Annotated in this window: 33 protein-coding genes and 1 pseudogene; 20 read left to right on the forward strand and 14 right to left on the reverse strand. The window is 61.2% G+C overall.

The genetic code is table 11. The annotated features are described in order from the left end of the window. Window positions 1-173 precede the first annotated feature (173 nt). The 3 genes from J4E53_RS14980 to J4E53_RS14990 all read left to right on the forward strand — a co-directional run bounded on the left by J4E53_RS14980 (window position 174) and on the right by J4E53_RS14990 (window position 4599). Entirely contained in the window at window positions 174-1232 is a 1059-nt protein-coding gene (locus tag J4E53_RS14980; RefSeq protein ID WP_103308276.1) for a lipopolysaccharide assembly protein LapB, read from the forward strand. Window positions 1233-1429: 197 nt separating this feature from the next. Then, window positions 1430-2932, forward strand: a complete 1503-nt coding sequence (locus tag J4E53_RS14985) for an ATPase domain-containing protein (protein ID WP_060742520.1) — start codon at window positions 1430-1432, stop codon at window positions 2930-2932. Further along, window positions 2929-4599, forward strand: a complete 1671-nt coding sequence (locus J4E53_RS14990) for a response regulator (RefSeq protein WP_060742521.1) — start codon at window positions 2929-2931, stop codon at window positions 4597-4599. The genes J4E53_RS14985 and J4E53_RS14990 overlap by 4 nt, the downstream gene beginning before the upstream one ends. Before the next feature lie 223 nt (window positions 4600-4822). On the opposite strand, the gene J4E53_RS14995 is transcribed toward J4E53_RS14990, so the two are convergent. From J4E53_RS14995 to J4E53_RS15015, 5 genes are read right to left on the reverse strand one after another with little or no spacing between them, the layout of a single operon-like run. After that, window positions 4823-5200, reverse strand: a complete 378-nt coding sequence (locus tag J4E53_RS14995) for a response regulator (RefSeq protein WP_060742522.1) — start codon at window positions 5198-5200, stop codon at window positions 4823-4825. Then, a complete protein-coding gene (locus J4E53_RS15000; protein WP_103308277.1) occupies window positions 5193-6473 on the reverse strand; it encodes a hybrid sensor histidine kinase/response regulator in 1281 nt (426 codons plus the stop codon). Before J4E53_RS15000 ends, J4E53_RS14995 begins: the two co-directional genes overlap by 8 nt. A gap of 5 nt (window positions 6474-6478) precedes the next feature. Continuing rightward, window positions 6479-7066: a chemotaxis protein CheB gene (locus J4E53_RS15005; RefSeq protein WP_060742524.1), complete on the reverse strand. Its 588-nt coding sequence runs from the start codon at window positions 7064-7066 to the stop codon at window positions 6479-6481. Then, window positions 7063-7878, reverse strand: a complete 816-nt coding sequence (locus J4E53_RS15010) for a protein-glutamate O-methyltransferase CheR (protein WP_060742525.1) — start codon at window positions 7876-7878, stop codon at window positions 7063-7065. Before J4E53_RS15010 ends, J4E53_RS15005 begins: the two co-directional genes overlap by 4 nt. Continuing rightward, window positions 7878-11360: a response regulator gene (locus J4E53_RS15015; RefSeq protein ID WP_103308278.1), complete on the reverse strand. Its 3483-nt coding sequence runs from the start codon at window positions 11358-11360 to the stop codon at window positions 7878-7880. Before J4E53_RS15015 ends, J4E53_RS15010 begins: the two co-directional genes overlap by 1 nt. Window positions 11361-11612: 252 nt before the next feature. Here J4E53_RS15015 and J4E53_RS15020 point away from each other — a divergent pair, with 252 nt between their 5' ends. The 10 genes from J4E53_RS15020 (at window position 11613) to J4E53_RS15065 (ending at window position 22987) form a co-directional block, all read left to right on the forward strand. Further along, window positions 11613-11993 (forward strand): response regulator, encoded by a 381-nt coding sequence (locus J4E53_RS15020; protein ID WP_081015440.1) that lies wholly within the window; start codon window positions 11613-11615, stop codon window positions 11991-11993. 77 nt (window positions 11994-12070) lie between these two features. Next, window positions 12071-13354 carry a glycosyltransferase gene (locus tag J4E53_RS15025; RefSeq protein ID WP_103308279.1) on the forward strand — a complete coding sequence of 428 codons (1284 nt, stop codon included), beginning with the start codon at window positions 12071-12073 and terminating at the stop codon, window positions 13352-13354. Between the two features lie 70 nt (window positions 13355-13424). Next, complete coding sequence (locus J4E53_RS15030; RefSeq protein WP_060742529.1) at window positions 13425-14330, forward strand: AraC family transcriptional regulator; 906 nt, start codon at window positions 13425-13427, stop codon at window positions 14328-14330. 346 nt (window positions 14331-14676) lie between these two features. After that, a complete protein-coding gene (locus J4E53_RS15035) occupies window positions 14677-15987 on the forward strand; it encodes a sugar ABC transporter substrate-binding protein (RefSeq protein ID WP_060742530.1) in 1311 nt (436 codons plus the stop codon). Window positions 15988-16051: 64 nt separating this feature from the next. Continuing rightward, complete coding sequence (locus tag J4E53_RS15040) at window positions 16052-16987, forward strand: carbohydrate ABC transporter permease (RefSeq protein ID WP_053184628.1); 936 nt, start codon at window positions 16052-16054, stop codon at window positions 16985-16987. Window positions 16988-16997: 10 nt separating this feature from the next. Next, entirely contained in the window at window positions 16998-17828 is an 831-nt protein-coding gene (locus J4E53_RS15045) for a carbohydrate ABC transporter permease (protein ID WP_060742531.1), read from the forward strand. Window positions 17829-17867: 39 nt separating this feature from the next. Further along, window positions 17868-18971, forward strand: coding sequence for an ABC transporter ATP-binding protein (locus tag J4E53_RS15050; protein ID WP_060742532.1), 1104 nt, complete (start codon window positions 17868-17870; stop codon window positions 18969-18971). A 15-nt stretch (window positions 18972-18986) separates the two neighbouring features. Next, window positions 18987-20468 carry a mannitol dehydrogenase family protein gene (locus J4E53_RS15055; RefSeq protein ID WP_103308280.1) on the forward strand — a complete coding sequence of 494 codons (1482 nt, stop codon included), beginning with the start codon at window positions 18987-18989 and terminating at the stop codon, window positions 20466-20468. Between the two features lie 80 nt (window positions 20469-20548). Then, window positions 20549-22036: a xylulokinase gene (xylB, locus tag J4E53_RS15060; RefSeq protein WP_103308281.1), complete on the forward strand. Its 1488-nt coding sequence runs from the start codon at window positions 20549-20551 to the stop codon at window positions 22034-22036. A 12-nt stretch (window positions 22037-22048) separates the two neighbouring features. Continuing rightward, window positions 22049-22987 (forward strand): carbohydrate kinase, encoded by a 939-nt coding sequence (locus tag J4E53_RS15065; RefSeq protein WP_060742535.1) that lies wholly within the window; start codon window positions 22049-22051, stop codon window positions 22985-22987. A gap of 84 nt (window positions 22988-23071) precedes the next feature. Here J4E53_RS15065 and J4E53_RS15070 read toward each other — a convergent pair whose 3' ends face one another. From J4E53_RS15070 to J4E53_RS15085, 4 genes and pseudogenes are all read right to left on the reverse strand, one after another. Then, the gene (locus J4E53_RS15070; protein WP_060742536.1) at window positions 23072-23353 is read right to left on the reverse strand and encodes a DUF1652 domain-containing protein; all 282 of its coding nucleotides are present in this window, start codon (window positions 23351-23353) and stop codon (window positions 23072-23074) included. Window positions 23354-23742: 389 nt separating this feature from the next. Next, a pseudogene (ilvA, locus tag J4E53_RS15075) lies at window positions 23743-24747 on the reverse strand (threonine ammonia-lyase, biosynthetic); the annotation flags it as partial. Window positions 24748-25089: 342 nt separating this feature from the next. Further along, complete coding sequence (locus J4E53_RS15080; RefSeq protein ID WP_060742537.1) at window positions 25090-26238, reverse strand: PQQ-dependent sugar dehydrogenase; 1149 nt, start codon at window positions 26236-26238, stop codon at window positions 25090-25092. Between the two features lie 47 nt (window positions 26239-26285). Then, window positions 26286-26627 (reverse strand): hypothetical protein, encoded by a 342-nt coding sequence (locus J4E53_RS15085; RefSeq protein ID WP_103308282.1) that lies wholly within the window; start codon window positions 26625-26627, stop codon window positions 26286-26288. Window positions 26628-26826: 199 nt separating this feature from the next. Here J4E53_RS15085 and J4E53_RS15090 point away from each other — a divergent pair, with 199 nt between their 5' ends. Then, window positions 26827-27717 carry a Ku protein gene (locus J4E53_RS15090; RefSeq protein WP_103308283.1) on the forward strand — a complete coding sequence of 297 codons (891 nt, stop codon included), beginning with the start codon at window positions 26827-26829 and terminating at the stop codon, window positions 27715-27717. Between the two features lie 33 nt (window positions 27718-27750). Then, the gene (ligD, locus tag J4E53_RS15095; RefSeq protein ID WP_103308284.1) at window positions 27751-29739 is read left to right on the forward strand and encodes a DNA ligase D; all 1989 of its coding nucleotides are present in this window, start codon (window positions 27751-27753) and stop codon (window positions 29737-29739) included. Window positions 29740-29754: 15 nt separating this feature from the next. Here ligD and lpxO read toward each other — a convergent pair whose 3' ends face one another. Continuing rightward, window positions 29755-30654: a lipid A hydroxylase LpxO gene (gene lpxO / locus J4E53_RS15100; protein WP_103308285.1), complete on the reverse strand. Its 900-nt coding sequence runs from the start codon at window positions 30652-30654 to the stop codon at window positions 29755-29757. A gap of 404 nt (window positions 30655-31058) precedes the next feature. Between lpxO and J4E53_RS15105 the strand changes: the two genes are divergently transcribed. Both J4E53_RS15105 and J4E53_RS15110 read left to right on the forward strand, forming a co-directional pair. Next, entirely contained in the window at window positions 31059-32648 is a 1590-nt protein-coding gene (locus J4E53_RS15105) for an ABC-F family ATPase (protein WP_003181279.1), read from the forward strand. A gap of 364 nt (window positions 32649-33012) precedes the next feature. Continuing rightward, entirely contained in the window at window positions 33013-34206 is a 1194-nt protein-coding gene (locus J4E53_RS15110; protein ID WP_060742542.1) for an MFS transporter, read from the forward strand. Here J4E53_RS15110 and J4E53_RS15115 read toward each other — a convergent pair. Together J4E53_RS15115 and J4E53_RS15120 are read right to left on the reverse strand one after the other, a co-directional pair. Further along, window positions 34200-35237 carry a dienelactone hydrolase gene (locus J4E53_RS15115; RefSeq protein ID WP_103308286.1) on the reverse strand — a complete coding sequence of 346 codons (1038 nt, stop codon included), beginning with the start codon at window positions 35235-35237 and terminating at the stop codon, window positions 34200-34202. The genes J4E53_RS15110 and J4E53_RS15115 overlap by 7 nt on opposite strands. A gap of 184 nt (window positions 35238-35421) precedes the next feature. Beyond that, window positions 35422-36030, reverse strand: a complete 609-nt coding sequence (locus tag J4E53_RS15120) for an FMN-dependent NADH-azoreductase (RefSeq protein ID WP_103308287.1) — start codon at window positions 36028-36030, stop codon at window positions 35422-35424. A gap of 129 nt (window positions 36031-36159) precedes the next feature. Between J4E53_RS15120 and J4E53_RS15125 the strand changes: the two genes are divergently transcribed. Together J4E53_RS15125 and J4E53_RS15130 are read left to right on the forward strand one after the other, a co-directional pair. After that, window positions 36160-37068: a LysR substrate-binding domain-containing protein gene (locus J4E53_RS15125; protein ID WP_103308288.1), complete on the forward strand. Its 909-nt coding sequence runs from the start codon at window positions 36160-36162 to the stop codon at window positions 37066-37068. Further along, window positions 37065-37415 (forward strand): MmcQ/YjbR family DNA-binding protein, encoded by a 351-nt coding sequence (locus tag J4E53_RS15130; protein ID WP_103308289.1) that lies wholly within the window; start codon window positions 37065-37067, stop codon window positions 37413-37415. Before J4E53_RS15125 ends, J4E53_RS15130 begins: the two co-directional genes overlap by 4 nt. 70 nt (window positions 37416-37485) lie before the next feature. Here J4E53_RS15130 and J4E53_RS15135 read toward each other — a convergent pair whose 3' ends face one another. After that, window positions 37486-37914, reverse strand: a complete 429-nt coding sequence (locus J4E53_RS15135) for a DUF1294 domain-containing protein (RefSeq protein WP_060742547.1) — start codon at window positions 37912-37914, stop codon at window positions 37486-37488. Further along, on the reverse strand, window positions 37911-38741 hold the full coding sequence (locus tag J4E53_RS15140) for an undecaprenyl-diphosphate phosphatase (RefSeq protein WP_092164796.1): 831 nt from the start codon (window positions 38739-38741) through the stop codon (window positions 37911-37913). Before J4E53_RS15140 ends, J4E53_RS15135 begins: the two co-directional genes overlap by 4 nt. A gap of 273 nt (window positions 38742-39014) precedes the next feature. Here J4E53_RS15140 and J4E53_RS15145 point away from each other — a divergent pair, with 273 nt between their 5' ends. After that, window positions 39015-40649: a methyl-accepting chemotaxis protein gene (locus J4E53_RS15145; RefSeq protein WP_060742549.1), complete on the forward strand. Its 1635-nt coding sequence runs from the start codon at window positions 39015-39017 to the stop codon at window positions 40647-40649. Window positions 40650-40692: the final 43 nt, after the last annotated feature.

A 40692-nucleotide genomic window follows, 5' to 3' on the forward strand; every position in this document is an offset into this window, starting at 1 on the left:
AGCCGAGCTTGCTCGCGATGGCGGTGGGTCAGTCAATATCGATATCGCTGATCCGACGCCATCGCGAGCAAGCTCGCTCCCGCAGGTCCGCTACCGCTGTTACAAGGTTTGACTCAAGCCGCCACCTGACCGAAGCTTGCGACATTTCACGCTTCTGGTAATGGATTCCCTGCATGCCCTCGCCTCGCCGCCGCTATCTGCTCCTCAGCCTCTGTGTCCTGTTGTTGATCGGTCTTGTCGCGCTATGGCTACGCAGCACCACGCCGCAAATCCCCGAAGCGATCAAGCGTGGTTACAGTGAAGCCTTGGAAAGCGCCCGCAACGGACAGCCGGGGGCGGCACGCATGCTTTACCAGCAACTGGGGCGTCCGGACCTCTCACCCAAGCGCCGTGTGTGGCTGCACGCCGAACTGCCCAACTACCCCAGCCCGCAAGCCCTGAAACTGGCCGACGCAGACCTGCACAACGAATCACCGGACGTGCGTCGGGCCGCCATCGGCAGCATCGTCGGGCTGGTGCCGACGGGCCAGCGCAGCCTGTTGCTCGGCCCACTCCTGGATGATGACGACCCCAATGTCCGGTTCGCTGCCGTGAATGCCCTGCTGGGCCTCTCGCCGGATGACCTCGGCTTGTATTTCGGCGCAATGCAGATCGCCATCGATACCTGGGAGCAGGTGCTCGAGGACGGTCCGAAAACCGCGGACACCCACTACCAGCTCGCCCGGCTGCACCTGCACAACGCCGAATTGAAGAAAGCCCAATTGGCCCTTGAGCAGGCCTTGCGCCTGCAACCGGACAATCTCCCGGCGCTGGTCATGCAGATCGAAGTGCTGGACAAACAAGGCCAGGGCGAAGCCGCACGACAATTGCTCGCCCGACAGTTGCAAACCCAGCCACCGTCGGCTTATCTGCAACACGCGCTGGGCATGTGGCTGCTGCAACACGGCCAGAGCGAGTATGCGGTGCTCGGTCTGGCAAAAGCCGTGGAACTGGAACCCGAGAACCGGCATTACCGCTATGACCTGGCGACCACCTTGCATGCCGAACAGGAAGTGGAAGCCGCGCAGAAACAGTTGCAGGAAATCGTCCAGCGCTACCCTGCCGACCGCAAGGCACGGGTGTTGCTGATCAACTATTGGAAGGAAACCGGTCAGTTGCAGAATGTGCAGATCCTGCTGGCGCAATTGGAACAGTTGAACCCCGATGACCCGGCGCTGCAACAGGGCCTGTAGGAGCTGCCGAAGGCTGCGATCACTCAATTGCCTTCAGCCTCGCTTCGCTCGACAGCACCTACAAAGTTTGTGCAGTACACCGCGTTTTATCGATGTAAGCGGAACCGCCATCACCGCCAAAGGTCAAGTGTTCAGGCAGTCGATTTCAGGCGTTACCCCGCCTGCTGCCCACTTCCCTAGTCATGAGAGGGCTATTTTTGTCTACATCTAACGAGTTGATCAGTGCAAAAGCCGCCACCGGCATCGAGGGACTGGACGATATCCTCTCCGGTGGTTTGTCCCGCGGCCATGTGTTCCTGCTCGAGGGCGAACCCGGGACTGGTAAGACCACGGTCGCGTTGCATTTTCTGTTAGCCGGCGCCAAGGCTGGCGAGCGCTCGTTGTACATCACGCTATCGGAAACCGAGCGTGAACTGCGTCAGGGCGCGGCCTCCCACGGGTGGACGCTGGATGACAATATTCATATTTTCGAGCTGACCCCGCCCGAAAGCCTGCTCAATGCCGAGCACCAACAGAGCCTGCTGTATTCCTCGGACCTGGAACTGGGCGAAGCGACGAAGCAGATTTTCGAAGTGGTCGAACGGGTCAAGCCGACCCGGGTCGTGCTCGACAGCCTGTCGGAGATCCGCCTGTTGGCGCAAAGCTCCCTGCGCTATCGTCGGCAGATCCTGGCGATCAAGCATTATTTCGTGCGCTACGACGCCACGGTCCTGTTGCTCGACGACCTGACCACCGAGTCCCTGGACAAGACCGTACACAGCGTTGCCCACGGGGTGGTGCGCCTGGAAGAACTGACCCCCAACTACGGCGCCGAACGGCGGCGGATCCGGGTGGTCAAGTATCGAGGGCAGAAATACCGCGGCGGTTACCATGACTTCACCATCATGGGCGACGGCGTGCACGTCTTCCCGCGCCTGGTCGCCGCCGAACACCGTGGGCAGTACCTGCGCCAGCAACTCTCCAGCGGCATCGGCGAAATGGATGCGCTGCTGGGGGGCGGTATCGAGACGGGGTCCAGTACCTTGATCCTGGGCCCGGCGGGTACCGGCAAGTCGCTGATCGCGCTGATTTTTGCCGCAGCCGCCGTGCATCGCGGCGAGAAAGCCGCACTGTTCATCTTCGATGAAGAGCTGGGCTTGCTGTTCGAGCGCATGAAAAACATCGGCATTGATCTGCAGGCCCTGCTAGAGACCGGCAACCTGCTGATCGAACAGGTCGACGCCGCCGAGTTGTCCCCCGGCGAGTTCTCCCACCGCGTGCGCCGTTGCGTCGATGAGGGCAACATCAAGACCGTGGTCATCGACAGTATCAACGGCTATCAGGCGGCCATGCCGGAAGAGAACGCCCTGGTACTGCACATGCATGAATTGCTGCTCTATCTCAACCGCAAGGGCGCGGCGACCTTCATGACCGTTGCACAGCACGGTCTGGTCGGCGACATGCAAGCGCCCGTGGACATTACTTACCTGGCCGATACGGTGATTCTGTTGCGTTATTTCGAAGCACTGGGCAAGGTTCGCCGGGCGATCTCCATCATCAAGAAACGCACCGGCAGCCACGAGTCGACCATCCGCGAATACCGCATCAGCGGCGTGGGAATGACCATCGGCGAGCCACTGGAGGCGTTCCAGGGCGTCTTGCGCGGGGTCCCCACCTACATGGGCGAGAGCAACCCGCTGCTCAAGGATGAACACCGGTGACGCTGGCCGAGCCCCTGTCCGAGCGGGCGCTGATCCTCGCGCCGCTGGGACGGGACAGCCAGATCGCCTTGATGATCCTCAATGAAGCCGGTTTTGCCGGCCTCATCTGCCGCCACCTGGACCATTTGTGCGAAGAGTTGGAAAGCGGTGCCGGCCTGCTGGTGATTTCTTCGGAGGCTTTGGTAGGGCCCGACCTGGAAACGCTGTTCCAGCAAATCGAACAGCAGCCAACCTGGTCCGACCTGCCCATTGTCTTGTTGACCCATCACGGCGGGCCGGAACAGAACCCGGCGGCCCGTATCGGTACGCAATTGGGCAACGTGACCTTCCTCGAGCGTCCTTTCCATCCGGTGACCCTGATCAGCCTGGTGACCACCGCCCTGCGGGGTCGTCGAAGGCAGTACGAAGCCCGCGACCGCCTGATCGACCTCAGCAACAGTGAACTGCGCCTGCAGACCACCCTTGAAACCCTCGAGCAGCAGGTAGAAGAACGTACCGCCCAGTTGCGTCACAACGAAGAGGCCCTGCGCCAGTCGCAAAAAATGGAAGCGGTCGGTCAGTTGACCGGCGGTATCGCCCACGACTTCAACAACATGCTCACCGGGATCATCGGCAGCCTCGAACTGCTGCGCCGGCGCCTGGCCCGCGGCCGTACCGAGGACCTGGACAGCCTGATCGACCTGGGCGTGACCTCGGCCAACCGCGCCGCCGGCCTGACCCATCGCCTGCTGGCGTTTTCCCGACGGCAATCGCTGGACTCCAAGGCCGTCCAGATGAATACGCTGGTGCTGTCCATGGGCGAGCTGCTGCAACGCAGCCTCAACGAAAGCATTCGCCTGGACATGCAATTGGACGAACAGCTCTGGGTCGCCGAGGCCGACCCCAACCAACTGGAAAGCGCCCTGCTCAACCTGGTGCTCAACGCCCGGGATGCCATGCCCAACGGCGGAAACCTGGTGGTGCAGACTTGCAACCGACACCTGGACGCCGACTTCACCGATGCCTACACCAACCTGGAGCCCGGCGACTATGTGGTGCTGAGCGTGCAGGACACCGGTTATGGCATGCCCGAAGCGGTGATCGGCCGCGCTTTCGACCCGTTTTTCACCACCAAGCCGATCGGCCAGGGCACCGGGCTGGGCCTGTCGATGATCTATGGCTTCAGCAAGCAATCGCGTGGTCATGTGACCATCGACAGCGAAGTCGACAAAGGCACCACCGTGAACTTGTACCTGCCGCGCTTTCGCGGTGAAGAAGTCCACGAGCCCCAGGTCACCACCCAACATGCGCCGTATGCGCAGGACGGCGAAACCGTGCTGATCGTCGAGGACGATCCGGCGGTGCGGGTGCTGGTGAGCGCGGTGTTGAGTGAACTGGGTTATGCCTTTGTGGAAGCGGCCGACGCCAATGGCGCGGTCCCGATCCTCGAGTCAGGCCAACGCATCGACCTGCTGATCAGCGACGTAGGCCTGCCCGGCATGAATGGTCGGCAACTGGCGGAAATCGGCCGGCAGGTGCGCCCGGACCTGCGGGTGCTGTTCATCACCGGCTACGCCGAGCATGCGGCGGTACGCGGCGGCTTCCTTGACCCGGGGATGCAGATGATCACCAAGCCGTTCACGTTTGATTTGTTGACGGCCAAGGTGCGGGAGATGATCAAGGTTTGAGGCGATGGGCAGGCATTGTGGCGAGCACGCTGGCTCCCGCAAGCGGGCGCGGTAGGAGCTGTCGAGCGGAGCGAGGCTGCGATCTTTCCCCAGACACTTGAATCTCCAGCGAAAGATCAAAAGATCGCAGGCTTCGCCAGCTCCTACATAGCCCAGCGGGAGCAAGCGCCCTCGCCGCAGGGTTTTGCCTGATCTGCCGGGACATGCCCCCTCACCCGGCCTACTACGACAACATCGACTGCATGATGCGCTGTAGCTCATCCAAGTCGAACGGTTTATCCAGGATCGGGGCCTTGCGGGTAATGGGGCTATCGGTGTCGCGCACTTCCTGCGCGTAGCCACTGATGAAGATGACCTTCAGTTCGGGCCGCAGCTTGACCGCAGGCTCGGCGATCTGCACCCCGGAAATACCGCCCGGCAGGCGGAAGTCGGTAATCATCATGTCCAGATGCGGCTTGCTCGCCAGGATCTCGAACGCCTGGTCACCGTTTTCGGCCTGCAACACCCGATATCCCTCGCCCGACAGGTAGGCCGACAGCACCATCAGGATCGACGGGTCATCCTCGACGATCAATACAACATCTTGCGCATCTTCACTCATGAGAAGCCTTTGTTCGATCAATAGCTGCTGATACGACCTTAGGGTCTCTCAGAGGTTGCGTCTGTTCGGCGGTTTTGTCCAAGACAGTTTTCTGCAAGGGCAGGCAAACACGAAACAACGCCCCTTCATGGAGACGACTGTCGACCGTGATCGTCCCGCCATGGGCCGTGACGATCTGCTCGGAAATGAACAGCCCCAGCCCCAGGCCTGAAGCGGCCGCCTTGGACGATACGCGCTCGAACTGCTGGAAGATACGTTTCTGGTTCTCCTCGCTGATGCCGATGCCGTGGTCCCGGACCTCGATGCAGGCATGCTCGGGCGTCTTGTAGACGCGCACTTCGATCGGGCTCTTGCCACCGTAGCGCAGCGCATTGGTCAACAGGTTCGACACCACTTGTTCGATGCGAAACTCATCCCACTGCCCCTCCACCGCAGGCTCGGCCAGGCAGGTCAATGAGCACTCGGCGATGGCAAACTGCGGCTGGAAGTTGCGCAGCAGGTTTTCCACCAGTGCCGTCAAGTTGAAACGGGTCGGACGGATCGACAGCTTGCCGGTACGAATCCGCGACACATCCAGCATGTCCTCGATCAGCCGGATCAGGCTCTTGATCTGGCGCTCGTCACGCTCGACCATTGCCCGCACCTTGTCCAGGCTGAAGGCCGCGGCATTGTCCCGGGCCAGGTGCATCTTGCGCAGTTGGGTCTCGAGAATGAGGCCATTGAGGGGGGTGCGCACCTCGTGGGCGACAATGGACATGAAGTCGTCACGCATACGCACCGCTTGCTCCAGCTCGCCGCGGGTGGCCTCCAGTTGTTGCAACAGGATCTCCTGTTCCCGCTGGCTCTGCTCGAGGGCCACGACTTGCTCCTTCATGGCCTTGCGCTGGCGATACAGCTCGACGAACACATTGACCTTGCTCTTGACGGCCTGGGTGTCCAGCGGTTTGTGCAGGAAGTCCACCGCGCCGGTTTCATAACCGGTGAAGGCATAGTTGCGTTCACGACCGGCGGCACTGACGAAAATGATCGGGATGCTGCGGGTCTTCTCCGTGCCGCGCATCAGCTCGGCCAGCCCGAAACCGTTCATCTCGGGCATCTGCACATCGATGATGGCCAGGGCAAAGTCGTGTTGCAGCAGCAGGGACAGTGCTTCGTCCGCCGACAGGGCCTTGAAGACCTCGCGGTCTGGCCCCCTGATCAACGCTTCCAGGGCCAACAGATTCTCGGGCAGATCGTCGACGATCAGCAGTTTGGCTTGAACATCTCTTGGCATGTGGTTCATTCCAGCCCGGCCAGCAATTGGCCGATGCCTTGCAAAGTAAGGATATGGTCGGGCTCATGCAGGGCCAGCGCCGCTTCGGGCATGGTCGCGACCTGGGCTTCAGCGGGATCCTGGACCACGGTGATGCCACCCAGCGCCCTGACCTTCGCCAGGCCCCGGGCGCCATCGCCATTGGCACCGGTCATTACCACAGCCAGCAACTTCTCGCCGTAGACATCGGCGGCCGACTCGAACAGCACGTCGATGGACGGTCGCGAATGATGTACGGGCTCCTCCAGGCTCAACGACAGGCAACGGTCGGCCTCGACCGACAAGTGATAGCCGGGCGTGGCGACGTACAAGGTACCCGGTGCGATGTCCAGTTTGTCCCGGGCCTCCTCCACCGGCACCGCCAGGCGATGGCCGAGCACGGAGGCCAGTTGGCTGTCGCGCTCATTCGGCAAATGCAATACCACCAGGATGGGCAGGCCGAAACCTTTGCGCAGGTGTCCGAATACCCTGAGCAACGCTTCGACGCCGCCGGCCGATGCACCGACGACAATGGCCTCGATGGGCGGGTTGGATCTGTCCTTGGTCTGATTCATAGCTTGCGATAGATCCGTTCCTGTTTGACCAACGGCTCGAATCGATGACCGTAAGCCGAAAAATCCAGTGTCTCCTTACTGCCCAATACCAGGAAACCACGGTGACAAAGGGACTCATGGAACAGTCCAAACGCACGATCTTGTAGCTTTTTATTGAAATATATCAATACGTTGCGGCATGAAATTAACTGAGTTTCTGAAAAAACACTATCGGTCGCCAGGCTGTGATCGGCAAAGGTCACGTTCTCGCACAGGGTTTTATCGAACATCGCGTAATCGTAGGCGGCTGTGTAGTAATCGGCAAACGATCGCCGTCCTCCAGCGCTCTGGTAGTTCTGCGTATAGGTGCGCACGTTTTCCAGGGAGAAAATGCCCTGCTTGGCTTTTTCCAACGAGCGCGGATTGATGTCGGTGGCGTAGATCAATGTGCGGTCCAGCAGACCTTCTTCTCGCAGCAGGATCGCCATGGAGTAGACCTCCTCTCCCGTGCTGCAACCGGCGATCCAGATCTTGATCGAAGGGTACGTCCTGAGCAGCGGCACGACTTCCTCGCGGATCGCCAGGAAATGCGAGGGGTCGCGAAACATCTCACTGACGGGGATCGTCAGCAGTTGCAGCAACTGCATGAATACACCCGAGTCGTGCAGCACGCGCTCCTGCAAGGCCGAAATGGTCTTGCACTCGAACTGGCTCAACGCATGGTGGACCCGGCGCTTGATGGAGGCCCCGGAATAATCGCGAAAATCGTAGCTGTACTTGAGGTAAATCGCTTCGATCAACAAACGAAGTTCAATGTCAGTGTCACGTTCCACTAAATTCTTTCCATATTCGGCAACCACACGCGAATCAGCGAGAACAGACGATCCAGATCGATCGGCTTGGCCAGGTAGTCATTGGAACCCGCCGCCAGGCAGCGCTCCTGATCGTCCTTCATGGCCTTGGCCGTCACGGCGATGATAGGCAGCTTGCGCCAGCGCGGATCCTTGCGGATCAGCGTGGTGGCTTCGAAACCATCCATCTCCGGCATCATCACATCCATCAGCACCAGGTCGATGTCGTCGAATTCATTCAGGCGATCGATCGCCTCCAAGCCATTACGGCCGATGACCACGATCGCCCCCTTCGCCTCCAGGGCGCTGGTCAGGGCAAAGATGTTGCGCACATCGTCGTCCACCAACAGCACCTTGCGGCCTTCGAACACCTTGTCGCGGCTGCGGGCGGTCTTGAGCATCCGCTGTCGTTCATGGGACAACCGGGATTCGACTTTGTGCAGAAAGAGTGTCACCTCGTCCAGCAAGCGCTCTGGCGAACGAGCGCCCTTGATGATGATCGAGCGTGAATACTTACGCAGTTCGGCTTCTTCGTCCCGCGTCAGGTTGCGCCCGGTGTAGACGATCACCGGCGGGAAGGAACAGATGTCTTCGCTGGACATGCGCTTGAGCAGATCATTGCCGAGCATGTCCGGCAACTTGAGGTCGATGATCATGCAGTCGTAGACATTGGTCCGCAGCAGGTCCAGGGCCTGCTGGGCCAAGCCAACGGCGGTGATCTCGATGTCATCGTCGCCGATCAGGCGGGTAATACTGTCGCGCTGCAGATCATCGTCCTCCACCAGCAGCACCCGCTTGACCTTCTGGGTCAGCTTGGCCTCCAGGCGGGCGAACACGTCCTTGAGTTCTTCACGGGTGGTCGGCTTGACGGCATAGCCGATGGCGCCCATGTGCATGGCGGCTTCGACACGGTCTTCGACGGAAATCACGTGCACCGGGATGTGCCGGGTTTCGGCCTGCTCCTTGAGCCGCTGCAACACCGTCAGTCCGGAATGGTCCGGCAGGCGCATGTCCAGCAGGATCGCGTCGGGAGCCAGTTGCAAAGCCAGGTCGAAGCCTTCGTCGGCACCATGGGCCACCAGGCACTGGTAACCGAGCTCGTGGGCCAGGTCGAACAGAATCCGGGCGAACTTGGGCTCATCTTCGATCACCAGGATGCACCGGGTGTCGAACGGCGCCTTGTCGCGGTCGTCGGCGAACCGGGCAATCGGCGTGTCCACCTCGGCGACCAGCGGCGCCGGTGCGGCTTTTGGCGCGACAGGCGCCGGCGCGGTGGCCGTCGGGGTGAAGGTCATCGGCGCTATCGGCGTGTCACCGGGCTCGACATAACGCTCAGGCAATACCAGCGTAAACACACTGCCCTGCCCAGGCTCGCTGGAGACCGAAATCGAGCCGCCCAGCAACATGGCCAGGTCCCGGGAAATCGACAACCCCAGGCCGGTGCCACCGTAGCGACGATTGGTGGTGCCATCGGCCTGGCGGAACGCTTCGAAAATGCTTTGCTGTTGATCGGCGGCGATGCCGATCCCGGAGTCCCGCACCATGAACGCGATGCCCGAGCCTGGCTGACCGGCCACGGACAGGCTGACGGAACCTTGCTCGGTGAATTTCACGGCGTTGGACAGCAGGTTCTTGATCACCTGCTCCAGGCGCTGGCGATCGGTATAGAGCATTGCCGGCGCATCGGGCAGCACCTGGACCTCGAAATTCAGGCCCTTGTCCGCCGCCAACGGCTTGAACATATCCTGCAGCCCTTCCACCAGACGCTGCACGCTGGTGTTTTCCGGACGCACTTCCAGCTTTCCGGCCTCGACTTTGGAGATGTCGAGAATGTCGTTGATCAGGTTCAGCAGGTCGTTGCCGGCGGAGTAGATCGACTCGGCAAACTTGACCTGTTCCTCACTGAGGTTGTGCTGCGGGTTCTCCGCCAGCAGCTTGGACAGGATCAGCGAGCTGTTGAGCGGCGTGCGCAACTCGTGGGACATATTGGCCAGGAACTCGGACTTGTACTTGCTCGAGCGCTGCAGCTCTTCGGCGCGCTCCTGCAACTGGATCTGGGCCAGGTTCAATTCGCTGTTCTTCTGGTCCATGGCGTCGCGCTGCTCGGCCAATTGCTCGTTGGTCTGCTCCAGTTCCTGTTGCTGGGCTTCCAGGTGGGCCTGGGACTCCTTGAGGATGCGCGACTGTTCTTCCAACTCTTCGTTGGCGGTCTTGAGCTCTTCCTGCTGGACTTGCAACTCTTCGTTCAACTGCTGGGTTTCGGCCAGGACTTCCTGCAGGCGTTGGCGATAACGGGCGGCTTCGATGGAGGTGCCGATATTGCCGGCGATCAGTTCCAGCAGCTCGACGTCACGCTCGGTCAATGGCCGCAGGAAACCCAGTTCGATGACACCGTTGATCCGGTCATCGTCACTGGTGGGCACCACCAGCACGCTGTTGGGCAGGCCTTGCCCCAGCCCGGAGCTGACTTTCAGATAATCGTCCGGTACGTCGTCCAGACGGATAAGACGCCCCTGCTGCACGGCCTGGCCAGCAATACCTTCGCCGGCGATGATCACCTGCTGTTGTTCTTCATCCTCCCGGGACAGCCCGTAGGTGGCGACGCGCCTGAGGACACCATTTTCTTCCCGCGCATACAGCGCAGCGACAGCGACGCCCAGGTACTTCGCACAGAACTGCAGGATGTTGCGACCCAACAGGTTCAGCGACAGCTGCCCCAGGACCTGCTCGGCCAGTTGCGTCTGGCCGTTACGCAGCCAGGCCTGCTTCTCCAGGTGCAAAGCGCTGCGTTGCTGGACTTTCAGGCTGGCGCTGTAGCTTTCGGACAGGCTCAACAGATCCCGGCGACCGACGTAGGCCAGCAGCCCGCTGACCGCTGCGACAAACAACAGGTAAAGGGCAATGCTCCAGACGGTCGTGGTGCGCACATCCTGGTTGCGGGCGGCACGCAATTGTTGCTCGGTCTCGACGACTTCTTCGAAGGACTGGCGAATTTCGTCGGTCAGGCGCTTGCCGCGCCCGGCCTTCACCGCGCCCCGGTAATCGCCGCTGGTGCGTTGCAGGTCGATCATGCTTTGGGCGTAATTGGCCCACTCCGTCTGGAGTGCCTGGATCTTGTGCAGGCGGTCGGTCTGGACGGGGTTATCGGCTGTCAATTCCAGCAATGTGTCCAACGCCACGGCAATCCGCGGCTTGGCCACTTCATAGGGGTCGAGGAAGTGCTCGTCACCACTCAACAGGTAGCCGCGCATACCGGTTTCCAAGTCCACGCTCAGCTTGAGCGCTTCGTTGGCGTTATTGATCACCCTGTCGGTATGGCCGACCCATTGGATCACCGACAGCAGGTACGTGATAAGGATGACGAAAAATACCGCGCTGAGGGCGCCGATGCCCAACGGCAGGCTGATATTGCGGCTCAGGAGCTTGCGAAAACTTTGCTCGTCGACCGAAGACGAAGGAGTCATGGAAAGGGGCCTTGGTGGACAGTTGAAATCGGTGGAGTTTGCCCGAAAAACCGCGCCTGGATCCACATTTTCTGACAAGTCAAGGAGGCAAATCCCACGACAATCCGTCTTATAGCAGGGAAGCGACTATCCTTGTCAGCTCTTGTACTATAGATCCTTTCTTGTACAACCCAGGGAACTTGTGCCGCCTTGGCACTTACTCATGAATGAGACCTTTTTTTTCCGTGCCCCTCCCGCTCCCATCTTTCGAGAATGTCGACTATGCCCACCACCCCTGCCGCCACCCAGCCCACCATCCTGGTAGTCGAAGACGATGACATTGTGCGGATGTTGATCGTCGACGTGCTGGAGGAACTGGAGTACCAGGTGCTGGAGGCGGACGGCTGTGAGCAGGCGCTGAGTTTTTTGCGTGACCACCAACAGGACATCGCCTTGATGATGACCGACGTCGGCCTGCCGGTAATGGACGGACGCGAATTGGCCAAGCAGGCTCGACTCGAGCGGCCACAACTGCCGGTGCTGTTTGCCAGCGGCTATGCCGAAAGCATCGACGTGCCTGAAGGCATGTCGGTGATCGGCAAACCCTTCTCCATCGATCAATTGCGGGACAAGGTCAAAAGCATTCTTGCTTGAGCCGGATCGCATTCTTGGTCACTATCGGCGCCCCGCGCGCCGATGGCGCCTGATTCGCTCCGAGGCCCCCCTTGCTCATGACTGCCACCAAAGTCCTGGTTATCGGCTATGTCTGGCCCGAGCCGCGCTCATCGGCGGCCAGTGGGCACGTCATGCAGATCCTTGACACCTTCCTCGGCCAAGGCTGGGACATCACCTTCAGCAGCCCGGCCGGCCCGGGCGAGCAGCGCGCCGACCTGGCCGCGCTGGGTATCCGCGAAGTGCCCATCGAACTCAATAGCAGCAGCTTCGACGCGTTCATCCAGACACTTGCGCCGGACATCGTGCTGTTCGACCAGTTCATGATGGAAGAACAGTTCGGCTGGCGTGTCGAAAAGCACTGCCCCGGCGCCCTGCGGGTGCTGGAGACCTCCGACCTGCAAAGCCTGCGTCACGCCCGACATCAACGCCTGAAAGAGCGCCTGAAGCGCGATGAGGCGAGCGAGGACTTCAGCGACCTCTTCGCCCCGGCCCTGGGCGAGGAATTCCAACGAATGGCCGACACCGACCTGGCCAAGCGGGAAATCGCCGCCCTGTACCGCTGCGACCTCAACCTGATGGTGTCCGAGGTTGAAATCGAACTGCTGGTGGAGCACTTCAAGCTGCCCCGCAACCTGCTGCACTGGTGCCCGTTGATGCTGGACCTGCCCAGTGAACCGTCGGTACCGTTCGAGGACCGGGCGCATTTCCTGAGCATCGGCAACTTTCGCCACGCGCCGAACTGGGACGCCGTGCTCTGGATGAAAAACGCCATCTGGCCGCTGATCCGCCAGCAATTGCCTGGCGCACAACTGCACCTGTACGGCGCCTATACCCCGCCCAAGGCCGCTGCATTGCACAATCCGGCCCAGGGTTTTCACATCATGAACTGGGCCGAGGACGCCTTGCAGGTCATGTCGGCGGCACGCATCTGCCTGGCGCCGTTGCGTTTCGGCGCCGGGATCAAGGGCAAGCTGATCGACGCCATGCTCTGCGGTACCCCCAACGTCACCACGCCCGTGGGAGCCGAAGCCATGCACGGCGACATGCCCTGGCCCGGGTCGATTGCCCGGAGTGCCGAAGGCATCGCCAGCGCGGCGGTGCAGTTGTATAGCGACCAGGCGCGCTGGACCCAGGCCCAGCACGCCGGCCTGGCGCTGCTGGCGAGCCGCTACCGGCAACAGGTGCATGGACCGGCGCTGATCGACAGCATCAACGCTTGCCGGGCAGACCTGGCACAACGACGCCGGGACAATTTCACCGGCAGTATGCTGCGTCACCACCAGCACAAAAGCACCCAATACATGTCCCAGTGGATCGAAGAAAAAAACCGCAACGGTTAGACGCCAAGGTGGCACCTGCCTGGCGAAGGGGGCATTATCCAGTGGCGATAACAATAAAAGTGCCAGGCCCATGACCCGAACAGCCAGAGTCACCGACCCCTCCTATGAGCTGATGGACGACCATAACGGGCTGTCCATCATCTACCGCCAGCACGGTTTTCCCTGCCCGCTGGTGCGCTGGCATTTCCACAAGGAATACGAGCTGCACTTGATCGTTGCCAGTTCCGGCAAGGTGTTCATTGGCGACTACATTGGCAACTTCTACCCCCAGTCGCTGTTTCTCACCGGGCCCAACCTGCCCCACAACTGGATCAGCCAGGTGGCCGAGGACGAAGTGGTGCCCAAGCGCGACATGTTGGTGAACTTCACCGACGAGTTGTTCGAAAGCGGCCACCAGGTATTCGCCGAACTCAAGACGGTCGCACCGCTGCTCGAACGCGCCCAATACGGCATCGAGTTCCGTTGCAAGCGCACCATCCGCCAGGCCATGAGCCTGATGCAGCGCATCGCCGATTCCCAGGGCATGAGCCGCCTGGGGCACTTTTTCATCCTGATGGAGCTGCTGGCCGCCACGGATGACTACCAACTGCTGTCCGGCGCGACCGCCCCGCAAACGGCGGACGAACACAGCATCGACCGCACCAACCGCGCGGTGGACTACATCTTTGCCCATTACGCCCGGGAGCTGCCCCTGGAAGAAGTCGCCGAACACCTGGGCATGAAACCCACCTACTTCAGCCGGGTGTTCAAACAGGCCACTGGCCGCTGCTTCATCGAATTCGTCAATCGCCTGCGCATCAGCAAATCCTGCGAATTGCTGGCCGACGGCGACAAACCGGTAACGGACGTGTGTTTTGAATCCGGCTTCAACAACATCTCCAATTTCAACCGGCGTTTCCAGCAGCTCAAGGGCATGACGCCTTCCCACTACCGGCGGCTGGCGGTGCAGCGGTTGACCGAGCAGAACCAGGGCTGAGACTTTTCGCCCCGACAGAGATCCCCTGTGGCGAGGGAGCTTGCTCCGGCTGGGCTGCGAAGCAGCCCCCCTGGATCAGCCTTTTGCACCGAGTTGTCAGGGGAATTGTTGAGGGCCGCTGCGCGCCCCAGCGGGAGCAAGCTCCCTCGCCACGGGTCCTTTGTTCGGCCTGAAGTGGCAGGCATTAATCCCTCCAGTGCAAAAAAGTATCAGTACAAGTGCGACGGATGATTTGTCACACCGTCCATTGAAGGCTGTAATCAGCGCACATTCTTCCCTTCATCCGGAAGACACAAAAACAATAACTGTCCTTCCGCAGCTTTCGGGCGCGGAAAAGGAGTGCGCGATGAAACCTTCGGTAAAAGCTCTGCTTGTCTCCACCTGCATGACCCTCAGTAGCGTCAGCTTCGGCGCACAGACCCTCACCATTGCCACCGTCAACAACAGCGACATGATCCGCATGCAAAAGCTCTCGAAAACCTTCGAGGCCGAGCACCCGGACATCAAGCTCAACTGGGTGGTGCTCGAAGAAAACGTCCTGCGCCAGCGCCTGACCACCGACATCGCCACCCAAGGCGGGCAGTTCGACGTGCTGACCATTGGCATGTACGAAGCAGCACTCTGGGGCGCCAAGGGCTGGCTGGAGCCGATGAAGGATTTGCCGGCCTCCTACGACCTGGACGACGTCTTCCCTTCCGTGCGCGATGGTTTGTCGGTCAAAGGCTCGCTGTACGCCCTGCCGTTCTACGCCGAAAGCTCGATCACCTATTACCGCACGGACCTGTTCAAGAACGCCGGGCTGACCATGCCCGAACACCCGACCTGGACCCAGATCGGTGAGTTCGCGGAAAAACTCACCGACAAATCCAAGGAGCAATATGGCCTGTGCCTGCGGGGCAAGGCCGGTTGGGGCGAGAACATGGCGCTCATCACCACCCTGGCCAACGGTTATGGCGCGCGCTGGTTCGATGAGAAGTGGCAGCCGCAATTCAATGGCCCCGAGTGGAAAGACGCACTCAACTTCTATGTCGACAACATGAAGAAATCCGGCCCGCCGGGCGCCTCCAGCAACGGTTTCAACGAAAACCTGGCGCTGTTCAACAGCGGCAAATGCGCAATCTGGGTGGATGCCAGCGTCGCCGGCTCGTTCGTCACCGACAAGACCCAGAGCAAGGTGTCCGATCACGTTGGATTCACCTTCGCCCCCCACGAAAAAACCGACAAAGGCACCTCGTGGATGTACTCCTGGTCACTGGCCATCCCGACCAGTTCCAAAGCCAAGGAAGCCGCCACGGTCTTTACCACTTGGGCGACGTCCAAGGAGTACAGCCAATTGGTCGCCAAGACCGACGGCATTGCCAACGTACCGCCAGGCACCCGCACCTCGACCTACAGCGACGAGTACATGAAGGCCGCGCCGTTTGCCAAGGTGACCCTGGAATCGTTGAAAGTCGCCGATCCGAAAGCGCCAACCCTCAAGCCTGTGCCCTACATCGGCATCCAGTTGGTGACCATTCCCGAATTCCAGGCCATCGGCACCCAGGTGGGCAAGTTCTTTTCGGGGGCGCTGACCGGCCAGCAGACCGTGGACCAGGCGTTGACCGCCGCGCAGTCCACCACCGAACGCGAGATGAAACGCGCTGGGTATCCCAAGTAGTCAGCTCATTGAGGCCCGCTCCCACAGTGGATCTTCATAGGCCCGCAAAAATCGGTTCAATGCCATGAATAGCTCAACTACAACCGCCAAAGCCCCCATCGAGATTGCCCCGCCGCCGGCGCGCAAGATCCGCCTGGCCAACCCCGGCTGGTTCCTGGTCAGCCCTTCGGTGGCCTTGTTGCTGCTGTGGATGATCGTGCCGCTGGGCATGACCGTCTACTTCTCGATGATCCGCTACAACCTGCTCTACCCCGGCGAAAACGAATTCGTCGGGCTGGAGAACTTCACCTATTTCCTGACCGACTCGGGTTTCATGCCCGGCGCCACCAATACTTTGTTGCTGGTGGGCAGCGTGCTGTTGATCAGTATCGTCCTCGGGGTATTGATCAGCGCGCTGCTGGAGGCCAGTGAGTTTTTCGGTCGCGGCATCGTCCGCGTGCTGCTGATCTCGCCGTTCTTCATCATGCCCACCGTCGGTGCGCTGATCTGGAAGAACCTGATCTTCCACCCGGTCTCGGGCATCCTCGCCTCGGTGTGGAAACTGTTCGGCGCCCAGCCGGTGGACTGGCTGGCCCATTACCCGTTGCTGTCGATCATCATCATCGTGAGCTGGCAATGGCTGCCCTTTGCGATTCTGATCCTGATGACCGCCATGCAGTCACTGGACCAGGAACAGAAAGAAGCCGCCCGCCTGGACGGTGCCGGCCCGATCGCGATCTTCTGGCACCTGACCCTGCCGCACCTGGCCCGCCCGATTGCCGTGGTGCTGATGATCGAAACCATCTTCCTGCTGTCGGTGTTCGCCGAGATCTTCACCACCACCAACGGTGGCCCCGGCTATGCCTCCACCAACCTTGCCTACCTGATCTACAACCAGGCGCTGGTGCAGTTCGACGTCGGCATGGCTTCGGCCGGTGGCTTGATTGCCGTAGTCATTGCCAACATCGCCGCCATCATCCTCGTCCGGATGATCGGTAAAAACCTCACCGACAAGCATTGAGGCCGTCGCCATGACTCTTCAACAATCCCGTCGCCTGCAAAGCCTGCTGCTGGGCACGCTGGCCTGGGCCATCGCGATCCTGATCTTCTTTCCGATCTTCTGGATGGTGCTGACCAGCTTCAAGACCGAAATCGATGCGTTCGCCACGCCGCCGCAGTTCATCTTCACGCCGACCCTGGAAAACTACCTGCACATCAACGAGCGCAGCAATTACTTCAGCTTCGCCTGGAACTCCGTGGTGATTTCCTTCAGCGCCACCGCCCTTTGCCTGCTGATCGCGGTACCGGCAGCCTATTCCATGGCGTTCTATGAAACCCAGCGCACCAAAGGCACGTTGTTGTGGATGCTCTCCACCAAAATGCTGCCACCGGTGGGCGTGCTGATGCCGATCTACCTGCTGGCCAAGCAATTTGGCCTGCTGGACACGCGTATCGCGCTGATCATCATCTACACGCTGATCAACCTGCCCATCGTGGTCTGGATGATTTACACCTACTTCAAGGACATTCCTCGCGACATCCTCGAGGCCGCGCGCCTGGATGGCGCCACGCTCTGGCAGGAAATGGTCCGTGTGCTGCTGCCGATTGCCAAGGGCGGCCTGGCGTCCACCGTGCTGCTGTCGCTGATCCTGTGCTGGAACGAGGCGTTCTGGTCGCTGAACCTCACCTCCTCCAAGGCCGCGCCCCTGACGGCGCTGATCGCTTCCTACTCCAGCCCGGAAGGTTTGTTCTGGGCCAAATTGTCGGCCGTCTCGACCCTGGCCTGCGCGCCGATTCTGATCTTTGGCTGGATCAGCCAGAAACAGCTGGTGCGCGGTTTGTCCTTCGGCGCGGTGAAGTAACGCGCCCTACACCATTATCAGAAGTGGAGGCCCATCATCATGGCCAACCTGAAAATCAAGAATTTGCAAAAGGGTTTCGAAGGCTTCTCCATCATCAAGGGCATCGACCTTGAGGTGAACGACCGCGAGTTCGTGGTCTTCGTCGGCCCGTCGGGCTGTGGCAAATCCACACTGCTGCGGCTGATCGCCGGTCTGGAAGAGGTCAGCGACGGCACCATCGAACTGGATGGCCGGGACATTACCGAAGTCAGCCCGGCCAAGCGCGACCTGGCCATGGTGTTCCAGACCTACGCCTTGTATCCGCACATGAGCGTGCGCAAGAACATGTCCTTCGCCCTCGACCTGGCCGGTGTACCCAAGGCCGAAGTCGAGAAGAAGGTCAACGAAGCGGCGCGCATCCTTGAGCTGGGCCCGATGCTCGAGCGCAAGCCCAAGCAACTGTCCGGCGGCCAGCGCCAGCGCGTGGCGATCGGTCGGGCCATCGTGCGCAACCCGAAAATCTTCCTGTTCGACGAACCGCTGTCCAACCTCGACGCCGCCCTGCGAGTGCAGATGCGCCTGGAACTGGCACGCCTGCACAAGGAACTGCAGGCGACCATGATCTACGTGACTCACGACCAGGTCGAAGCCATGACCCTGGCCGACAAGGTGGTGGTGCTCAATGGCGGGCGCATCGAACAGGTCGGCTCGCCGCTGGAGCTGTATCACCAGCCGGCCAACCTGTTTGTCGCCGGGTTCCTCGGCACACCGAAAATGGGCTTCCTCAAAGGCAAGGTCACCGCCCTGGACAGCCAGGGCTGCGAGGTGCTGCTGGACGCCGGCACGCGCATCAACCTGCCGCGCAGCGGTGCCAACCTGAGCGTCGGCGGCGCGGTGACCCTGGGGATTCGTCCGGAACACCTGAACCTGGCGCAACCGGGCGATTGCACATTGCAAGTCACCGCCGACGTCAGCGAGCGGCTGGGCAGCGACACCTTCTGCCATGTCGTCACGACGTCCGGCGAAGCCTTGACCATGCGGGTTCGCGGCGACCTGGCGAGCCGTTTCGGCGAGCAACTGAACCTGCACCTGGACGCCGAACACTGCCATTTATTCGATGCCGAGGGCGTAGCGGTAAGCCGCGCGCTGCGCGCCGCCGCCTGATTACCGAGACTTGCGATGAAACTCAACCGACAAAACCTGCACAACCTCAACCCTGACGTAGCCCTGCCCGCCTATCCGTTGGGCGACATCCGCCAGGGCATCGCCCATATCGGCGTCGGCGGTTTCCATAGGGCTCACCAGGCCTACTACACCGATGCGCTGATGAACACCGGTGTCGACCTGGACTGGGCCATCTGCGGCGTGGGCCTGCGGGCCGAGGATCGCCGTGCCCGGGATGACTTGGCCAGCCAGGATTACCTGTTCACCCTGTACGAACTGGGCGACACCGATGACACCGAAGTCCGGGTGATTGGCGCGATCAATGACATGTTGCTGGCCGAAGACGGCGCCCAGGCGCTGATCGACAAGCTGGCCGATCCGCAGATCCGCATCGTTTCGCTGACCATTACCGAAGGTGGCTATTGCATCGACGACAGCAATGGCGAATTCATGGCCCACCTGCCGCAGATCCAGCACGACCTGAGCCATCCCGAGGCACCGAAAACCGTCTTCGGCTTCCTCTGCGCCGCCCTGGCCAAGCGTCGCGCCGCTGGTATCCCGGCGTTCACGTTGATGTCTTGCGATAACCTGCCCCACAACGGCGCCGTGACCCGCAAGGCATTGCTGGCCTTCGCCGCATTGCGCGACGCGGAGCTGGGGCAGTGGATCGACCGCAACGTCAGCTTCCCCAACGCCATGGTCGATCGCATCACGCCCATGACCAGCGTGACCCATCGCCTGCAACTGCATGACGAACATGGCATCGACGACGCTTGGCCGGTGGTCTGCGAACCGTTCGTGCAATGGGTGCTGGAAGACAAGTTCGTCAGCGGTCGCCCGGCCTGGGAAAAGGTCGGCGTACAGTTCACCGATGACGTTTCTCCTTATGAGGAGATGAAAATCAAGTTGCTCAACGGCAGCCACCTGGCGTTGACCTACCTGGGCTTTCTCAAGGGTTATCGCTTCGTCCACGAAACCATGAACGACCCGTTGTTCGTGCGTTACATACGCGCCTACATGGACCTGGACGTGACACCGCAACTGGCACCGGTACCAGGCATCGACCTGACCGACTACAAGAACACCCTGGTGGAACGCTTTTCCAACCAGGCGATTGCCGACCAGTTGGAGCGGGTCTGTTCGGACGGCTCGTCGAAGTTTCCAAAATTCACCGTCCCGACCATCAACCGCTTGATTGCCGACGGCGGCGAAACCCGCCGTGCGGCACTGGTCGTGGCCGCCTGGGCCGTGTACCTGAAGGGCGTGGACGAGAACGGCGTGACATATTCGATCCCGGACCCGCGGGCAGCGTTCTGCCAGGCATTGGTGGCTGACGATGCGCTGGTGACCCAGCGGATGTTGGAAGTCGAAGAAATCTTTGGCACGGCGATCCCCCGCTCGGCGGAGTTCGTGGCAGCATTCGAATGGTGCTGCAACAGCTTGCGCGAGCACGGGGTAACACGAACACTTGAGCGGGTATTGGCTGACGCAGACTAACGGTCTGCTTTTGTGGCGAGGGAGCTTGCTGACCGAGCGGTTATTCCCTGCGGATATTGATCTGACGACCAAGGATTTCTATGGCAAACCAACAACTGTTCCTGGGCATCGACTGCGGCACCCAAGGCACCAAGGCGTTGATCCTGGATACGATCAGCGGCCAGGTACTCGGCCAGGGCGCGGCCGCCCACAGCATGATCAGCGGGGCCAACGGGCGTCGTGAACAAGACACCCAACAATGGCTCGATGCATTCACCCAGGCGACGCATCAGGCCTTGGCCGCCGCCGGGGTCGATGGCCAGGCGATCCTCGGTATCGGCGTGTCCGGCCAGCAACACGGCTTGGTGCTGCTTGACGACCAGGGCCAGGTCCTGCGCCCGGCCAAGCTGTGGTGCGACACCGAGACGACGCCGGAAAACGATCGGCTCCTGGCGTACCTGGGCGGAGAAGACGGCAGCCTCGAACGCCTCGGCGTAGTGATCGCGCCGGGCTACACGGTCTCCAAACTGCTCTGGACGCGGGAACAGCATCCCCAGGTATTCGAACGCATCGCCAGCGTCCTGCTGCCCCACGACTTCCTCAACTACTGGCTCACCGGCCGCCATTGCAGCGAATATGGCGATGCCTCGGGGACCGGCTATTTCAACGTGCGCACCCGCCAATGGGACGTGCAGTTGCTGCAACACATCGACCCCAGCGCACGCTTGCAAGCGGCGCTGCCGGAGTTGATCGAGGCCCACCAGCCCGTCGGACGCATCCTGCCGGCCATTGCCGCGCACCTGGGCATCAACCCCGACGCGGTGGTGGCCAGCGGTGGCGGCGACAACATGATGGGCGCCATCGGCACCGGCAACATCCAGCCCGGCGTGATCACCATGAGTCTCGGTTCCTCCGGCACGGTCTATGCCTATGCCGCCGAACCTGCGGTCAGTCCGCAACCGTCAGTGGCGACGTTCTGCTCATCCAACGGTGGCTGGCTGCCATTGATTTGCACCATGAACCTGACCAACGCCACCGGGGCGATTCGCGAGCTGCTGGACCTGGACATCGACGCCTTCAACGCCCTGGTCGTCCAGGCCCCGATTGGCGCCGAGGGGGTCTGCATGCTGCCGTTCCTCAACGGCGAGCGGGTGCCTGCCCTGCCCCATGCCACCGCTAGCCTGCTGGGCCTGACCACCACCAACCTGACCCGGGCCAACCTGTGCCGCGCCGTGGTCGAAGGCACGACCTTCGGTTTGCGCTATGGCCTGGACCTGTTGCGGGCCAACGGGCTCAAGGCCCAGAGCATTCGCCTGATCGGTGGCGGCTCGAAGAGCCCGGTATGGCGGCAGATCGTCGCCGACATCATGGACACCACAGTCATTTGCACTGAACAAAGCGAAGCGGCTGCGTTGGGTGCGGCGATCCAGGCGGCGTGGTGCCATTCAGGCGCGCAAGACAGCCTCGCCGAACTGTGCGAACGCTGCGTCAAGCTCGACCCGGCCAGCGAAACCCGGCCAGTCGCCGCCCATGTCACGGCGTCCCAGCAGGCCTATGAACGTTATCGACAACACGTCGCAACCCTTTGAGAGCGGGCAACTATGTATCTGGTGTGTGGTGAAGCGCTGTTTGATTTTTTCAGTGAAGCCGAGGCGGATGGCCCGGCCTCGCAGGTGAACTACAAGGCGATTGCCGGTGGCTCGCCATTCAACGTGGCGGTGGGGTTGCGCCGCCTGGGTATTGAATCGGCGCTGTTTAGCGGATTGTCCACCGACTACCTCGGCCGTCGCTTGCAGCAGGTGCTGCTCAACGAAGGTGTCAGCACCCGATACCTGCTGGACTTCGACGCGCCGACCACCCTGGCGATGGTTGCCGTAGGCGCCAATGGTTCGCCCCACTACAGCTTTCGCGGCGAAGGGTGTGCCGACCGGCAACTGAGCCTGGACCATCTACCGGAGCTGGGCCCTGAAGTGCGTGGCTTGCATGTCGGCTCGTTCTCGCTGGTGGTCCAGCCCGTTGCCGACACGCTCCTGGCCCTGGTGCAACGGGAAAGCGGCAGGCGCCTGATCAGTCTCGACCCGAACGTGCGGCTCAACCCGCAGCCGGACATCGAACTGTGGCGTTCGCGGATTGCGACACTGGTGCAATATGCCGACCTGATCAAGGTCAGTGACGAGGATCTGGGCCTGCTCTACCCAGGGATCGAGCCTCAGGCGGTCATCGAAGGCTGGCTGAAGCACCGTTGCCAAGTGGTCTTCCTGACCCGTGGCGGCCAGGGGGCGACCGTCTTCAGTCGCCAGCACGGCACATGGTCGCTGCCAGCATGCCCGGTGAAGATCGCCGACACCGTGGGTGCAGGCGACACCTTCCAGGCCGCCCTGATTGCCTGGCTGACTGAACAACAATTGGATTCGATCGAGGGCCTGCAGACACTGACCCGCGAGCAGGTCAGCGCCATGCTTGAGTTCGCCATTCGCGCCGCAGCACTGACGTGCGGCAAAACCGGGCCGGACCTGCCCTATCGGCAGCAACTGGCCTGACTTGCGCGCTACAACTGAAAAGCTGGACGCCGGGTTCGGACATCACCGGACCCGAGCGTCAGAGGGAAAATGACAAGGCCGTAATCAGCGCCCGGTCATTCGATGGTGTTGCTGATGAAAGTGATTGCCTGCGGCAGGATTGTGGTCAAGCTCCGTACGCAACTCGGCAATCAGGTCGTTGATGGCTCGGCACCCGGTGAGTTTCCTGGCATCGATGTTCGTTTTGAGCAAGGCCACATGGTCGGTCCTGTGGTCATCGAAGATCTTGATCGTCATCGTCAGCTCAGGTGACAACGTGCATTGCGAGCGCTTGGGCAGCAAGCTGCTTTCAATGATGTTTCGCATTTCGAGGGCAGATAAAAACATGGCGACTCTCTCCTGTTGAGGCGGCCAATTTATGTTCACGACGGCGGTACCTTCGTCCGTTTTCTTCCCTGCGGACTGGGACTATGAATACCGTGCCGTTCTCTTTCTTGGCATTTTCAGTTAACAAGTTCGTCAAGCGAACTCCTGAACCATCCCGCAAAAAATATGCCTGTATTGACGACCTTCCAGATTGATATGAATCAAGCGTTTAGCTTCGTCCCGCGCCAGAGGGCTCGTGCAAAGTGCAAGGAAAGGTTGTTTTTTCCATGCAAACTGCAATCACTTTTATCCTGTTCGCAACCTAGATTAGCCCCTATTTCGAAGGAGAAAGTGGGCATCCGTCGCCTGGTATGAAAAAAGTGTGACGTAGCGTAAAAAACTCAAAGAGCTCCCACCGCCGCCCGCTCCGCCACGTGGCGCAAACTGTCGAAGTTGATGTTGGCACCCGAATCGATCGCTACCAAGGTCTCGCCTCGCGCGCCCGTGTGCGCCACGTATTGCTTGATGCCCGCCACCGCCAAGGCCCCTGACGGTTCTGTAATTGATCGGGTGTCGTCATAGATGTCCTTGATCGCGGCGCACAGTTGGTCGTTGCTCACGGTCATCACCTCATCGACACAGAAACGGCAGATATCCAGGCCATGGGCGCCGATCTGCGCCACGGCCACGCCGTCGGCGAAGGTTCCCACCTCGGGCAAGGTCACCCGTTCCCCGGCGGCCAGCGCAGCCTGGAGACAGGCAGAATGCTGCGACTCGACGCCAATGATGCGAACTTCCGGGCGCAGGTATTTGACGTAGGCCGCGATCCCGGCGATCAGCCCCCCACCTCCGACCGGAACGAAAATCGCGTCCAGCCGGCCAGGATGCTGGCGCAGGATTTCCATGGCGACGGTGCCTTGCCCGGCAATCACGTCCGGGTCGTCGAATGGCGAGACGAACTCCCGCCCGGTCTGCTCGGCCAACTCCAGCGCATGGGCCAGGGCAAACGGAAAACTGTCGCCGTGCAGCAGCGCCTCGGCACCGCGGTTGCGCACGCCCAGCACTTTCAGTTGCGGGGTGGTCACGGGCATGACGATGCGGGCCGAAATCCCCAGCTCCCGTGCCGCCAGCGCGACGCCCTGGGCGTGATTGCCGGCTGACGCGGTGATGACGCCCCGGGCCCGCTGCTCCGGGGTCAGGTGCACCAGCTTGTTGTAGGCACCGCGGATCTTGAAGGAAAAAGTCGGTTGCAGGTCTTCGCGCTTGAGCAGGATCCGGTTGCCCAGGGCCTCGGACAGTGCGGGCGCCGCTTGCAGTGGCGTGCGCACGGCCAGTTCGTAGACCGGCGCGGCGAGGATTTTCTTTACATAGTGCTCAAGCAGGGTTTGCTCGGTGTGGGCAGCGGTCATGGTCATGACGATCTCCTGGTTCGCTCGGAGCCCAGGAGACAGAAAGAAAAAACCCGCCTCGAGGGCGGGTTCGGTGCAGCCGTCAGCTAGCCCGCCAAATAAGGAATGGCGGTAATAATGCTTGGCTGGCTGCGCAATACGGTTGAGTTCATGCCTGGAAATTAGCGGTGCGTTGGCGGCAAGTCAATGGGCAATATCAAGTGCCCGCCGACATTCGCCGCAATGACCTCAAGTGAACAGCATCACCTGTGGGAGCGAGCTTGCTCGCGATAGCGGAGTATCAGTCAGCATCAATGTCAACTGATCCATAGCAATCGCGAGCAAGCTCGCTCCCACAGTTTTCTTCAGTTATTTGAGGCCGACTTTGTACAACGCTCCGTCGTCCTCATCCGTCAACACATAGAGATACCCATCCGGCCCCTGGCGAACATCACGGATTCGCGCCTTGAGCTCGCCCAACAGGCGCTCTTCATGGACGACCTTGTCGCCTTGCAATTGCAGGCGGATCAGTTCCCCCGGCACCAAGGCGCCGATGAACACATTATGTTGCCAGGCCTTGAAGCGCCCCTGGTCGTAGAACGCCATGCCGCTGAGTCCCGGTGAGACCTGCCAGACGTGGTGAGGGTCAAGGGCGCCTTCGACAGTCTTGCCCTGGGCCTCGGGAATCGGGGCGCCGGAGTAGTTGATGCCGTGGGTCGCCAGTGGCCAGCCGTAGTTCTTGCCGCGCTCGATGATGTTCAATTCATCGCCGCCCCGGGGCCCGTGTTCGTTCTCCCAGAGGGTGCCACTCCAAGGATTGAGGGCAGCGCCCTGGGGGTTGCGCATGCCGTAGGACCAGATCTCGGGACGGACGCCTTTCTGGCCGACGAAAGGGTTATCGTCGGGCACCTTGCCGTCGGGGTAGATGCGCACGACCTTGCCCTGCAGTTTGTCCAGGTCCTGGGCGGTGGGCCGGTCGTTGTTTTCCCCCAGGGTAATGAACAGATAGCCGTCGCGGTCGAAGACCAGTCGCGAGCCGAAGTGGTTGCCCGTGGACAGCTTGGGTTGCTGGCGGAAGACCACGTCGAAGTTCTTCAGGCTCTTGAGGTCTTCAGCCAGTTGCCCGCGTCCCACGGCGGTGCCGGCCTTGCCGTCTGCACCCACCTCGGCATAGGACAGGTAGACGGTGCGATCCTGCTTGAAGTCCGGCGACAGCACCACGTCCAGCAGGCCGCCCTGGCCCTTGGCCCACACTTCGGGCACGCCGCTCAAGGGGGCGGACAATTGGCCGTCGGGGCTGACCACGCGCAGGTTGCCCCCTCGCTCCGTCACCAGCATGCCCTGTTGGCCCGGCAGGAACGCAACGGACCAAGGGTGCTCCAGTCCCTTGACCACGGTGGTCACTTCCAGCGTGCCCTCCTCGCTCTTGAATGACTGGGTTGGCGCGGCACTGGCCGGGGTGGCGAGGGTCAGGACAGCGCTGGCGCAGAATGCGGCCAGGAGTGTTTTACGCAACATGCACATTTCCTTCTGCGGTGTTGAAAGAGAACAACGGGCGCCAGCGCCTAGCGATTGCCATTCTGGCTGTTGCGCGGTGGCGCAGGAGACTCGATGGTGGGTCGCGGCGAACCCGACGGCTGGCCGGAACGGGGGTAGCCATTGCCGATGCCGCCATTTTCCAGGGTCGGTGGCCGTGGCACCGGCACTGTCGGGTTGTTATGAATCGTCGGCACGTTGGGCCGGGTGCCCTGCATGCTGTTGGGATTGACCCGGCGTGTCGGGCTGTTATAGGGATTGTTGTTGCCCGGCAGGTTCTGGGCCAGGACCGTTAGGCCTGCGCTGGGCGTGGCGGCCTGGGCAGCGGCAGTCAGTAATAGCGTCATGATGACGAGCATCAGCCTGTTCATTGGGACACCTCTTGGGTTCAGGCATATCGAAAGCACGCTACGCCGCAGGTTCGCCCTTGTTAAGCGAAATATCCCGGTGAAGATGTAACGAAGCATCTCCGAACGCAGGTGGGAGCAGGCTCGCCCCCACCACAGTGGAAACTTTTCCCGAGGCGCGAAGGTCACCAGAGAGACATCCACCGGCAAGGAAAACACCACCATGGCTCGGGCAATCTGGAAAGGCGCAATCAGTTTCGGGCTGGTCCACATCCCCGTCGCGCTGGTGTCGGCCACCTCTTCACAGGGTGTGGATTTTGACTGGCTGGACAAACGCAGCATGGACCCGGTGGGCTACAAGCGGGTCAACAAGGCGACGGGCAAGGAAGTGACCAAGGAAAACATTGTCAAGGGCGTGCAGTACCAGAAAGGCCAGTACGTGCTGCTCAGCGAAGAGGAAATCCGCTCCGCCCACCCCAAGTCCACCCAGACCATCGATATCTTCTCCTTTGTCGCCAGCGAGAAGATCCCCCTGCAAAATATCGACACGCCCTACTTTCTCGCCCCCGACAAACGTGGCGGCAAAGTCTACGCCCTGTTGCGCGAAACCCTGGTCAAGACCAACAAAGTGGCCCTGGCCTACGTCGTGCTGCATACCCGCCAGCACCTGGCCGCCCTCATGCCCCTTGAATCGGCCCTGGTGCTGGTGATGTTGCGCTGGCCCGCGGAGGTGCGCGAGCTGGATGTCCTGGAACTGGGCGACGAGGTCACGAACCCGACCCTGGCCAAGGGCGAGCTGGAAATGGCCAAGCGCCTTGTGGAGGACATGAGTGCTGACTGGGAGCCGCAAGAATACCGGGACAGTTTTGCAGACAAGATCATGGAACTGGTGGAGAAAAAGGCCAACGAAGGCCGCCTCGAAGCCGTGGAGACCGATCCGGGCGAAGAACAACGCAAGACCGCCGATGTCATCGACCTGACCGAGTTGCTCAAGCGCAGCCTGGGCGGCAAGGGCAAGGCCAGCGACAAATCCGCCGGGAAGCCCCCGGCAAAATCTGCGAAAACCGGCAAATCCGCTCCTGCCAAAAAAGCCACCAAGGCCTCCCGGGGCTAAAATCCTGGCGTGTGCAATACAAGGGAATCTGTCATGGCCAACGCCGAGAGTGAATCTGCTCGTTTGTCCAATGCCGAGTCGGACGCCACGACGCCCCGCGACCCTGGCCGAGGGGGCAAGACAGCTCCGGGCACCCGCCTGCCCGAGCGCCTGTCGCCGCAGTTGGCCACGCCCGTGGAGGAGCCACCCACCGGTGAATGGCGCTACGAAGTCCAGTTCCACGGTTATCGCCTGCTGACCCGCATCGAACAAGGTGAAGTGCGGCTGTACAACCGCAATCACCAAGACTGGACCGATCGGCTGAAGCTGCATGCCGACGCCCTGGCCGGGTTGGACCTGGGGGACAGTTGGCTGGATGGCGAACTGGTCCTGCTCGATGAAACCGGCCACAGCGATTTCGCCGCCCTGCGCGAGGCCTTCGAAATCAGCCGCACCGTTGACATGGTGTATTTCCTATTCGACGCGCCCTTTCTCAATGGCGTCGACCTGCGCCAGGCGCCAGTGGAAGAACGCCGTGCGGCACTGAAAAAAGCCCTCGGCAACAACGCCAGCAAGCGCCTGCGCTTTTCCGAGTGGTTTTCCGCCAGCCAGCACGACATGTTCGAAAGCGCCATCGCGCTCTCACTGGACAGCGTGGTCGGCAAGCGCCTGGGCAGCCCTTATATGTCCCGCCGAAGCGCCGATTGGGTAAAGCTCAAGTGCCGATTGCGCCAAGCCTTCGTCATCGTCGGATTCACCCGCCCCCAAGGCAAGCGCAGCGGTTTCGGCGCGCTGCTGCTGGCCGTCAACGGAGCAACGGGGCTGGTGTATGCCGGCCGGGTCGGCACAGGGTTCAGCCAGGTACAAATCAAGCAATTGCATGAGCAATTGTGTACCCAGCAGCGCGAGACCTCGCCACTGGCTGAGCCGCTCAACGGTACGCAGGGACGCGGCGTGCAATGGGTCGAGCCGACCCTGACTTGTGAAGTCGAATTCACCGAGTGGACCCGCGATAACCAGGTGCGGCAAGCCATTTTCCTCGGTTTGCCGCTCCATACGCCCGCCAACAAAGTGGTTCGGGAGCAGCCGCTGCCGATAAAACCCTCCACGCCACCCCCTCAGCGTCGTAAAAAAGCCAGCACCGCCAAAGTCGACGGGGTGACGATCACCCACCCCGAGCGGGTCATCGACAGTGTCAGCGGCGTGCAAAAGGCCGAGCTGGCGCAGTATTACCTGGATATCGCCCCTTGGATCCTGCCGCACCTCAAGTTGCGCCCGGTCGCGCTGCTGCGGGCACCGGACGGTATCGGCGAAGAACTGTTCTTTCAAAAACACGCCGATCGCCTGGAGATTCCCCACATCAGGCAGCTGGATCCGCAACTGGACCCGGGCCATGCAGCCCTGATGGAGATCGATGATATCCACGCGCTGGTCGGCGCGGCGCAGATGGGCACGGTGGAACTGCACACGTGGGCCGCGACCCACGACCGGATCGAGACGCCTGACCTGTTTGTCCTGGACTTGGACCCGGACCCGTCACTGCCCTGGAGCGCCATGATCGAGGCGACCCGCATGACCTTGGCGGTGCTCGACGAGCTGGGCTTGCAGGCCTTCCTCAAGACCAGCGGTGGCAAAGGCATGCATGTGATCGTGCCATTGGCGAGAAACGAAGGCTGGGACACCACCAAGGCGTTCGCCAAAGCCATCTCTCAGTTTCTGACCCGGCAAATGCCCGAGCGCATCACCGCCACCATGGGACCGAAGAACCGCGTCGGGAAAATATTCGTCGATTACCTGCGCAACGCCCGTGGAGCCAGCACCGTAGCCGCCTATTCGGTACGTGCCAGGCCAGGCCTGCCGGTCTCGGTGCCGATTGCCCGGGCCGAGCTGTCGACCCTGCGCAACGCCCAGCAATGGGACATGTATACCGCGCTGGAACGGGCCAGAAGCTTGGGCGCCGATCCTTGGGAGGGCTACAACCACCGCCAGCGGATTACCGCCAGGATGTGGGAGCAACTGGATGCGCAAAAGCCCGAGGCATGAGGACCAATCCAGGGTTCAAATCCAGACGAAGATCGCCAGCAAACCACCGAAGAAGGCCCACTTCTGCAGGTAATACAACGTGCGATTGCGCTTCTTCAGGGCCTTGCCTTGCAACCGGATCTTGTAGAGCCTGGAGAACGCCCGGTTCAGGCCGCCCGTCCTGTCGCCCGCGTCGTTGGGCGCGCCGGCCGCCGCCATCACGGTACGGCTGAACCAGCGGTTGAAGGCGGTGGCCCAGCGAAACCTCATCGGCCGTTCCACGTCGCAGAACAGGATGATGCGATTATGGGCGGTGGTGTTCTCGGCGTAATGGATGAACGTTTCGTCGAAAATCACCGCTTCGCCATCACGCCAATGATAAGGCTCGCCATCGACATTGATGTAGCAGCCGGCATCGTTGGGCGTTTCCAGGCCCAGGTGATACCGATAGGACCCGGCGTAAGGGTCGCGGTGGCGGACCAGCTTCGACCCCGGCGGCAACTCGGCAAACATCGCTGCCTTGATCGAACCGATGCTTTGCACCAGTTCCGTGGTGCGAGGGCACAGCTTCATGGCCGAGGGATGGCTGTCGCCGTACCACTTGAGGTAGAAACGCTTCCAGCCGGTCTTGAAGAATGAATTGAAGCCCACGTCGTCATACTGATTGGAACGCTTGATCTCCCCGGCGCGCAGCAGGCTCTGGCCTTCGGCCCGGATCTCTTCCCAATGGGCCTGCAACGGGCTCAGGTCGGGGAATTGCGCCGGGCTCAGGAAAGGCTTGTTCGGCAGTTTCGAGCACAGGTAAAGCAGGCAATTGATCGGCGCCAGAAAAGACGAATGATCGCTCAACTGGCGCCCGATCTTATGCCGCACGCGTCCGCGCAGGTGAACGTAACCAATGGAGAGGAGGTAAATCGCGACAATGATGAGTTTCACGAAAGTCCGTCACATGCAGGAGTGAACAGGTTGCGTCTCCAGGCCAGCCAAGCGGCAAAGGAGATGGCATCGGGTGAGATGGCATTTTAGCCACAGGTTGTAAGCAAAAGTTATCCCAAAGTTGTGAAAAACTGTCTTGCCCGGGCAATCCCCTATCGTTTATGCGGCCAGATCAGTACAATCGCCGCCAATTATCACGCGCCCCCTTTGGCCGATACCGCAAACCGCGGCTTCGGCGTACGTCTACCCGGGCCAGGCGCTCCGTATGCTGCTGTCCTCTTATGCCGGATGGACCCTTGCGCTTGCGACCACGACGCCTTTGCGCGGTCGGAACGTGCGCAAACAGGTACTGAACAGGTACTGCCGCACCCTTAGCTACTCTGAATGTTCCGCAGGATAAACCTTTGATCTCTACAGCTAACATCACGATGCAGTTCGGCGCCAAGCCACTGTTCGAAAACGTCTCTGTCAAGTTCGGCGCGGGTAACCGCTACGGCCTGATCGGTGCCAACGGTTGCGGCAAGTCGACCTTCATGAAAATCCTCGGCGGCGACCTCGAGCCGTCCGGCGGCCAGGTCATGCTCGAACCGAACGTGCGCCTGGGTAAACTTCGCCAGGATCAGTTCGCCTACGAAGAATTCACCGTGATCGACACCGTGATCATGGGTCACGAAGAGCTGTGGAAGGTCAAGGCCGAGCGCGACCGCATCTATTCGCTGCCGGAAATGACCGAAGAAGACGGCATGGCCGTGGCCGAGCTGGAAACCGAGTTTGCCGAGATGGACGGCTACACCGCCGAATCCCGCGCCGGTGAACTGCTGTTGGGCCTGGGGATTGGCATCGAGCAGCATTTCGGCCCGATGAGCGAAGTGTCGCCAGGCTGGAAACTGCGTGTGCTGCTGGCCCAGGCGTTGTTCTCCGACCCGGAAGTGCTGCTGCTCGACGAGCCGACCAACCACCTGGATATCAACACCATCCGCTGGCTGGAAAACGTGCTGACCCAGCGTTCGAGCCTGATGATCATCATCTCTCACGACCGTCACTTCCTGAACAGCGTCTGCACCCACATGGCGGACCTGGACTACGGCGAGCTGCGCCTGTTCCCGGGCAACTATGACGAGTACATGACCGTGGCGACCCAGTCCCGCGAGCAACTGCTGTCGGACAACGCCAAGAAGAAAGCGCAGATTTCCGAACTGCAGTCGTTCGTCAGCCGTTTCTCGGCCAACGCCTCGAAAGCCAAGCAGGCCACCTCCCGTGCCAAGCAGATCGACAAGATCCAGCTGGCCGAGGTCAAGCCATCGAGCCGCGTCAGCCCGTTCATCCGTTTCGAGCAGACCAAGAAACTGCACCGCCAGGCGGTCATTGTCGAACGCATGGCCAAGGGCTTCGACGGCAAGCCGCTGTTCAAGGACTTCAGCTTCACCGTCGAAGCCGGCGAGCGCGTGGCGATCATTGGCCCGAACGGTATCGGCAAGACCACCTTGCTGCGCACCCTGGTCAATGAACTGGAACCGGATGCCGGTACCGTAAAATGGACTGACGCCGCGGAACTGGGCTACTACGCCCAGGATCACGCCCATGACTTCGAAGACGACGTCAACCTGTTCGACTGGATGGGCCAATGGACCCAGGGCGGCGAACAACTGGTGCGTGGCACCTTGGGGCGCATGCTGTTCTCCAACGACGAGATACTCAAGTCGGTCAAGGTCATTTCCGGTGGTGAACAGGGCCGCATGCTGTTCGGCAAGCTGATCCTGCAGAAGCCAAACGTACTGGTGATGGACGAACCGACCAACCACTTGGACATGGAATCCATCGAAGCGCTGAACCTGGCGCTGGAAAACTACCCGGGCACCTTGATCTTCGTCAGCCATGACCGAGAGTTCGTATCGTCCCTGGCTACCCGCATCATCGAACTGAGCGCCGACGGCGTGGTCGACTTCAGCGGCACCTATGACGACTACCTGCGCAGCCAGGGTGTGGTGTTCTAAGCCCCGCTCCGAGTTGTAAGCTTCAAGCGGCAAGTGAAAAGCCCTGTCCACTGTGACAGGGCTTTTTTGTATTTCAGCGGGGTAAAAACCTGTGGGAGCGAGCTTGCTCGCGATGAGGCCCTGACAGTCGCACCGTATTACCTGACACGCCGCCATCGCGAGCAAGCTCGCTCCCACATTGGGTCTGTGGCGCTCCTCCATTTTTGTTCGGGCCCAACCTCCTTGCTCGCGATGGCGGCAGCACATACCCCATCAATCCCGCCTGAACACCCAGTCTCCCCAACACATTTAGTTAGCCTGCTTTCTTTTATTCCCACCTCGCGCCATGATGAGGCTCTCTTACCGCTGCCCGCGAACGAGCCCCATGCCCACGCCCTCCTCTGCCCCCAGTTCCCTGTCGATCACCCTGCAGATCGTCTCCATCGTGTTCTACACCTTCATCGCTTTCCTCTGCATCGGCCTGCCGATTGCCGTGCTGCCCGGGTATGTCCATGAACAATTGGGCTTCAGCGCGGTGGTGGCCGGCCTGACCATCGGTTCACAGTATCTGGCGACCTTGCTCAGCCGCCCCATGGCCGGGCGGTTGTCGGACAGCGTCGGCACCAAGCGGGCGATTGTCTATGGGTTGTCGGGGATTGTGCTCAGCGGCGTGCTGACGCTGATCTCGACCTTGCTGCAAAGCTTTGCGCTACCCAGCCTGTTGATTCTGATCGCCGGTCGCTTGCTGCTCGGCGTGGCACAGGGGCTGATTGGCGTGGGCACCATCAGTTGGTGCATGGGCCAGGTGGGAGTGGAGCACACCGCCCGCTCGATTTCCTGGAACGGTATTGCTTCGTACGGGGCCATCGCTATTGGCGCGCCGTTGGGGGTGGTGATGGTCGGTGAGCTGGGTTTCGCCAGCCTGGGTATTGCGTTGTCGTTGCTGGCAGGCGCCGCGCTGTTGATGATTCGCAACAAGCCGTCGGTGCCGGTCATTCGCGGCGAGCGCTTGCCTTTCTGGGCGGTGTTTGCGCGCATTGCGCCGTACGGAGCGGGCCTGAGCCTGGCGTCGATCGGCTACGGCACGCTCACCACGTTCATCACACTGTTTTACATCAGCCGCGGCTGGACCGGCGCGGCGTGGTGCCTGACGGTATTTGGCATCTGCTTCATTCTCGCGCGGTTACTGTTCATTTCCAGCATTGCCCGCTTCGGTGGCTTCAACTCGGCCATTGCCTGCATGAGCATCGAAACCCTCGGGCTGGCATTGCTGTGGCTGGCGCCGTCCACCCCGTTCGCCCTGGTCGGTGCCGGGCTGGCCGGCTTCGGGTTGTCGCTGGTGTATCCCGCGCTCGGGGTGGAGGCTATCAAGCAAGTGCCCAACACCAGCCGTGGCGCGGGCCTGAGCGCCTACGCGGTGTTCTTTGACCTGGCACTGGCGATTGCCGGCCCGTTGATGGGCGCGGTGGCATTGAACCTGGGCTATTCGTCGATCTTCTTCTGTGCCGCCTTGCTGTCGGTCACCGGCCTGGGCCTGACCCTGCTGCTGCGTCGTCGAGCGACAAACGCCCTTTATTGATCGGCAGTCTTCAGCCCTGCCCGGGTCGGCTTGCCCAAGGCCTCGCCGAAGAAGCGGCCGGCCTCGGAAATCATGGTGCGGTGGATGTCCTTGCGATCGACACCGTCGGCATCCGTGCAGAGCGCGGGCATCGCGGCGATCTGCTCGTCGGTGCACGGCGCCAGGAAAACAAAGTGGCCCGCGCCGGCCAAGGTCTTGAAATCCGGTGCGGTGGGCAGCTTACGGGCCAAGGCGGCGGCATTCTTGTCGAAAGCCACCAATTTGTCCCCATCGCCGCTGTACAGCAGCACCGGCACATGGACATCGGCCAACGTATGACGACCGAATTTCAGGCTCAACGGCGCCATCAACAACAGCGCCCGGACCCTGGGGTCGGCCACGGGTTGCAGGTCATCGCGGTCGGCGATCAGTTCACCCTGGGTATTACAGGCGTCATGGTCGTCCGGCCGCTCCGCGCAGTAGCGGCGCAGACGATTGAGGTCCGGCGTCGCACCGGACAAGATCAGCGCGGTTTCGCCACCGGCCGAATAGCCGATCACCCCGACCTGCCCGGCGTTGACGAACGGCGACAGCATCGGATCATTGAGCGTTGCGGTGATGGCTTCGGAAATCTGGATCGGCCGCCCGTACAGGTTGCTCAGGGTACCAAGCCGGCTGTGATCCTGGGCGTTGTCGCCGGGATGAATCACCGCCACCACGACAAACCCCTTGCGCGCCAGCGAGGTGGCCAGGTCATGCAGGGCCAACGGCGTGCCAGTGTTGCCATGGGACAACATCAATAGCGGGAAGCGGCCGATGGCGATCTGGGCGTCCGGCGCGGCATCGATCTGGTAGCCACCCAGCAGGCTGGATTGTTCCCGGTCGGTGGACGGATAGAAGGCGATGGCGTGCATCGGCTGCTGATCCAGCGGATCGAGAAAACTCAGCTCATGGAAACCCGCGCTCCAATGCGGATGCGGCCCTGGAGCGGCCTGCACGGAACCGAGACTGGCTAACCAGCAAAGCAGCAGCACTGCACCAAAACGTGTCATCGAATCTTCCACCTTCACTAGCGCCCGGGAAGGCCCCGTCGCTCGCACACTTGGCCGTGCATAACCTGCGCCAGAATCCCCGGCGCCGAATGCAGCAAAACCCTGCATCCCGGCCATCCAATGACGACGAGAATACAGGGTTTTGCGAAGGTTGCCCGAAGCGCTTGCTGCCTTTACGCAGGTTTTACGCAGCGGCGAACTGTTCGCCGATCTGCGCCTGGGCTTCGTTCATGCCCTTATTGCGCATGTCATCGCCCTTGGCCAGCCCTTCCGCACGGACGAATTCGATGTCGGTGATGCCCAGGAAACCGAACATCACTTTCAGGTAATCCTCATGGCCTGCACCACTCGGCTGCCCGGCGTGCACACCACCGGCGGTGGAAACGATCACCAGTTTCTTGCCACCGCACAGGCCTTCGAAGCCCGCTTCGGTGTAGCGGAACGTCTGGCCGGCCACGGCAATACGGTCGATCCAGGCCTTGAGTTGGGTCGGAATGCTGAAGTTGTACATCGGCGCGGCGATGACCAGCGCATCCGCCGCCTGGAACTCTGCCATTGTCTCGCTGCTAAGGTCGGCTTCGTACTTGAGCGCAGCGTCGCGCAATTCGGCGCTGGTACCGGCAGCGACCAGGGTCTGGGCGGAAAAATGGCTGATGGCATCGGCGGCCAGGTCACGGTAGGTGACGGTGATGCCTGGCTCGGCAGCTTTCCAGGCTTCAACCACTTCACGGCTCAATTGGCGGGAAGCGGAGTTGTCGCCGAGGATGCTCGAATCGATGTGCAGCAGTTTCATATCAATGCTCTCCAAATGAGGATCGCAACCAGGCGATCAATTGGCGACCATCCTATCGATGAAGCCAATTATCGATAAGTCAGCATAAATGCGATAGTTTGTCCCACTGACAGGACAATCGGACTCGCCATGCAAGACCTCAATGACTTGTACTACTTCGCCAAAGTCGTCGAAGCCGGTGGCTTCGCGGCGGCCGGGCGCTTGCTGGGCATTCCCAAATCGCGACTGTCGCGGCGTATCGCCGAGCTGGAAGAACGCCTCGGCGCCCGGTTGCTCCAGCGCACCACCCGCCAGTTGAAATTGACGGCGGTTGGCGAACGTTATCTGCGCCATTGCCAGGCCATGTTGCTGGAGGCCGAGATGGCCGACGAAGCGGTGGCGAGCATGTCCAGCGAACCCCGCGGCCGATTGCGGGTGTCCAGCCCGGTGGGCCTGGCCCACCAGTTCCTGCCGGTGGTGATCGCAACCTTCCTGGTGAAATACCCCTTGGTGCAACTGGACATGACCCTGCTCAACCGCCGGGTGGACCTGGTCGGCGAAGGCATCGACGTGGCGTTGCGCGTGCGCGACCTGGGGGACGAAGACCCGCTGTTGATGACCCGGCGTTTGCGCCGGGCACGACTGATGCTGGTGGCCAGCCCGGCCTTCGTCGAAGGACGGCGGATCGAGACCCCGAACGATCTGGAGGCGTTGCCGGTGCTGGGGGCGTTGGAAGCCGATCGCCTGGTGCATCTGCGTCTGGTCAAGAGCGATGGACAGCGTGTGGAACTGAGCCTGGAGGCCCGCCTGGGCATCGATGACTTCATTGTGCGTCGAGCCTGCACCCTCGCCGGCCTGGGCTTCACTTTATTGCCAAGCATGTATTGCGAGCAGGAATTGCGGGACGGCACACTGGTGGAACTGCTGCCAGGATGGTCGTTGCCCGACGGCTGGCTACAGGCGGTCTACCCGCATCGGCGCGGCATGTTGCCAGCGGTCCGCGCCTGGATCGATCATTTGGTGGAAGCCTTCGAGGGCTGTGGAGATAGAACGCTATGAGGTTGAGCGAAGAGGATGTCGCGCAGTTTTGCCTAAGTTTGCCCGGTGCCAGGGAAGACTACAAATGGGGCGGCGTGCGGGTGTTTTCCATCGCCGGGAACAAGATGTTCGCCCTCCAGGGCCTGCGGGGCGACTCGTTGGCGTTCAAGGTCGACAAGGATCTGTTCCTGGGCCACTGCGACCGGCCAGGCATTCACCCCGCGCCTTACCTGGCACGGGCCCAGTGGGTCATCATGCAGGTGCCCTACCCGCTGGGGGCCGAAGAACTGCGTGGCCTGCTGCAACGCTCGCACCAATTGGTGGTCGGCAAGTTACCGAAGCGTACCCAGGTCGGGTTGTTGCTGTAGTGGCGGCGCGACTGACCCGCCGCCATCGCGAGCAAGCTCGCTCCCACAGGTTTGAAGTCGAGCTGGTTGTCTAGGACAACGCCAACAGATAACCACCCAGGAACAACTGGTCGATCCAGAACACCTGATGCAACAGTACGATGAACCAGAACACCACCTGGAACGAGACTTTGCGGGTCTTGTGGCGAAACAGCTGCTGGGCCAGCAAGGCTCCAGGCCAACCGCCGGCCAGCTCCAGTGCATGCAGCACGTTCTCCGGGGTGCGCCAGGCCTCGGCGCGCGCCTTGCGCTTGTCGCTCCAGTACAGCAGGAACGCCACCACACTGACGACACCGTAGGCTGCCATCGGCACCCACGACACCGCCCGCAGCCCGAACAGCAGCGAGCCGAACAGCGGCAAGGCGCAGAGCAGCGCAAAGACCATCAGCTTGAGCCGCAGGTGCTGCACAGCGCCGCCGGCATTGCCCCCTGCGCGTTTACGGGCGCCTGAATCGTTCATGGCTTGGCGGCGGTCCAATCCACCCAGCCGAACTGCCAGGTGGCCAGGATCAACAGGCCAAAGGCGATGCGATACCAGGCGAACACGGCGTAGCTGTGGCTGGCGATGAACCGCAGCAGGCCCTTGACCGCGATCATGGCGAAAATGAACGCCGTGACAAAACCAATGGCGAACACCGGGAAATCCGCCGGGACGAACAGTTCGCGGTACTTGTAGCCCGAGTAGACGGCTGCGCCGACCATGGTGGGCATCGCCAGGAAGAACGAGAACTCGGTAGCGGTTTTACGCGACAGGCCAAACAGCAAGCCACCAATGATGGTCGCGCCGGAACGGGAGGTGCCCGGGATCATCGCAATGCACTGGGCCAGGCCGACCTTCAACGCATCCTTCCAGGAGATATCGTCCACCGTTTCAGCATGCACCTGGTGCTGGCGCTTCTCGGCCCAGAGCATCACCACACCGCCCACCACCAGCGCGGCGGCTACGGTGATCGGGTTGAACAGATAGTGGTGAATCCAGTCTGCAAACAGCACGCCCAGGACTACGGCAGGCAGGAAGGCGATCAGCAGGTTGGCGGTAAACCGGCGGGCGCCGGGTTGCGTCGGCAGGCCCAGCACCACGTCGAAGATCTTGCGCCGAAACTCCCAGACCACCGCGAGGATCGCGCCAAGCTGGATGATGATGTTGAATGCCATCGCTCGTTCGCCACCGAACTCGAGCAAGTCGGCGACAATGATCTGGTGTCCCGTGCTGGAAATCGGCAGAAATTCCGTCAAACCTTCCACTACGCCAAGAATCAGTGCCGAAAAGGCGGTCCACAAATCCATTCATCCCCCAAAAAAGACGCTGTTCATGCAGGTCTTATCAATATTCAAGTGTCATGCAGGTACACGCAGCGGCTGCACGATAACCGCGACCTTTCAAAAAAAACCAATGAAAAATCAGAACAGGCTCAGGTTTTGCGCTGCGGGGCCGAAATCCTATCAGACAAGCCCTGATAACGCTGCCGCGTTATGACCCAGATCAATCATGGATAGCCGCCGGGCGCTAAAGTGCCGGCCGTCGTTAATGACAAGAATAAGAACCCGGAGTGACAGCGTATGAATAGCTTGCGCAGTGTGTCGATCAGCCGACGCTTGTGGCTCATCCTGATCGTGGCCATCGTGATGTTGTTCACGCTCGGCGCCTTCATGCTCAAGCAGATCCACACGGACCTGTATCAGGCCAAGGTGCAGAAGACCCAGCATGTGGTGCAGACCGCCAGTGGTGTACTGAGCTACTACCATGGCCTGGAAACCGCTGGGACCCTGACCCGCGAGGCGGCGCAGAAGCAAGCCCTCAGCGCGGTACGAGGCCTGCGCTATGACCAGAGCGACTATTTCTGGATCAACGATCTGACGCCGGTCATGGTCATGCACCCGACCAACCCGAAACTCGAAGGCCAGAATCTCTCGGCGATCCGCGACCCGAACGGTTTTGCGCTGTTCAACGAAATGGTCGCCATCGCCAAGGCCAAGGGTGCAGGGATCATCGACTATCTCTGGCCCAAGCCGGGCGCCGAAGCGCCAGTCGGCAAGACCTCCTACGTCAAACTGTTCGAACCGTGGGGCTGGATCATCGGTTCCGGTGTGTACGTGGACGACGTCCAGACAGAATTCCGGTCCCAGTTGATCAAGGCTTCGTTGATTGGGTTGGCGATCACCCTGGTCATGGGCCTGCTGCTGACCCTGATCGTACGCAGCATCGTCCGCCCGCTTCAAGAGACCGTCAACGCCATGGCCAATATCGCCAGCGGCGAGAGCGACCTGACCCGCACCCTCGACACCCACGGCCAGGACGAAGTCACCCAACTGGCCCGGCACTTCAACGCCTTTACCGCCAAATTGCGCCAGGTGGTGAGCCAGTTGCAGGAGTCGGCCAGTGCACTGGGGCAATCTTCCAGCGAATTGGGCAATGACGCGGCTCAAGCCCAGGAACGCAGCCAACAGCAGTCGCAACAAATGGAACTGGTGGCCACCGCGATCAACGAAGTGACCTATGGCGTGCAGGATGTGGCCAAGAATGCCGAGCACGCGGCCAGTGAGATGCGCGACGCCGAATCCCAGGCCCAGCAAGGCCAGGTCAACATCGATGGCAGCTTGCAGCAGATCGACCGCCTGTCCCAGACCATCGATCAAGCCGTGGAAGTGATTCGCACCCTGGCCAGTGAAAGCACCCAGATCGGCAGTGTGCTGGAGGTGATTCGCTCCATCGCCGAACAAACCAACCTGTTGGCCCTCAACGCCGCGATCGAGGCCGCCCGTGCCGGCGAGCAAGGCCGAGGCTTTGCGGTGGTCGCCGATGAAGTGCGGCTGCTGGCCCAGCGTACACAGAAATCCACCGCCGAGATCCAGGCGATGATCGAGCGCCTGCAAACCCATTCCGAAGCCGCCGTGAAAGTCATCGGCGACAGCAGCCGTGCCTCGCAACTGACCATCGAACAGGCCGGCCTCGCCGGTGCCAGCCTCAACGCCATCGGCCAAGCCCTGCGCAACCTCAACAGCCTGAACGCCTCCATCGCCAGCGCCACCCTGCAACAGGCCCATGTGGTGGAAGACATCAACCAAAACGTCACCCAGGCCGCCGGACTGTCCCACAGCACCGCCATGGCCGCCGAACAATCCAGCCAGGCAAGCAGCCGCCTCAAGGCACTGAGTGAACAGTTGAACGGGTTGCTCAAGCAATTCCGGGTCTAACGATCGGTGGATGATCCCTATGTGGGAGCGAGCTTGCTCGCGA

This window comes from Pseudomonas sp. FW305-28, from assembly GCF_017351395.1.
GTDB classification, from domain to species: domain Bacteria; phylum Pseudomonadota; class Gammaproteobacteria; order Pseudomonadales; family Pseudomonadaceae; genus Aquipseudomonas; species Aquipseudomonas fluorescens_AA.

What these genes read in the sequence shown, in the direction of transcription:
- J4E53_RS14980 (WP_103308276.1), top strand. Translation starts at nt 174, where the DNA reads ATGCCCTCGCCTCGCCGCCGCTATCTGCTCCTCAGCCTCTGTGTCCTG.
- J4E53_RS15055 (WP_103308280.1), top strand. Translation starts at nt 18,987, where the DNA reads ATGAAACTCAACCGACAAAACCTGCACAACCTCAACCCTGACGTAGCC.
- J4E53_RS15030 (WP_060742529.1), top strand. Translation starts at nt 13,425, where the DNA reads ATGACCCGAACAGCCAGAGTCACCGACCCCTCCTATGAGCTGATGGAC.
- J4E53_RS15115 (WP_103308286.1), bottom strand. Translation starts at nt 35,237, where the DNA reads ATGACACGTTTTGGTGCAGTGCTGCTGCTTTGCTGGTTAGCCAGTCTC.
- J4E53_RS15120 (WP_103308287.1), bottom strand. Translation starts at nt 36,030, where the DNA reads ATGAAACTGCTGCACATCGATTCGAGCATCCTCGGCGACAACTCCGCT.
- J4E53_RS15080 (WP_060742537.1), bottom strand. Translation starts at nt 26,238, where the DNA reads ATGTTGCGTAAAACACTCCTGGCCGCATTCTGCGCCAGCGCTGTCCTG.
- J4E53_RS15130 (WP_103308289.1), top strand. Translation starts at nt 37,065, where the DNA reads ATGAGGTTGAGCGAAGAGGATGTCGCGCAGTTTTGCCTAAGTTTGCCC.
- J4E53_RS15065 (WP_060742535.1), top strand. Translation starts at nt 22,049, where the DNA reads ATGTATCTGGTGTGTGGTGAAGCGCTGTTTGATTTTTTCAGTGAAGCC.
- J4E53_RS15110 (WP_060742542.1), top strand. Translation starts at nt 33,013, where the DNA reads ATGCCCACGCCCTCCTCTGCCCCCAGTTCCCTGTCGATCACCCTGCAG.
- J4E53_RS15035 (WP_060742530.1), top strand. Translation starts at nt 14,677, where the DNA reads ATGAAACCTTCGGTAAAAGCTCTGCTTGTCTCCACCTGCATGACCCTC.
- J4E53_RS15025 (WP_103308279.1), top strand. Translation starts at nt 12,071, where the DNA reads ATGACTGCCACCAAAGTCCTGGTTATCGGCTATGTCTGGCCCGAGCCG.
- J4E53_RS15135 (WP_060742547.1), bottom strand. Translation starts at nt 37,914, where the DNA reads ATGAACGATTCAGGCGCCCGTAAACGCGCAGGGGGCAATGCCGGCGGC.
- J4E53_RS15145 (WP_060742549.1), top strand. Translation starts at nt 39,015, where the DNA reads ATGAATAGCTTGCGCAGTGTGTCGATCAGCCGACGCTTGTGGCTCATC.
- J4E53_RS14995 (WP_060742522.1), bottom strand. Translation starts at nt 5,200, where the DNA reads ATGAGTGAAGATGCGCAAGATGTTGTATTGATCGTCGAGGATGACCCG.
- xylB (WP_103308281.1), top strand. Translation starts at nt 20,549, where the DNA reads ATGGCAAACCAACAACTGTTCCTGGGCATCGACTGCGGCACCCAAGGC.
- J4E53_RS15070 (WP_060742536.1), bottom strand. Translation starts at nt 23,353, where the DNA reads ATGTTTTTATCTGCCCTCGAAATGCGAAACATCATTGAAAGCAGCTTG.
- ligD (WP_103308284.1), top strand. Translation starts at nt 27,751, where the DNA reads ATGGCCAACGCCGAGAGTGAATCTGCTCGTTTGTCCAATGCCGAGTCG.
- J4E53_RS15050 (WP_060742532.1), top strand. Translation starts at nt 17,868, where the DNA reads ATGGCCAACCTGAAAATCAAGAATTTGCAAAAGGGTTTCGAAGGCTTC.
- J4E53_RS15090 (WP_103308283.1), top strand. Translation starts at nt 26,827, where the DNA reads ATGGCTCGGGCAATCTGGAAAGGCGCAATCAGTTTCGGGCTGGTCCAC.
- J4E53_RS15020 (WP_081015440.1), top strand. Translation starts at nt 11,613, where the DNA reads ATGTCGACTATGCCCACCACCCCTGCCGCCACCCAGCCCACCATCCTG.
- J4E53_RS15140 (WP_092164796.1), bottom strand. Translation starts at nt 38,741, where the DNA reads ATGGATTTGTGGACCGCCTTTTCGGCACTGATTCTTGGCGTAGTGGAA.
- J4E53_RS15045 (WP_060742531.1), top strand. Translation starts at nt 16,998, where the DNA reads ATGACTCTTCAACAATCCCGTCGCCTGCAAAGCCTGCTGCTGGGCACG.
- J4E53_RS15015 (WP_103308278.1), bottom strand. Translation starts at nt 11,360, where the DNA reads ATGACTCCTTCGTCTTCGGTCGACGAGCAAAGTTTTCGCAAGCTCCTG.
- J4E53_RS15040 (WP_053184628.1), top strand. Translation starts at nt 16,052, where the DNA reads ATGAATAGCTCAACTACAACCGCCAAAGCCCCCATCGAGATTGCCCCG.
- J4E53_RS15085 (WP_103308282.1), bottom strand. Translation starts at nt 26,627, where the DNA reads ATGAACAGGCTGATGCTCGTCATCATGACGCTATTACTGACTGCCGCT.
- J4E53_RS15000 (WP_103308277.1), bottom strand. Translation starts at nt 6,473, where the DNA reads ATGCCAAGAGATGTTCAAGCCAAACTGCTGATCGTCGACGATCTGCCC.
- J4E53_RS15125 (WP_103308288.1), top strand. Translation starts at nt 36,160, where the DNA reads ATGCAAGACCTCAATGACTTGTACTACTTCGCCAAAGTCGTCGAAGCC.
- J4E53_RS15005 (WP_060742524.1), bottom strand. Translation starts at nt 7,066, where the DNA reads ATGAATCAGACCAAGGACAGATCCAACCCGCCCATCGAGGCCATTGTC.